Origin of the sequence: Campylobacter sp. (assembly GCF_052170435.1) — a bacterium.
Classification (GTDB): domain Bacteria; phylum Campylobacterota; class Campylobacteria; order Campylobacterales; family Campylobacteraceae; genus Campylobacter_A.
This window is the reverse complement of the sequence record NZ_JBQNAN010000015.1, coordinates 1-52589: the sequence shown is the minus strand read 5'-3', so window position 1 is coordinate 52589 and position 52589 is coordinate 1. Positions and strand designations below refer to the sequence as shown.

Here is a 52589-nt window from a genome sequence, read left to right as displayed (position 1 = left end):
CTTTTTGGCGTAAAAATTTATGAAAATCGCTCGCGTCGTCGCAAATTTCGCGGCAGTCAAGCCATAGCAGATACGTGGCGTCCTGCTCCACGAGCCTAATCTGCGGCAGTTCGTTTTGTAAAAACTCGCTCACGATTTTGCGGTTTTGCTCTACGTATTCGCGCATCTGCTCGAGCCACGCTTCGCCTTGCTCAAACGCCGCGATCGCCGCGATACAAGAAAACGCGTTGCCCTCGCCGACCTCGTCGTCGTTGATGGCTTTTGCCATTTTGGCGCGCAGTTTTGGGTTTGGCACTACGGCGGCGGAGCTTTGCAAGCCGGCGATGTTAAAGGCTTTAGTCGGCGAAATGCAGGTGATCGAGATGTTTTTGCAAGTCTCGCTCGCGCGGATAAACGGTACGTAGCTTTTGCCGGGGCTTGTGATGTCGCAGTGGATCTCGTCAGAGATCACCAAAACGCCGTGTTTAGCGCATAGTTCGCCGATTTTGGCTAGCTTTTCCTTGCTCCAAATTTTACCGACTGGATTGTGCGGGTTGCAAAGGATAAACATCGTCGTTAGCGGGTCGGCGAGTTTTTCTTCGAGGTCGGCAAAGTTGATATCGTAGCCGCGTCCGTCGTATGCTAGCTCGTTTGTAAGCGCGATCCTGCCGTTGTTTTCGATGCTGCGATAAAAGACGTGATAAACGGGACTTTGGATCACGATTTTATCGCCTACGCTCGTAAATTTGCGCACCGCAGAGCTAATGATCGGGATTACGCCCGTGCAAAAAATCAGCCAGCTCGGGTCAAATTTGACGTCGTGACGCCTGCTCCACCACGAGCAAACGGCTTCGCTCCACTCCCGCGGCACGTATGAATAGCCAAAAACTCCGTTGTCTAGGCGCTTTTGCAGCGCTTCTAAAATTTCTGGCGCGACCTTAAAATCCATATCCGCTACCCACATCGGCAGCTCGTCGCCGCTTGTTTTCCACTTTGACGAATACGTCCCGCCTCGCTCCACTGGCGCGTCAAAATCGTATTTCATTTGCTCTCCTTGCGTGATTTTTGCGGATATTTTAGCGAATTTTGTTTTTTTGTTACTTAATGGTCTTGGGATAAATTTGTAAATCGTATGAACAAAAAAGCAAATTTGCACAAAATGCCGACCTGCTCAAAAACGGCTATTTTGACGGCGGTTTTTGATTGGAGCGGCGACAAAATCAATTATTTATTTTGATTCAAAAGCCTTTAAATTTAAACGTAAAAATGAAGCAAATTTAACCTATCTTGCGCGAGATATTTTAAGAAAGCTACAAAACTCCTCGTAAACGCTATAGACTGACTCGTCCGGATATCGTGCCAAGGCTTAGATTTTAGCGCTTCGTAGTCCGTTTGGAGCGCGCTGTATGGCTAGTTTTTTGGATATATTTTTCTTGCCGTTAGGGTTAAAGAGTCTAAATTTACGCGCTCCTGGCTCCTTGCCACGCTCTGTTTTTCTATGATTTATTACATAAATTTTAGATATTTTATGGCGCCTGCGAGCAAATTTTCTAAGCCGCCGTGTGAGATATTTTTATATCAAATGTGTCCGTTACGCCGTTTTTTGCCGTTTGTATTATAAATATAAATTTGGCAAACATCTTTGTCGCGCGCAGCATCCGTTTTACTCCGCTTCGTTTGGAGTGCGGTTTATCTTGGAGTTAGCCGTAAATTTTCTTTAAATTCGCAAGATTTGCGCTCAAATTTAAAAGTGGCATATCGGCCGTTACGAGCCTTGCCATCGCGGTGGCTACGACGCTGCCGCGTACTCCGATACACGGATCGTGCCGCCCGCGCAGTTCGCAGAGGGTATCCTCTCCGCGCACGTTTTGCGTCGGTTGAGATAAAAATATCGACGGGGTCGGCTTAAAATGCGTCTTTATCACGATCTCCTGCCCGCTAGTCATACCGCCTAGCGTTCCGCCCGCGTGATTTGAGGCAAAGCCGAATTTTTCGTCCGAATTTGAGCCGCGACAAGCCGCGCCGTCCGCCTCGTTTTTGCATTCGTCAAATTTGCCGCCGTTTAAATTTACCGGCTTGCCCGCGCCGTCAAGAGTAGAGTCGTCAGAGCTACTCAAATTTACGCCCGCATACGCCGCCCTCATCGAGTCGTTATTTTGGCTGCCGCGCATCTTGCTTGCATTCACGCCCTCGCCGATCTCTACAGCCTTGACGCCGTTTATGCCCATCATCGCAGCCGCGATTGCCGCGTCAAATTTATAGTATAGCCCCTCGCCAAGCCCGGCCGGCGCGCCGCGGATAACCGTGACGACGCTAGCTCCGACGCTGTCATGCTCCTGCTTAGCTTTTAGGATTTCTTCTTTCATCGCTTCTTCATTGCCTAGCGAAAATATCTCCGAGCGCGCCGCGAGATCAAAGTCTAACCGCTCGCCGCACGAAATTTCGCCCACGCTAGCTACGCCGCTTTGCACGCTGATGCCAAATTCGTCCAGCAGAATTTGAGCTATCGCGCCGCCCGCCACGCGTACGGCTGTCTCTCTAGCCGAGCTGCGTCCGCCGCCTCGGTGGTCGCGGATGCCGTATTTTCGGTAGTAGGCGTAGTCTGCGTGCCCTGGTCGAAAGAGCTCGCGCAAATTTTCATAATCGCCCGATTTTTGATTTTCGTTTCGGATGATAAAGCCGATCGGAGTGCCCGTGCTGACGCCTTCAAACACGCCGCTTAAAATCTCCACGCGGTCGCCTTCGCTCCTTGCCGTGGCAAATTTCGAGCCGCCGGGTTTTCGTTTGTCAAGCTCGCTTTGGATAAAATTTAGATCAATGCGCACGCCTGCTGGAAACCCGTCTAACACGCCGCCGATCGCCGCTGCGTGACTCTCGCCGAACGTCGTTAGCGTTAGTTTGCGTCCGAAGGTATTCACTTGCCATCCCCTAAAATCTCAAGTGCGGTTTTGGCCGCTTTTTGCTCGGCTTCTTTTTTGCTCTTGCCCGCGGCTCGCGAGATCTCGCGCTCGTTTAGCATTAGCGCGATCTCAAATTCCTTCTTGTGATCGGGGCCTTTTGAGCCGACCAGCACGTATTTTGGTATCTCCGCAAAGCGCGCCTGGGTGAGCTCTTGCAGCGCGGTTTTGTAGTCCTTGACCATGCGGTCGAAATTTATATCCGGGTAGCATCTCTCAAAGGCTTTTAAGCTAGCCGCACGCACGGCGTCAAAGCCGCTTTCTAGGTAGATCGCACCCATCAGCGCCTCAAAGGCGTCCGATAGGATCGAGGCTTTTAGACGTCCGCCGTTGTGCTCCTCGGCCGGCGAGATGTTGATGAGTTGGCCTAAATTTAGATATTTGGCCAGCTCGGCAAAGCTTTTTTCATTTACGAGCGCAGCGCGTAGTTTGCTTAGATCGCCTTCGCTTAGGCGCGAAAATTTGTGAAAAAGATAATCCCCGATCACCAGATCCATCACCGCATCGCCCAAAAACTCGAGCCTTTCGTTGTTTGCGCCGCCTTTTACGCTTTTGTGCGTGAGCGCGGTTTTTAGCAGCTTTTCGTCTTTAAATTTATATCCTAATTTCTCTTCCAAATTTCGCATTATTCGCCTTTTAAGCTATTTTTTATCTTTACGGCTTGCTCGCGCGCCATCTCGTCGCAAAGCTCGTTTTGCGGGTGTCCGGCGTGACCTTTGACCCAGATCGCCTCGACCTCGTGCGGTCCGCTTGCGCTTAGATACTCCTGCCACAGCGGGACGTTTTTTACGTTTTTAAAGTTTTTCTTCACCCAGCCGTCCAGCCACGCATTTACGGCGTTTGCGACGTATGAGCTATCGGTGTAGAGCTTCACGCGGCAGGGCTGCTTTAGCGCTTTTAGCCCCTCGATCGCAGCGCGTAGTTCCATTTGATTATTCGTCGTGTGCGCCTCGCCGCCGCTTGCCGTTTTTTTGTGCTCGCCGTACTCTAGGATGTACGCCCAGCCGCCGGGTCCCGGGTTATCCAGGCACGAACCGTCGCTAAAAAGGCATACTGTTTTCATCAGATTTTTCCGTGATGTGAGGCAAAATTTGCACGCTGCCTAGTTCGCTACACATCGGACAGCGGTAAAAATGCATCGGAAAGGCGTTTTTGCAGCTCTTGCAAACGTAGTTAAAGCTAAGCGCGGCCTTGTCGTAGTTTGCCGCTTTTAGTTTCTTTAAAACCTCTAGCTCAAAGCCAAGCGCCGCGCCGTCCTCGTCGCTCATGCCTTTGATGAAAAACAGGCTCTTGTACTCGGGATCGGTTAAATTTACGGGCGAGTTTTGATAATAAACCAAATCCAAAACGTCCCCTAGCGGCGGAAAATCGCTAAAATCCTTAAGTCCCGAACCATTTAAATTTAGCCTCTCCATCGCCATACGCCGCACGAGCGCAAATTCATCTTTTAGCGCTAAAATTTCGCTGATTTTGCCTGCTTCGTCTTTGCTTTTATCGGCTAAAATTTGCAGCGCCTTTATATACGCCGTCTGCGCTCTTACGTCGCTACCGAGCTCTTGCAGCGCGTCCAAGGCCTGCAGCGCGCCCTCGTAGTCTTTTAGTTTTTCGAAAATTATCGTTAGCGATTTTAGCGCGATTTGATTTCGCGGAGAAATTTTTAGCGCCTCTAAAAAGACGCTTTTTGCGCGCTCTAGAAAGCCCGCCTTAAAATAAGTCTGACCCAGATCGGTAAAAATTTGCTCCTTTGCCGCGCGGTTTTTAGCCCGCTCTAAAGCCACGGCATAGACGTTGATAGCCTTTTCAAAATACCCGCTTTTTGAAAACGTCCCCGCCAAAAAGCACATCGTAGCCGTATCTGCGCCCGAGTTTATCAAAAGCTGCTTGTTTTCGTCGCTCAGGCCTTGAGATTTGCCGAATTTTTTCAAAAATCCCGCGATCTCCGCCTTTTCGTCCTTGCTCTTAAAAACGCCCCACGCGTAGCTAAAAACGGCGATCACGAGCACCGCGGCGACTAGCACCACGAGGCCGAAAATCGGGTCTCTAAATTCGATAAAAAATATATCCAAAATGCCGCTTTCTAAAGTCAAATTTAACGCCGATTATAGCAAAACGATTGTATAATCTCGCTTATGATCGATCCAAAATCAATAGAAAGACTAAAAGCGCAAACCGATATCGTCGATATCGTCGGACACTATCTGCCGCTGAAAAAAAGCGGAGCGAACTTTGTGTGCGTCTGCCCGTTTCACGACGATAAAAACCCGAGCATGAGCGTGAGCCCGTCGCGCGGGATATTTCACTGCTTTTCGTGCAAAGCCGGCGGCGACGCGATCAAATTCGTGATGGACTACGAAAAGCTAAGCTACCCCGAAGCCGTCGAAAAGATCGCCGGACTGCAAAATTTCACGCTAAACTACGTGCGCGGCGGCGAACCGGCGAAGGAAAACAAGCACATCCTAGAAAACGCAAACGCCTTTTACCGCTCGCTGCTTTATAAAACGCCAGCAGCCGTGGAGTATCTCTACTCGCGCGGTATCACAGACGAGCTGATCGATAAATTTGAACTAGGTTTCGCGCCTGAAAGCGCGCAAACGATAAGGCTACTGCAAAACGAGCAAATCGAACCCAAAGAAGCCCTAGAAGTCGGTATCGTAAAGCAAAACGAAAACGGCATCTACGCTAGCTTCATAAATCGCATCACCTTTCCCATCTACACGCACGCGGGACGGCTCGTGGGTTTTGGCGGACGTACGATCAGCGGCAACCCCGCTAAATACGTAAATTCGCCCCAGTCCGCGGTCTTTGACAAGTCCACGCTTTTTTACGGGTACCACCTGGCAAAGCGCGAAATTTTCACCAAAAATCAGATCATCATCACCGAAGGCTACATGGACGTCATCATGCTGCACAAGGCGGGCTTTAATAACGTCGTAGCCGTGCTTGGAACCGCGCTCACGACCAAGCACCTGCCGCTTTTAAAACGCGGCGAGATTAGCGTCATCTTGTGCTTTGACGGCGACGACGCGGGCATAAACGCCGCGACGAAGTCCGCCCTGCTGCTCGCGCAAAACGAAATCGACGGCAGCGTCGTCATTATTGAGGGCGGCGCAGATCCCGCCGATATGGTCGTCGCGGGTAAGATAGAGTATCTTCGTCAAATTTTTGAAAGCGGCACGGAGATAGGAGAATTTTACATCAGGCATCTAGCTAGCGGCTTTGACCTCTCGCGCCCCGTGCAAAAGCAAAAGGCGCTAGAAGCGATCCAGGCCTTTACCGCGAGTCTAAAACCCGTCGTCGCAAACTCCTACGCGCCGCTCGTGGCTAAAATTTTAAAGATAGCCGAGGGGTCGTTTCGGCTAACTAGAGGCGCAAATACGCAAGCCGCTCAGGAGCGCATGCAAGCCTACGAAATGCAAAATTTCGGTAAAAATCAGCGTGGGCGTAAGGATATACTTGAAATTCGGTTTTTAAAAACGATGATCGAAAATCCAAATTTTAAAAGAATTGTTTTGGAAAATTTAAAGCCTGAATATTTCGTCCGCCACAGAGATATTTTCGAAGCCGTCGCGCAGGGGGTCGATGCAGACGATCCCGCCGTACGCGAGCTGATGTTTGAAAATTACGACGCCTTTACCGACGAGGACGAAATTTTAAAAAATATAGTTATTTTGAAAGTGAGATTTTACGAGAATTTGCACAAAGAATATTCGGCAAAACAAATTCCTTTAGAGGAAAAGAAACAAATACTATCAAAAATAAAAAAAATTATCGAGGAACTTAAAAAATGAAAGCGTTAGTTTTATTTAGCGGCGGGCTTGACAGCATGATCGCCATCAAGCTTCTAACCAGCCAAGGCATCGAAGTTACGGCGATCCATATCGACATCGGCTTTAGCGGCGACGAGGAAAAGATGGAAATTTTACGCCGCCGCGCGAATGAAGCCGGAGCCGAGTTTAAGATCGTAGATATCAGAAACGAATACCTACGCGACGTGCTTTTTACGCCTAAATACGGCTACGGCAAGCACTTTAACCCCTGCATCGACTGCCACGGATATATGTTTAAAACGGCGCTTGCGATGATGCGCTCGGAGGGCGCTAGCTTCATCGCGACGGGCGAGGTGGTCGGCCAGCGCACGATGAGTCAGAGGCGCGACGCAATGGCGCGTGTCAAAAATGCTGCGGGCGACGAGGATGATCTCATCCTGCGACCGATGTCTGCGCGGCTGATGAAGCCGACAAAGCCCGAGCGCGAAGGCTGGGTCGATCGCAGCAAACTGCTCGCCATCGGCGGACGCGACCGCAAAAGACAGCTCGCGCTTGCCAAGGAATTCGGCTTTAGCGAATTTGAGACGCCAGGCGGCGGGTGCTTGCTCACGATCGAGAGCTTTGCGAATAAAATCAAAGATTTCATCAAATTTGACCCTAACATGACGAGCGCGGATATGCAGCTGCTACGCCTCGGGCGGCATCTGCGCCTAACAAACGGTACTAAAATGGTCATCGGGCGCGACGAAAACGATAACGCCAAGCTGCTAGCCCTAAATAATCCGAAATTTACGCAGATCAAATTTGACGGCGATATCGTGGGCGCGGTGAGCTTCGTGGACGCTAAATTTAACGAGGCCGACCTCGAGTTTGCCGTGCGGCTGGCGCTTGCCTACACCAGAGCCGATAAAGATACGGCGGTGCGAGCTAGGATCGGCGAGCGCGAAATTTGCGTGAAGCCTTTTGAGAGTAAAGAGCCTGCGCAGGAGTTTTTCGTTAGTTAAATTTGGGAGCTTTAAATTTGCCTGATTTTCGAAAAAGGGCAAATTTAAACGGCTCGAAGCGCTTAAGTTTTTGCCGTCTTTCATTAAATTTACCGCAAATTTTAGAGCCCACGCACGGATAAATTTCAAATTTACGACACAAACCCTTTGTTTTAACTCGGCAAATTTAATTTACCTTGCGACGCAGTAAAATCAAAATGATTTTGGCTTTTATTTTATTTTGATATATTTTAAGTATAATTCTCATTTTAATATAATAATGAGAGTTTTTGCGATGGATTATCAAGGATTATTTTTATTGGCGCAGTTTTTAAACGAGAGAAAAAAGGCGAGCCGTAAGGAGATAGCCGAGTTTTTATCGCACAAAACGGGTGCGAGTCAAAGCAAAGCGGACGCGCTTTTAAGCGTCATAGCAAATAGCCCTAAAATTCAAGCTTTGCCGCAAGAAAAAAGGATCGTTTTAAAGACTTCGCGCGGGATTTACGAGATAAGCAAAGCCGGCGAAAAACTCCTAAAAAACAAAAACGCTAGACAAAATTTTGAAGCTTGGATCGGCGACGTTTACGGCGAAACAAAGACGCAAAATTTGCCCGCGCCCAAAGCGAAAAAATACCTAAAAACCGTCACCGCTCTCGTCGTCCATGAGATAAAGGACAAAATGATCGGCGAAGCAATCAAAAAGCCGATAGAAGCGATAAAATCGCTCGCGCTAAAACTCATGAAAAAACATAAATATCTAGGCAAATTTTATGCTTTTAGACATGTTTTTTTGGCGCTTTTGGCTGCCAAAATCGCGTTTGATGTCGTAAAATTCTTTAAAAATCGCAAGCTAGAAAAACTACTTGCGAGCAGCTGATTTGCTCAAATTTGATTAAAAAGTTTAAATAGAACGCACGATAGATGATTGTAAATTGCGATTTCTTGAAGTTAGATGCGCGACCGCGATAAACCGCTTATCGCCTAAAACTTAAAAACTCATTTTATATCCAAAAATCATTCGTCAAACAGTCCGCGCTCAAAGCTTTTCACGCGAAAGCTACGTCTTTGCAGCGGCGAGTCGCCCAGTTTTGCTACCGCGTCCATGTGCGCCTTCGTACCGTAGCCTTTGTGCGCGGCGTATCCGTAGCCCGCATGCACGCCGTCCCACGCCGTCATCAGCGCGTCGCGGCTTACTTTGGCTAGGATGCTGGCCGCGCTTACTTGTGCCACTTTGCCGTCGGCTCCGACCATGGTTTTTACGCCCGTGCCGTAGTTTGCGTTGCCGTCGTAGAGCAACTCGCAGTCCGCAAAATGCGACTTAAACAGCCGCAGCGCGCGCCTAAGACACTCGCTAAGCCCCAGCTCGTCGATCTGCTCGTTTGAAAAATACGCGATGAGAAATTCCGAGTTTCCCGCGATCTCTTTAAACAGCTCCTCGCGCCGCTTCGCCGTCAGCTTTTTTGAGTCGTTTAGCCCCGCTATCTCGCGCTTTAGCACGCATGCGGCTACCGTCAAAGGCCCAGCCAGCGCGCCGCGTCCCGCCTCGTCGATGCCGCAGATTTGGGCGTCAGATTTGTTTTTCATCGGTGTGCTTTCTTATTAAATTTTACTTTTTCAAGTACAAAATTTATCGGCGTAATGAGATTTTTGTGCTTGAAGGTTCCATCCTGCCGAGCGTAAAATTTGCAAAATTTAAGCCGTCAGATTTTGCCTTGGTTTGATTTGATTTTTGATTTTTTATCTCTACGGTATTTGAAAATTTATTTTTCGCTTGCGTCTTTGTTTTGTCAAATTTTAGCTTGTTTCGTATCAGATTTTGCCTTCCATTTTTAAAATTTCCTTGTTCTGACGGAAAATTTCGGCTAAAACAACCCGAAATTTTGCTTTAAATGTTCTTTGATGGGCTCAAGCGGTAGCGAAATTTCGCTGTTTTTGCCGCCGGTCGTACCGTCAAAAAACGTAATCCCGCTTGGCGAGAGCGTAAAATTTTCGCTCGGAGCTATCTTTTCTTTTGCGAAAATCGCGGTCAAATTTGCGTCGTCTAAATCCTTAAAAACGTCGCTCAAATTTATCTTTTTTAGGTTTTTTAGCCAGACGGTTTTGCAGATTTTTCCGCTCGCGCCGAGTTCGCAGACGCTTCTTATTTTGCCGTTTTGATACTCGAGGTTATTTAGCGCGTTTGCGGCGTTTTTTGAGGGGTCTTTGAGCCATAGCGTTTTAAAATTTTCAAGTTTTGCGGCGAGAGATTTTTTGTTATTTTGCGCAAATTTAGGTGCGTAAAAGTCGCTCGCGACGGCTTCAAATCGCGCCCCGTCTTGCCTGGTCTCTTGCAGCCCGAGTGCGGCAAAATCATAGCTCGCGACCTGTTTTATCACAGCTTTTCGCGCCTTGCCTCTGATCGCTAGCTTGCCCGTCAGTTCGCCGTTGTCCGCTTTTACGCTTAGATTTAGCCACTCGGTGACCGCGCTTACGGCCGTTATAGCGGCGCCCGATCTCTCGATGCCGCCTTTACTGAAGTCGTATCTGGCGCCCTCGAAAAAGGCGTGCCCTTGAAATTTAGGCGGCAAAACGACGCCCTTATCGCTAAAATTTTCAAACTCGGCCTCAAGCTCGCTGATGTAGAGCTCAAATTTACTCCCGTCCGCCTCGCCTGCAAATTTATAAATTTTGCCCTCGTTTTCGTGTCTGATCTCGTAGCCTAGCGCCAAAACGCAGGCTAAAAATAGCGCCGCAACCGCTCTCATAACCGCTCCTTATATGCCCAGCGCCCAGCGCGAAAACGACGCGACCTCGCATTTTATGCCCTCTATGCTCGTCTCGCCGGAGTTCGCCACGCTGATTGCTTGTAGCCTATTTATACCTAAATTTTTTAAATTTGCGTGCAGTTTTTTAAATTTTAAAAAGACCAAATCCGCATCGCTAAACGGCGAGCAAATGATAGCAAGTTTCCTTTTTGGCAGGAAAAAATCAAGCTCTTTGGTATAAAAAATCTGCTCGTTAAATTTGGCCAGCTCGCAAAAAACCGTGTTATTAAAATTTTTAGCGAAGTCCTTTTTTAGGCTTAGCGCGCTTTTAAACGCAAAGTCGCTAAAATAAAGCCTTTTTGCGGCGTTTGGCTCGTTAAATTTTTCCACTAGGCTAACCGCGCTCATGTTTTCCAGCTCGCTAAGCGCGCCGTAAACGCTATCTTTTGAGATTTTTCGGACGGATTTTAGCGTGCTAAAAATCTCAAAAACGCTCACGTTTTGCGCCTGAGCTTTCGCGCACTCTTTTAGCACGGCTAGTTGCGTGGCGGAGAGTGAGGATTTTAGCGCGGTTTGTAGATTTGCCGCGACGTTTTCGGCGTCGTAAAAGGCCGAAGCGGGACTCCTGCCGTGAAGCAAAAAGTGGCTAAAAAGCGTATGGGGATCGATCTTTTTCGAAAAAAATGCGATAAATTCCTCGTAGTCTAAAAAATCCAAATTTAGCTCGCTAAAGCCGTTTAAATTTGCGTCTTTAAACCCAGAGGCGACGACAAAATTTTGCAAATTTAGCTCTAAAATCGGCTCAAATTTATCCTGAAATCTCTGCTCGAAATCATCGATCGCTAGAATTTTTATCTGCGGATTTTGGCGTAAAAACTCGGGCAAATTTGACAAAATCTCATCCGCATCTATGCGAAGGTCGCCTAAATTTACGTACAAAAACTCTTTGCTCTCAAATGCCGACAAAAAGCCCGCGATCAGCGAGGTTTTGCCACTTCCTACACCGCCTTTTATCAGCGTTTTGGGTGCGGAGATCTCAAATTTTCTATTTATAAATTTGACGTTTTTTGGCGGGCTTTGGTATAGCGCGTTTAGAGTTTGCATTTTTAGCCTTTAAAATTTGGAAAATTATAGCGAAGTTTCCTTGTAAAGAGGAAGCTAATTAAAATTTAACGTCAAAAAACGATCAAAATTTGTCAAATTTAAAAGAAAATCCGTTAAATTTGAGCTAGAAAAAAGCGGGCAAATTTTATCCTAACCAAATTTGCGCCCAAATAAACCCGCTCAAATTTATCCAAAATCAAATTTAAATATTTCGCTTGAAATTTCCAGCCAAATTTACAAAAACTTCCTTATAAAAAGGAAATAAATCTATTAAATTTCATTAAATTCGCTCAAAATATTGACATTAAAAAGCCATTTGGATAAAATCCGAGTCTCTTACATAAGTAAGAAGTGTCGTATGTTTGCGACAAGTTCTATTCAAAGGAAAGAAATATGGAAAGAATCAGGCTTAAGCTTAAAGCTTATGACCATAGAGTTCTCGACCGCACAGTTGCAGCCATAGTAGAAGCTGTCAAACGAACGGGCGCCGACGTCAGAGGTCCGGTGCCGATGCCTACGAAGATCAAACGCTACACGGTCTTAAAATCACCACACATCAACAAAGACTCACGCGAGCAGTTTGAAATGAGAATTCACGCTAGAATGCTAGATATCGTAGCGGCTACGCCCGATACCGTCGACTCGCTAACAAAGCTTGACTTAGCCCCTGAGGTTAACGTCGAAGTCCGCGCGATGGGCAAATAAAGGCGAGGTGAAAGATGGAATATATCGTAGAAAAAATAGGCATGAGCAGAACGGTAAACAACCCAAGCATCCCCGTTACGCTTCTAAAGGTTGTAAACGCTAAAGTTTGCGAAGTGAGCGAATGCGGCAGCGCGATAGTAGCTTATGCTAAAGGTAAAGCAAAAAATAAAGCCATAGAGGGTCAGCAAAAAAAATATAGCCTAACGGCGGAATTTAATAAATTCGCAACCCTAGAAGTCGCCAATAAAGAGGCAGGCGATCTTGATTTTAGTCCGCTTAGCTCGGCTAAAATTTTAAAAGTTAGCTTCAGCTCAAAAGGTAAAGGCTATCAAGGCGTCGTGAAAAGACACGGCTTTGGCGGCGGTCCGAAAAGTCACGGTTCTCGCTTCCACAAAAGACACGGCTCTATCGGTAACCGCGAGTGGCCGGGACGCGTTCAGCCTGGTATGAAAATGGCCGGACACACCGGAAACGAAAAAGTTACCGTTAAAAACGAGATCGTAAGCTTTGACGCCGAAAACGGAATTTTGGTTTTAAAAGGCAGCGTCGCTGGCTATAACGGCGCAATGGGCAGAATAAGGATAGTAAAATGAGTAAAGTTTGCGTATTAAACGAAAAATTTGAAAAAGCTAGCGAGCTTGATCTACCGGCTAATTACGCCCAGATCAACCCGCACAACCTATATCTTTACGTTAAGTCTTATTTGTCCGGTATGCGTTCAAATTCGGCTCACACCAAAACCAGAGCTTTCGTAAGCGGCGGCGGTAAAAAACCGTGGAGACAAAAAGGTCGCGGCGGCGCTAGAGCGGGCTCAACCAGAACTAACGTCTGGGTAGGCGGCGCAGTGGCGTTTGGTCCGAGCAACGAGCGAAACTATTTCCAAAAGGTCAATAAAAAGCAAAAAAGATTGGCGCTTGAGTTCGCGCTAAACGAAAAAGCTAACGCGGGTAAAATTTTCGCGGTAGATAGCATAGAGATCGCAAGCGGTAAGACTAAAGACGCTGCTAAAGTAATCAGCGCGTTAAATTTGAGAGACGCTTTGGTCGTAAAAGATCTGCTTGACGACAACACGCTATTGGCGTTTAGAAATCTATCAAACTGCTATCTAATCGATGCGAGCGAGATAAACGCTTATTTAGTGGCGACTTACGGTGCCGTCGTTATCGAGAAGGCCGCACTTGAAACTATAATAAAAGAGGGCTGAAATGGCAGATATAACTGATATCAAAACGATTTTATATACGGAAAAAACTCTCGGTCTTCAAGAGCAAGGCGTGGTCGTTATACAAACTTCGCCTAAGATGACTAAAAACAGGCTGAAAGAAATTTTGAAAGAGTATTTTGGAGTGACGCCGCTTCGCGTAAATTCGCTTAGAATCGACGGAAAAGTTAAGCGTTTCAAAGGAAGAGAAGGACAACGAAGCGAGATAAAGAAATTTTACGTTAAGTTGCCTGAAGGCTCAAGCCTAGAAAATGTGGAGGCGTAAGATGGCGATAAAAACCTATAAACCTTATACACCTAGCCGCAGATTTATGACGGGCTTATCGAGCGAGGATATCACCGCTAAACCTAGCGTGAGAAGCTTGCTTGTAAAGATCCCTGTAAGTGGCGGTAGAAATAGCAACGGAAGAATAACTTCCAGACATAAAGAAGGCGGAGCGAAGAAACTTTATAGAATCATCGACTTTAAACGCCGCAAATTCGGTATCGAAGGTAAGGTCGAAGCTATCGAGTACGATCCGAACAGAAACTGCCGCATCGCGCTTATCGCTTATAAAGACGGCGAAAAACGCTATATCATCAGACCAAACGGACTAAACGTCGGCGATGTCGTAGCGGCAGCCGAGGCGGGCCTAGACATAAAACCCGGCAATGCGATGAAACTAAGAAACATCCCGGTGGGCACTATCGTGCACAACGTGGAGCTAAAGCCGGGTAAGGGCGCTCAGATGGCTCGTTCAGCCGGCGGTTACGCTCAGCTAATGGGTAAAGAGGAAAAATACGTAATGCTTCGCTTGCCAAGCGGCGAGATGAGACAAGTGCTTGCAGAGTGCATGGCTAGTATCGGCGTAGTAGGTAACGAAGATTGGGCGAACGTAACTATCGGTAAAGCCGGACGTAACCGCCACAGAGGTATCCGTCCTCAAACTCGCGGTTCTGCGATGAACCCGGTAGATCACCCGCACGGCGGTGGTGAGGGCAAGAAAAACTCAGGCCGTCATCCTGTTACTCCATGGGGTAAACCGACCAAAGGTGCTAAGACTCGCCGCAAAAAGGCTAGCGATAAGCTTATAATTTCAAGAAGGAAAGGTAAATAGAGATGGCAAGATCACTCAAAAAAGGACCTTTTGTCGATGAGCATGTAATGAAAAAAGTCGTTGCCGCTAAAAAAGCTAATGACAACAAGCCGATAAAAACATGGTCTAGACGCAGCACGATAGTGCCTGAAATGATAGGCCTAACGTTTAACGTTCATAACGGCAAGAGCTTCATTCCAGTATACGTTACGGAAAACCACATCGGATATAAACTAGGCGAATTTGCTCCTACGCGCACATTTAAGGGTCACAAAGGCTCAGTGCAAAAGAAAATCGGTAAGTAAGGGGATAAGATGAGCAAATCAATTATTAAATTCGTAAGATTATCTCCGACTAAAGCCAGACTAATCGCAAGAGAAGTACAAGGCATGAACGCAGAATTTGCGCTAGCCAGCCTTAGTTTTATGCCAAACCGCGGCGCAAAATTTATCGCTACGGCTATCAGCTCTGCGGTAGCTAACGGCGGATTCGAGCCTGAAGAGGTTATCGTAACAAGCTGCCGCGTGGATGCGGGCCCAGTATTAAAAAGATTTAGACCGCGAGCGAGAGGAAGCGCAAGCAGAATCCGCAAACCGACTTCTCATATCTTAGTAGAAGTATCTAAACCTGAAAAGAAGGAAGCGTAATATGGGTCAGAAAGTAAATCCGATAGGTCTAAGACTAGGAATAAACCGCAACTGGGAGTCAAGATGGTTTCCTGCTAAAGGAACTTTGGCTGAAAATATCGGCGAAGACTACAAAATTCGCGCTTTCTTGAAAAAGAAACTTTACTACGCGGGCGTTTCTCAAATTTTGATCGAGAGAACCGCTAAGAAAATTCGCGTAACCGTCGTAGCAGCTCGCCCCGGTATTATCATCGGTAAAAAGGGCTCTGACGTAGAGAAGCTTAAAGAGGATATCCAAAAGCTGATCAACAAAGAAGTAAACGTAAATATCAAAGAAGAAAGAAAAGCTCAAGCTTCGGCTCAGCTAGCTGCGGAAAACGTAGCAATGCAGCTTGAAAAACGCGTTGCTTTTAGACGCGCGATGAAAAAAGTTATCCAAGGCGCTCAAAAATCAGGCGCTAAAGGTATCAAAATTTCAGTTGCAGGACGTCTTGGCGGCGCTGAGATCGCTAGAACCGAGTGGTACTTAGAGGGTCGCGTTCCGCTTCATACTCTAAGAGCTAAGATCGATTACGGCGTTGCCGAAGCGCATACGACTTATGGAAACATAGGTATAAAAGTGTGGATATTTAAAGGCGAGGTTCTTCAAAAAGGCGTTCAACCTGAAAAGAACGAAGAAGAAAAAGCCGATAAAAAACCGCGCAGAGCAAGAAGAGGTAAATAATCATGTTGATGCCAAAACGAACTAAATTTCGCAAACAGATGAAAGGCAGAAACCGCGGTAAAGCTACTCGCGGCGCTGATCTTGCTATGGGCGAGATCGGAATCAAAGCCATAGAAGCAGGCCGCGTAAATTCGCGCCAGATCGAAGCGGCTCGTGTGGCTCTAACCCGCCACGTAAAACGCCAGGCTAAAACTTGGATCAGAGTTTTTCCAGATAAGCCGCTAACCAAAAAACCTCTACAAACTCGTATGGGTAAAGGTAAAGCCGGAGTCGAAGAGTGGGTTATGAATATAAAACCAGGTCGTATAATAGTCGAAATGGCGGGTGTAGATGAGGAATTAGCGCGCGAAGCTCTAACTCTAGCCATCCACAAACTTCCGTTTAAGACTAAAATCGTAACGCGAGAGAGTGAAAATGAAATATACTGATATTAAAGACAAAAGCGTTGCAGAACTTAACGCGTTATTGAAAGAGAAAAAGGTGCTTTTATTTACTTTAAGACAAAAGCTAAAAACCATGCAGCTAAGCAACCCTAACGAGATTCGCGCCGTCCGCAAGGAAATAGCGCAAATCAACACTGCAATTAGCGCTTCAAAGTAAGGGGTGAGAAATGGCATTAAAAAGAGAAATTCAAGGTGTCGTTTTACAAAAGGCCGGCGATAAGACGGCTACGATTTTGGTTGAGAGACGCGTTATGCACCCAAGATACCACAAATTCGTAAAACGCTTTAAAAAATATATGATTCACGACGAAAAGAACGAAACTAAAGCGGGCGATACTGTCGTAGCTATCGAATGCAGACCGCTAAGCGCGAGAAAATCTTTCCGCTTAAAGACTATTTTAGCGACGGGGGTTGAGTAATGATACAATCTTTTACGAGGCTTACGGTCGCCGATAATAGCGGTGCGAAAGAGCTAATGTGCATTAAAGTTTTGGGCGGCAGCAAGAGAAGATACGCGACGCTTGGCGACGTTATCATCTGCTCGGTTAAAAAGGCGCTTCCAAACGGTAAGATCAAAAAAGGTCAAGTGGTAAAAGCAGTCGTCGTTAGAACTAAAAAAGAGGTTCAAAGAGATAACGGCTCGCTAATCCGCTTCGACGAAAACGCAGCCGTCATCCTAGATAACAAACGCGAGCCTATCGGTACTCGTATCTTTGGACCGGTCGGCCGTGAGGTTAGATACGCTAACTTTATGAAAATCGTTTCGCTTGCTCCGGAGGTGTTATAATGGCTAACGTTAAATTTAAAGTAAGAAAAGGCGATACCGTTAAGATCATCGCAGGCGACGACAAGGGTAAAACAGGTAAAATTTTATCCGTCCTAGCCAAAAAAGGACAAGTCATCGTCGAGGGCTGCAAGGTAGCTAAAAAAGCTATAAAACCTAGCGAAAAAACCCCAAACGGCGGCTTTATCAATAAAGAGATGCCTATTGATATCTCAAACGTTGCAAAAGTTGAGGGCTGAAAATGAATAGATTAAAAGCTAAATATAACGAGGTCGTAAAGCCTGCTTTGGCTAAAGAATTCGACATCAAAAATCCTATGCTAATCCCTGCGATCGAAAAGATCGTGATAAGCGTAGGTGCTGGCGAATCGGCTAAAGATCAAAAGCAACTTCAAAACATCGCCGATACTATCTCGCTAATCGCAGGACAAAAAGCCGTAGTTACCGATGCTAAAAAATCGGTTGCGGGCTTTAAAGTGCGCGAGGGATTTCCCGTCGGCGTAAAAGTAACGCTTAGAAAAGAGAATATGTTTGCATTTTTAGATAAACTAATCTCTATCGCGCTACCGAGAGTTAAGGACTTTAGAGGTCTTCCAAAAGACGGCTTTGACGGACGCGGAAACTACAACTTCGGTCTTAACGAGCAGCTAATGTTCCCGGAGGTCGAGTACGATAAGATTTTACGCACTCACGGTATGAATATAGTTATAGTCACGACGACAAACAGCGACAAAGAGGCATTCAAATTGCTTGAGCTATTTGGTTTGCCGTTTGCGAAAGGAAAGTAATATGGCAAAAAAATCAATGATAGCAAAGGCTGCCAGAAAGCCTAAATTTACGGTTCGCGGCTATACGAGATGCCAAATTTGCGGACGTCCGCATTCGGTTTATAAAGATTTTGGAATTTGCCGCGTATGCCTAAGAAAAATGGCTAACGAGGGACTAATCCCGGGTCTAAAAAAAGCAAGCTGGTAAGGAAGAGAAATGTTAAACGACTTAATTTCAGACGGACTAACTCGCATTAGAAACGCCGCAATGAGAAGACTCGAAACTACGAAGCTTCTTCATTCAAACGTCGTCGAGGCTACTTTATCTATCCTTGCGGCTAAAGGCTATATCGAGAGCTACAACGTCGTAGAAGAAGATAAAAAGAAATTTATAAACGTAGTTTTAAAATACGACGAGCACGGCAGAAGCGTGATTAACGAGCTTAAGCGCGTATCAAGCCCGGGTCGCCGCGTTTATAAGGGAAAAGACGAGATCAAGAGATTTAAAAACGGCTACGGAACGATCATCGTTAGCACCAGCAAAGGCGTTTTGAGTAACGAAGACGCTCATAAAGCTGGCGTAGGCGGCGAAATCCTCTGCTCTGTGTGGTAATTGTCTAAAACGCTACGGGGTAGCGTTTTTGGATTACCTTGAAATAAAGCTTAAACGATAGGCTTGTTGTATTTGCAACTGCGACATCGTTTTTGCATTTTTGAAACGAAATTTGACTCGGTATGTTTTCGTAGTTTATAAAATTTACGAAAAACTTCCGCCGTCAAATTTATAAAATTTAAAATCGGAAGTTTAAATTTAAAAAGCTTCCCAAATTTAGCTCGGCTTGCAAATTTATCCAAATTTGCCAAAGCTAAATTTAAAAACGACGATGTCAAATTTAACGTTAAATTTTTTGGAAAGTAACTCCAAGAAACAAGTCAAATTTGACGAGAAAATTAAAGTGTTTGAAGCGGTTTTTATCGCTTCGATTCATTTCTATTTTTATGGTATTGCGGTATCCATTCGTAAAAGTAGACATACCCTAGACAAGTAAAAAAGGAAAAAAATGTCACGTATAGGAAAACAGCCGATAGCTATTCCAAGCGGAGTAGAGGTCAGCGTAGAAGGCAACGTCCTTAAATTTAAAAAAGGCGCTCATTTAAAAGAGCTTGACACAAAAGGGCACGTAGACGTCAAAGTCGAAGATGCTCACATAGTATTTTCTCCAAAAAGCGACGAGAGACAAGATAGAGCCTACTGGGGCACTTATAGAGCGCTTGCAAACAATATCGTCATCGGCATCACAAAAGGTTTTGTTCGCCAGCTTGAGATCAACGGCGTCGGTTACAAAGCCGCTGCTAAAGGCCAAGTGCTTGAGCTTACTTTAGGATTTTCTCACCCGATAAATCACGAAGTGCCAAAAGGCGTCGAAATCAGCGTAGAGAAAAACATCATCACTATTAAAGGCGACGATAAGCAAGTGGTCGGTCAGATCGCGGCTCAAGTCAGGGCGTATAGACCGCCTGAACCGTATAAGGGCAAAGGCGTTAAATACGTAGAAGAGCGCATCATCCGCAAAGCCGGTAAGACATCTAAGAAGTAAGGGATAGATAATGACAGCAAATGTATTAAAAAGAAAACTCGCTCTTAGAATCAAGAGAAAAAGAAGAATCAGAGCCAAAATTTCCGGCACTGCGGTATTGCCTAGAATTTCTATCTTCAAATCAAACAGAACTCTTTACGTCCAAGCTATCGACGACGTAGCAGCCGTAACTCTAGCGGCGGCAGACGGTAGAAAACTAGGCGTAAAAGCAAACAAAGAAGGCGCCGTAACTTTGGCTAAAGAATTTGCAAAAACTCTAAAAGCTAAAAAAATAGAAACGGCATTATTCGACAGAAACGGCTATTTGTATCACGGAGTTATAGCGGCTTTTGCAGACGCATTACGTGAAAACGGTATCAAACTATAAGGAAAATCGCTATGGAAAAATATAACAGAGAAGAATTCGAAGAAGTAATGGTTGATATCGGCCGCGTTACAAAGGTCGTAAAAGGCGGTCGTAGATTTAGATTTACGGCTCTTGTCGTAGTAGGAAACAGAAACGGCCTAGTGGGCTTTGGCTTCGGTAAAGCAAAAGAGGTGCCGGACGCTATGAGAAAAGCCGTAGACGATGCGTTTAAAAACATCATCGAGGTAAAAAGAAAAGGCTCGACTATACCTCACGACGTAGAGGTTAAATTTAACGCTAGCCGCGTTTTGCTTCGCCCTGCTAGCGAAGGTACGGGCGTGATCGCGGGCGGTAGTGCTCGTCCTATTCTAGAGCTTGCGGGCATCAAGGACATCCTAACAAAATCGCTTGGCTCAAACAATTCGGCAAACGTCGTTCGCGCTACTTTAAAAGCGCTAAGTATGCTTAAAGGCTAAGGAGAAGATATGGGACTAGAAAATTTAAAACCTGCCGAGGGCTCGACTAGACAAATCAAAAGACTAGGTCGCGGTCAAGGTAGCGGTCAAGGTAAAACTGCTGGTAAAGGACACAAAGGTCAAAGAGCTAGAAAAGGCTACAATGAGAAAAGAGGCTTCGAGGGCGGTCAGCAGCCGCTTCAAAGACGCCTTCCGAAAGTAGGCTTCGCTTCTAAATTTGAAAAACCTTACGTAATCAACGTAGAAAAAATCGTTGCGGTAAAAGAGCTAAGCGAGATCACTATCGCTACTATCGCTACCGTACACAAAATTTCAAGCAGCGTCAAGAAAATCAAATTGATCGGAGTGAGCGCGAAAGATTTGGCTTCGAAAATCAAAGACGAGAACGTAACCGTTAGCGGACGTGCGTAATGAATAAGACATTGACCAACAAGATTTTAATCACGTTGGCATTTTTATTTGCTTACAGGATACTGGCATACGTGCCGGTTCCTGGCGTAAACGTCAATGTTATTAAAGAGTTTTTCGATTCAAATTCCGCAAATGCGCTTGGACTATTTAATATGTTCAGCGGTAAGGCCGCAGAGCGCCTCAGCATCATCTCTCTAGGCATTATGCCATACATCACAGCATCTATCATCATGGAGCTTTTAGCGGCTACTTTCCCAAATTTGGGCAAGATGAAAAAAGACCGCGACGGCATGCAAAAATATATGCAGATTATCCGTTATGCCACTATCGGTATCACGCTTGTTCAAGCAGTGGGCGTCAGTATGGGGCTTCAGAGTCTTCACGGTAGAGGCGGAGAGGACGCAATAATGATAGATATGAATTTATTTATCGCCATCGCAGCGGCTTCGATGCTAACGGGAACTATGCTTTTGATGTGGATAGGCGAGCAGATCACTCAGCGCGGTATCGGCAACGGCATCAGCCTTATTATCTTCGCTGGTATCGTTAGCGGCATACCTTCAGCTATCGGCGGAACGGTAAATTTGGTAAATACGGGCGAGATGAACTTCCTCGTGGTTATCGGAATTTTGCTTGTTATCTTGGTCACGGTAGGCGTAGTTATCTACGTCGAGATGGGCGAGAGACGCGTACCGGTGAGCTATTCGCGTAAGGTAGTGATGGAAAATCAAAACAAACGCATTATGAACTATATACCTATCAAGGTAAATTTAAGCGGCGTTATTCCTCCGATTTTCGCCAGTGCGATTTTGATGTTCCCAAGCACCATTTTGCAGGCCAGCACAAATCCTTACATCCAAGCTATTCACGATTTTTTAAATCCAAATAGCTATTTTTTCAACTTTTTAACATTCTTGCTGGTCGTATTTTTTGCGTATTTTTACGCCTCGATCGCGTTTAACGCAAAAGATATCAGCGAAAATTTAAAAAGGCAGGGCGGATTTATCCCGGGTATTAGACCGGGCGAGGGTACGGCCGGGTATCTAAACGAAGTCGCATCGAGGCTAACTTTTAGCGGCGCGATCTATCTCGGGCTTATCTCGACGCTGCCTTGGGTGCTCGTTAAATTTATGGGCGTTCCGTTTTATTTCGGCGGTACGTCGGTACTGATCGTGGTTTCCGTCGCGCTTGATACGATGCGAAGGATAGAAGCTCAAATTTATATGAATAAATATCAAACTCTAAGCGCGGTAGGCTTGTAATGGCTATAACCATTATGCAGCCAAACGACATAGAGAAGATGCGAGCGGCGAATAAAATCGTCGCTCAAACCCTCGACTACGTAGAAAGCGTGATCAAGCCCGGCATTTCGCTACTCGAAATAGATAAAATTTGCGACGATATGATAAGAGCTGCAGGTGCAAAGCCCGCGTTTAAGGGGCTTTACGGCTTTCCAAACGCCGCTTGCATCAGCGTAAACGAAGTAGTCATCCACGGCATCCCAAACGAATACAAACTGCAAGAAGGCGACATTGTAAGCGTCGATATCGGCTCAAATTTGAGCGGATATTTTGGCGACTCGGCTAGGACTTGGGGTGTTGGTCAAATTTCGCGTGAGGACGAAAAACTGATCGCTTGCGCCAAAGACGCGTTATATTTTGCGATAGATACCGTAAAAGCGGGAATGCACTTTAAAGAGCTTAGTTTTGAAATCGAGAAATTTATAAGAGCTCGCGGATTCGTTCCGTTAACTGGATTTTGCGGTCACGGCATCGGTAGACGCCCGCACGAAGATCCGCAAATTTTAAATTATTTAGAGGGCGGCAGTCCAAAATCTGGGCCAAAAATCAAGAACGGAATGGTGTTTTGCGTGGAGCCGATGATATGCCAAAAAGACGGCACTCCAGTGATTGGTCACGACAAATGGAAAGTAACTAGCAAAGACGGGCTAAGAACCAGCCACTATGAGCACTGCATGGCAGTCATTAACGGACGTGCGGAGATTTTAAGCCTAGCGTAAAATTTTAAAATTTACAAATCGTTCGCGCGACTTGTAAATTTTAAAATTTTAATTTGTGGTGAGTTAAAATTTTAATTTCAAACTTCCGCCGAGCGGCGAAAGTAAATTTAACAAAAAGGAGTTAAGTGGCAAAAGACGACGTCATAGAGATCGACGGCAACGTCATCGAGGCGCTGCCAAACGCGACGTTTAAGGTTGAGCTCGACAACAAACACGTGATTTTGTGTCATATTGCGGGCAAGATGAGGATGCATTATATAAAAATAATGCCTGGAGACCGCGTAAAGGTGGAACTAACGCCTTACAGTCTGGATAAGGGTAGGATAATTTACCGACATAAGTAAATTAAAAGCTAAATTTGGCTATACTCAGCCCTTTGCGACAAATTGCTGTATGAAGAATTGTTTTCAAAGCCCACCACTTGTTTTGAAAATAGTTGGTTTAAAATTTCGTTAAACCTGATGCAGCCTAAAAGTGGAATAAATTTTTAGGAGACTAGAATGAAAGTTCGTCCTTCTGTAAAGAAGATGTGTGACAAGTGCAAAATTGTCAAGCGCCAAGGCGTTGTTCGCATAATCTGCGAAAATCCAAAACATAAACAAAGACAAGGATAAAGCATGGCACGTATCGCAGGTGTGGATTTACCAAAGAAAAAGAGAATCGAATACGGTTTGACCTATATTTACGGTATCGGTCTTCACAAATCTCGTCAAATTTTGGATGCTACCAAAATTTCTTACGATAAAAGAGTAAACGATCTAACCGAAGACGAAGCTGCGGCTATCCGCAAAGAGATCCAAGAGAACCACGTGGTGGAAGGCGACCTTAGAAAAAGCGTCGCTATGGACATCAAGGCTCTTATGGACCTAGGAAGCTACCGCGGTCTAAGACATAGAAAAGGTCTTCCGGTGCGCGGTCAAAAGACTAAAACAAACGCTAGAACTAGAAAAGGCAAGCGCAAAACAGTCGGCGCTGCAACGAAATAAGGATAAGCGATGGCAAAAAGAAAAGTAGTTAAAAAGAAAATTGTAAGAAAAAGTATCGCTAAAGGTATCGTTTATATAAGCGCAACTTTTAACAACACTATGGTAACGGTTACCGATGAGATGGGAAATGCTATCGCTTGGAGCAGTGCTGGCGGACTAGGCTTTAAAGGAAGTAAAAAGTCAACTCCTTATGCAGCCCAACAAGCGGTAGAAGATGCTCTAACAAAAGCAAAAGAGCACGGTATAAAAGAAGTAGGCATCAAAGTACAAGGTCCTGGCAGTGGTAGAGAGACCGCAGTCAAGAGCGTAGGCGCGGTAGAGGGTATAAAAGTAACGTTTTTAAAAGATATAACTCCGCTTCCGCATAATGGTTGCAGACCGCCGAAACGCCGCCGCGTATAATTAGAAATTTAGGAGAATTATTATGGCTAGATATAGAGGACCCGTTGAAAAATTAGAAAGAAGACTCGGCGTTAGTTTGGCGCTAAAGGGCGAGCGTCGCTTGGCAGGTAAGAGCGCGCTTGACAAAAGACCTTACGCTCCGGGACAACACGGACAAAGAAGAAGCAAGATAAGCGAATACGGCTTGCAGCTTCGCGAAAAACAAAAAGCTAAATTTATGTACGGCATTAGCGAGAAGCAATTCCGCCGCTTATTCCAAGAGGCTGCTCGCCGCGAAGGAAATACCGGTGCGCTTTTGGTGCAGCTTTTGGAGCAAAGACTAGATAACGTAGTTTACAGAATGGGCTTTGCGACAACTCGCCGCTTCGCTCGTCAGCTAGTTACTCACGGACATATTTTAGTAAACGGCAAGAGAGTAGATATTCCTTCTTATAGAGTTCAAGCTGGCGCTAAAGTAGAGGTTATCGAAAAATCTAAAAACAATCCGCAAATTGTTCGCGCGATCGATCTTACGGCACAAACCGGCATAGTAGCTTGGGTTGACGTAGAAAAAGATAAAAAATTCGGAATTTTCACAAGAACTCCGGAAAGGGAAGAAGTCGTCATTCCTGTCGAGGAAAGATTCATAGTAGAGCTTTATTCGAAATAATAAGGGGTATAACGATGAGAAAAATTACCACATCAGCTTATATGCCTACCGAAATTTCAGTAGAGAGTATAAGCGAGAATGTCGCCAGAATAACCGCGTATCCGTTTGAGACGGGCTATGCGGTCACTTTGGCTCATCCGCTAAGACGACTTTTATATAGCAGCACGGTTGGATTTGCGGCTACGGGCGTCAAGATAGAGGGCGTATCTCACGAATTTGATTCGATGAGAGGCATGCTCGAGGACGTAGCGCAGTTTATTATAAATTTAAAAAACATCCGCTTTAAGCTAAAAAACGAGTCTGAGCGCGAGGTGGTCGAGTATTCGTTTAAAGGTCCAAAAGAGATAAAAGCCGGTGATCTAAAAAGCGATGTCGTAGATATCGTAAATCCGGACGCCTATCTTGCGACCATAAACGAGGACGCGGAGCTTAAATTTTCCGTAATCATCCAAAAAGGTATCGGATACGTACCAAGCGAAGAGATAAGAGATAACACCGAAGAGGGCTATATAGCTCTTGACGCGTTCTTTACGCCCGTTAAAAAAGCCGTTTACGAGCTAGTAAATGTTCTAGTCGAGGACAATCCCGACTATGAGAAGATTATTTTCACGGTTACGACGGACGGACAAGTGGGCGCGATCGAGGCGTTTAAACACGCGATCGAGGCGATGTATCAGCAGATGTCGGTGTTTAAAGGCGTTTTAAATATCGACGTTTCGGCAGGCCTAAACGCTCAAACTTCTGGCAGCGAGCATGCGAAACTACTTCAAAGCGTAGAAGAGTTAAATTTGAGCGCCAGAAGCTTTAACTGCCTTGATAAAGCCGAGATTAGATTTATCGGTGAGCTTGCTTTGATGGATGAAAATGAGCTAAAAGAGCTTAAAAATTTAGGTAAAAAATCTCTCGAAGAGATTAAGGCTGTTATGCAAGAGATCGGATATCCGGTCGGCGGCGACCTAGGCGGCGGCAAAGAGCAACTTAAGAAAAAAATCGCCGACCTAAAATCACAAATGAGTGCAAAAGAGTAAAAGGAAGATAAATGAGACACGGTCACGGATACAGAAAACTAGGTAGGACGTCGGCTCACCGCTCGGCTCTACTTAAAAACTTAGCTATCGCTATCATCAAAAGCGAAAAGATAGAGACGACCTTGCCTAAGGCAAAAGAGTTAAGAAGCTATATCGAAAAGCTAATCACTAGAGCGAGAAAAGGCGACAGCAACGCTCACAGAGCGGTTTTTGCTAGCTTGCAGGATAAAGAAACTACGAACAAGCTAGTAACTGAACTTGCTCCAAAATTCGTAGGCAAAAACGGCGGATATACGCGCATCGTTAAGACTCGCGTTCGCCGAGGCGATGCTGCTGAGATGGCTTATATCGAGCTAATCAAAGAATAATTTTTAGAGAGCTTCGGCTCTCTTTTTCCTCTTAAATTTATCCACTTCAATTATCTTGAAACTTTCTCTAGTTTTTCATCTTAATTAAATTTATTTGCTCGCCTGCTGCATTGTTTGCAATTTTGAATACGGGCAGAAGATGCTAAAATTTGTGGCGACTTTTATTCTAAATTTTATGCAATTCTACGCATAAATTTACCTTCTAAAAGATTTGATTGCACGACAAGCCTAATGTACCGAATTTGTAGTATCTGAAAGTAGTTTGAGAATACACAACGACCGCGTATAACTATTTTGAGCTTTATATTGCACGCTGTATTCTTTTTATTATCGCCGTTTTTTACCCTCAACCATTACTAGTGTTTTTTAAATTTGCCCCATTCGCACGCAGAATCGCTTAAAGCTCCAAATTTATCTAGGTCAAAAATAGCGGCCAAAACGCCAAACTCATAGCGTATTTAAAATTTTATCTGCTATAATATCTCAAAAATTTAAAAGGTTAAAAATGATCCCATTTACCGACGAAGAGCTTCTAAAGCCCGTAAAAGCCAGCCTGCAAAAGGTTTTGCCGATGCTTGAAAACGACGGCGGAGGCATGGAGCTATTAGGCATCAAAAACGGCAAAATTTACGTCCGCCTTACCGGCCACTGCCACGGCTGCGCAGCTAGCTCGACCACCCTAAAATACGGCATCGAGCGCCAGCTTCGCATGGATATCCACCCCGAGCTAGAGGTTGTAAACATCCCTATCGGCGAGGAAATTAAATTTGATTGATTACAAAAAGGTGGGCATAAAAGCGTTTAATAAGGGCGAATTTGACGCTGCCGCGAGTTATTTCTCGCTCGCCTACGACAAAAAACCGGACAAAAAGCTGCTTTTTCTCATTATGCTTTGCTCGCTCGCCAAAACTCGCCGCGATGAGGCGATGACGCTTTTTGAGATATTTAAGCTAAAAGACAAGCTCGGTATGAGCCCGGACGAGCTAGAGGAAATTTTGGGCGCGCTCGAGGCGAAATTTAACGACGACGAGAGCCTTGAGGAGCAAAACGCCATCAGCTATGCCGACTTTATGGATGCGGTTAGGCGAGGCGGATTTAAAAGCACCTTCGAGGATATCATGTTTTCCACGCGCGTGATGATCGACAACCGTGACGATTTTCTCGAGTTTTTGCAAAATCTTATCAAAAACGACTTCATCGAAATGGGGCTAAACTACATCGAGACCGCGGCCGTGATGTTTGCCGGCGACGAACGGCTAAGCGCACTGGCTCGCGAAATCAACAAAAAGGCCGAAAGTGAAAATTTACGTTAAAGAGGGCTTCGTCACCGACAACTCGAACGAATGCGAAGCGGGTTGCTGTTTCGTAAAAACGGCGACGAACGCCAAATTTGAAGCCGCCGCCGAAGCAAAGGGCGCAAAAATTATAAATTTAGCCGAGTGCAAGCGGCTGCTAGGCGTCGACGAGAACATCAAAATCATCGGCATCACTGGCACTAACGGCAAGACTACGACCGCGGCGGCGATCTACGCCACGTTGCTAAATTTAGGCTACGGATGCGGCCTGTGCGGCACTCGCGGCGCCTTTATAAATGGCGAACGCATAGATGATAAGGCACTAACGACGAGCGAAATTTTACGCACGCTTAGCTACCTAAAGGCCGCTAGTGAGAGCGGCTGCGAGTATTTCGTTATGGAGGTTAGCTCGCATGCCATCTCTCAAAAACGTATCGAGAGCCTGGATTTCGCGATGAAAGTTTTTACGAATTTGACCCAGGACCACCTCGACTACCACGGCACGTTTGAAGAGTACGCGCGCGTAAAGAGCGAGTTTTTCGCAGATGACGCACCAAAGCTCATAAACGCCGACGACCGCGGCGGGATCAAATTTAATCCAGCAAACGCCCTAACTTACGCGCTTCATGCGGACGCGGACTTTGTGCCAGGCGAGTATTCGCTAGAAGGCGGCATCCGCGGGACGCTAAAGACTCCGCGCGGCCAGATGGAGCTAAGCTCAAATTTGCACGGCGAATTTAACCTCTATAACCTCATCGCGGCCGTCTCTTGCGTTGCGACGCTGACGGATAGGCCGCTAGAGCAGATCGCGCTCGCGGCGTCGAAATTTGACGGCGTCGAGGGGCGTATGGAGGTTGTGAGTCGCGAACCGCTTGTGATCGTGGACTTTGCGCATACGCCTGACGGCATCGAAAAGGTGCTAAACGCGCTGCGTCATCGCAAGATCGTCGCAGTTTTTGGCGCAGGCGGCGATAGAGACCGCACCAAACGCCCAAAAATGGGCGCGATAGCGCAAAAATATGCGCACAGACTCGTCGTCACCAGCGACAACCCCCGCAGCGAAGAGCCTGAAAGCATCATCGCCGAGATCTGCGACGGCCTAGAGATGAACGAGCGCGTAAAATGCATATCAAACCGCAAAGAGGCGATAAAATACGCGCTTGAAAGCCTCGCACGGGATGAAATTTTGGTGATTTTAGGCAAGGGCGACGAAACATATCAGGAGATCAAGGGCGTAAAATATCCGTTTAGTGACAAAGAGGTCGTGCGCGAACTTTTGGACGGACGCGCCTAAATTTACGGACAAAACGGCGACGAAGCAAGGGTAAATTTGAGTAAAATTTGCCTTTGTTTGCGCCTAAATTTTTATTTTTACCACCAAACGGCGTCAAATTTATCGCAGCTTTTATCGCTCGCGCAAATGCCTCTAAAATCAAATTTAATCACAAATTTAACTCCGAATTTTATCGCGGCAAGCAAGCAAAAACGAATCGCCGCGGCTATATAAAGTTGCTTTTTGCGGCTAAATTTATAGTATAATTTTCTCAAAAAAACACAAAGGACGACCGATGAAAATCGAAATTTTATCAAGCAAAATCCACCGCGCGCGCGTGACGGATGCCAACCTAAACTACGTAGGCTCAGTCACGATCGGACCCGAGCTCATCGAGGCTGCGGGGCTTTGCGAGTACCAAAAAGTCGAGATCCTAAACGTCAATAACGGCGAGCGCTTCGCTACTTACGTGATCCGCGGCGAGAAAAAGGGCGAGATATGCCTAAACGGCGCGGCCGCGCGCAAAGTCTGCGTCGGCGACGTCGTCATCATCGTTGCTTACGCGCTTCTTAGCGCCAAAAAAGCAAGAGATTTCGAACCAAAAATCGTGCAGGTAAACGAGCGAAACGAGATCGTCAAATAATTTACGCCCAAATTTGCCGTTTTTGCGGCGGAGCGTTTAAATTTACGTTTTGTGGCGACGAGTCAAATTTGGGGTAAAATCTAAACAAGCGAGCGCAACGGTCATTTGCGAACGGGCGAAGGGCGAACGCGCCAAGTATCAATTTATTTAAATTTTCCGCCGTTTGGCGTTAAATTTTACGCGGTCGGTAAAATTTGGCGAAAATGGGCAAAATTTTGCGCCTGAATTTAAAAGGATTCGCAAAATGATAGCGATTTATTTCAGCTCCACGGGCAATACGAAGCATTGCGTGGAGAGATTTATAGAGCGTCTGGGCGGCGATATCCCGGCGGTTTCGATCGAGGATGAGGCCTGCGGCGAGCTGCTAAAGTGCCATGGCGACATCATCCTTGCCTATCCCGTTTACTTTAGCGACCTGCCGCAGATCGTGCGCGAGTTTATTTGCGAAAACAGCGCGAATTTTCGCGGCAAAAACGTCTTTATCATCGCTACGATGGAGATTTTTAGCGGCGACGGAACGGGCTGTGCGGCCAGGATACTAAGCGAGCGGGAGCGAAGATAACGGGCGGCGTGCACGTGAAAATGCCGGCATTTATCCTCGACGTGGCGATTTTTAGCTATTCGGCGCAGAAAAACTAGCGCGTGATCAAGGGGGGGGGCAAACGCCAAGCTAGAGCGCGCCTTGGAGGCATTTGCCGCGGGTAAGCCGCCGCAAGAGGGGCTAGGCGTGCTATGCCGCATCGCCGGGCTTTTGAGGCAGCGGCTCTGGATGAAAATTTGGGACAAAACGCCGTTTGCCAGGCGCAAACCGAGCCTTGATACGGCGCGCTGTAACGGGTGCGGAGAGTGCGCGAGATCCTGCCCGATGCAAAATATAAAAATCACGCACGGCAAGGCGAGATTTGGCGAGCGCTGCACGCTTTGCTACAGATGCGTAAACAAATGCAGGCAAAAAGCGATAACGATCCTCGGCAAGGCGGAAAATCTGGAAAAATCGGTCGCGGCGGAGTTTAAAGATGTCTGACGCGCGTTCACGCGGGCGATCTTGATTTAGCTTATTTTATCGCTTTTAAGCTCGTCAAAAGACTTCAAATTTAGCTAGCGCTACCTTAAATGCTCTTTCAGTTCCGCTTTACTTCGCCTATTATTTCGGGCAAATTTCTCAAATTTACAGAAAATCCGCGCTAAAAACCCCGCAAACGCGTATGCGCTAAACTAAAATAGATCAAAACGCGCGCAGATTATTAAAATAAAATTTTACCCTCAAATTTGACGGCTTTTCGGGGCTTAAATTTACATGTCCATGCTCGTATCCGCCGCAAATTTCAAGGCGGGAACGAAACTTGCATTGCAGGCTTTAAATAAAGTAAATTTAGCTTAAATTGGCTAAAATAACGCGAAATTTGAAAGGATGTTTATGTTTGAGGGGATCGATTTTTCAAAAATGGGACAGATGCTCGAGGAGGCGCAAAAAAAGGTGCAAGAAATCGAGCAGGAGAGCCAAAAACGCGAATTTAGCGTAAAAAGCGGCGGCGGGCTCATTAGCGTCAGAGCAAACGGCAAGGGCGAGGTGCTCGATATCAGCATTGACGACAGCTTGCTAGAGGACAAGGAGAGCTTGCAGATCTTGCTCATCAGTGCCGTAAACGACGTGCTAAAGATGATCGAGGACGACCGTAAAAACGCCGCGTCAAGGATGCTAGGCGGGTTTGCCGGCATGGGGCTAGGGCAATGAAACGCGCAACTTTCTCGCGCCGTTTGGACGCGGTTTTGGGGCTCGCGCGGTTAAATTTCGGCGGCTTACAGAGCGTTTCGCAAAAGAGCGATACGACCGCACGTTTAAGCATAAATTTGAACTCAAATTTAGCCCGCAAATTTTGCTCTCCCGTTTTTGCGGTTTTTATGATTTGCGCATTTACCGCGTCGCTTAGAGCCGAGCCGCGCCAGACGCAGGACGATTTTAACGCTTGCTTTGAGAAAAATCTGCCCGCCATGGTAAACGTCGCGGGCAACGGCGGTATAGCGATCACGCCAAATTTAATCGCCGTGCCAAAAGGCGAAACTCCCGTGAAAAACTACGTCAAATTTGACCCGTATCTGGGCCTCTATCTGGTCGCCTCGGACGCCAAACTCGAGCCTGTAAAGATGGCCGACGATAACGCGACGAAAAAAAGCGACTGGGTCAGCGTCACGCACGATCTAAACGCGACCGTCTACGGCCATGTAAAGGCGCAGGCGCAGGCTCTAGGCGAGCTGGACGTGCTCACGTTTGACGTAAACGGCACGGGCGCCGTATTAAATCCATGCTGCAAGCTACGCGGTATCGCCGTGGGCGGGGATAAATTCGTCCCGAGCCGCTATCTAAGGCACTTTGCGGCGTATAAAGACGTGTACTACGGCGACGTGGGCGCGGTTTTTGAGGGGCGAGACGGCAAACTCTACGTAAAAAGCGTCGATCCGCTCGGACGCGGCGCGGCGCTGATGACAGGGGACGAAATTTTGAGCGTAAACGGCGAGAAATTTGAGAGCTTGCGCGAGCTAAACGAGAGGATTTTGTTCGCCAAAAAGGGCGAGCGGCTCAAATTTGAGATCAAGCGCGGCGACGAGGTTTTGAGATTTGGCGTAGCAGTCTCGGACGACGCGGCCAAAAAAGAGCAAAAAGTGCCGACGAAAACGGATAAAAAGACCGCCTCTAGCGACGCAAAACCTCAGTCCATACCGCAAAGCAGCGATGCCGCGAGCGTGCAAAAGCTCTACGGCATGACATTTGACGAGAAGCTAACGGTAAAAAGCGTCGATGCAGGCTCGGGTGCGGCGAAATTCGGCGTCAGAGTCGGCGACAAGCTGATACAGGTAGGGCAAAAAACGGTCTCAAGTCGCAAAGAAGCGCTAGGCCTGCTTGCTAAAGGCGGCGGTCAAAATTTGCTTTTTAGACGTAACGGCTTTGACTTTTTTTACAACGCGCGGTAGTCGCAGGCGGCAAATTTGACGCCTTTGCAGGTTAAATTTGAGAAATTTAGCCTGCTCCCGGCCAGTCGGCAAAAATAAAACGGAGAATAGATGCAAAATCAAAATTTAGCGGTAAAATCAAAATCTACTAGCAACGGTCAAATTTGCGTTCAAAATGCGGCGAGAGTGTTAAATTTGAGCGAGTCGCGGGCGCTGCCAAAGGATCAAATTTTAGCTCGTAGTTCGCGCGCGAGCTCGTCCCAAAATCGGTCTCAAATTTTAAACGCGAACAAAGCCAAAACTAGCTCCGAAAATCCGACGCAAAGCCCGAAAAATAGAGCAAATTTGATCTCGTTAAACGCGGCCAAGAGCTCATCGTTTACCTCCGGCTCAAATTTGCAACAAACAGCGCCCAGCGCCGCCGATCAGGACGCGCTTTTAGCCGAGTTTAAGGCATTTTTGAGTGCGAATTTGCCAAGCAACCCTAGCTTTCATCCGTGCTTTGACGAGGCGCTTTCATATACGCTAAAATCGGGCGGCAAGCATTTTCGCGCTATGCTGGTCGCGGGCGTCGTAGCGGCAGTGTGTCCCGAGCGCAAAGAGGCGGCGTTTCACGTCGCGCTGGCATTTGAGACGATGCACAGCTACTCGCTCATCCACGACGATCTGCCCGCGATGGACGACTCGGATCTGCGCCGCGGACAGCCTAGCCTGCACGTCAAATTTGACGAAGTAACGGCGATTTTAGCGGGCGACGCGCTAAACACCCACGCCTTTTATCAGATAGCAAGGGCTCCGCTAGACGCGGACGCGCGCATAAAATGCGTCGAGATCCTAAGCCGCAACGCAGGCATCTACGGCATGGCGCTGGGGCAGGCGGTGGATTGCTATTTCGAAAATCAAAAGCTAGGGCTTGAGGAGCTAAAATTTCTGCACATCCACAAGACCGCGCGCCTCATCGCGGCGAGCTTGCAGGCAGGTTGCGTCGTGGCTGGACTAGACGAGGCGGAGGCTGCGCGCATATACGATATCGGGCTTGATCTGGGGCTAGCGTTTCAGATCGCAGACGACATCATTGATGCGACGCAAAGCGCAGAAACGGCGGGCAAGCCGACGCATAACGACGGCGCGAAAAACTCCTTTACCAACCTGCTTGGCGTTGAGGGCGCGGTGCAGGCTAAAAACGAACTCATCGCAAAGATAGAGCGCGAGCTAGGCGGCGTGCATGCGGGTATCCGCGCTATCGTGACGGGCCTCATAGACAAGCATTTGCGGTAAATTCGGCTTAAATTTGCGTTTGAGTCGGTTAAATTTGAGCCGTTAAATTTGCCGTCAAATTTCGCAAATTTTATCCATAACTACAAAACTATATCCGCTCGGTATAAATAAACCATCTCGCAAACCGTGCCGATGTCGCCGTAAATTCGGCAAAATTCGGCGTCCTTTTTATGCTATAATCTTTTAAATTTATCAAAAGGAGAGATAATGAAAAAAATAGCCTTATCGCTTGCGCTTTTGTGTGCGGCGGCGTTTGCCAAAGAGTACGACTACATGCTAGCTAGCACCGCGCAAAAGACTTTTGAGGAGCCGACTTCTAGCTACGAGACCAAGCAAAGCTACGACGCCAAGGCTCGCCGCCTAGAGCTAATTAGCAGCTCCGAGCTCGCAGACGGGCTAAAGGGCAAACACAAAGAGATCAGCTACTATAACAAAGCCGGCAAGATGACGAAATATGAAGCCTTTAGCTATGATTTTACCGCGAAAAAATGGATCAAAGTAACCGAATACAAAGCCGATTATAAAAAAGGCGTCCTCACGCAGGAGTCTAGTTCGTTTATCCGCGGTATGCCTGAAAATGCTAGCAAAACTATCATAAAGTACCTAAAAAACGCTAGCGAGGAGATCAGATACGAGCTGGTAAAAGGCAAATGGCGAAAAACCGCGCTAACCAAAACCGTCGAGAACGCATACGGCGAGAACGAGCTCATCGTGCTTAGCGTCTGGGACGGCAAAAGATGGCAGCCTAAGTCAAAAACGCAGCTACTCTACGGAGCGGACGGACAGGCGCGCGGCTATGAGAGCTGGGATTACGAAAACGGCGCATGGCAAAACCGCGAAAGAGGCATGGTTGCGGGCGACGTGAAGGGCAAATACGAGCAGGTAAGAAGCGTATTTGAGGGCGGAGCGTGGCGCTACGCCGAGATGTCTAAGCACGATTATGACGCTTCTAGCGGCAAAGACGTGACGATAAACCTCATCTGGAACGCCGAACAAAACGCATGGGAAAACAACAGCAAAAGCGTCTCGGTCGTAGAGGGCGCGGACTTTGAGACGGCGGCGTTTTTGTGGGATAAAGAGCGCAAAGAGTGGACGCAAGAATACTCCAACCGCAGCATCTACGACAAGAGCGGCGAGCGTCTGCTAACGCAGCGATACGACACGATGGACGGCAGCGAGAAGTTCGTCTACGGCTACAACGAGCGCGGCGATAACGTGAGCGTGGATGTCTACGAGCTAGCTAGCGACGAAAACGGCAAAAGATGGGTGCAAAATAAGCGCCTGGAGACGACCTTTGATCCGCATATACTAGCCGACGACGTCGGACACGGCGGCTCGCTGATGTCCTTTGAGATGCCTAGCAGATACGCGGTGAAGAGCTTTAAGCAATTCGTCGCAACAGACGGTAAATTTAAACTCGCTTCAGAGCAGACGTGGAAGTATAAAAAGGTCAAATGATATTTTGTTAGCGACCGCGAGCGGCCTAACTGCGGTAAATTTGACGCGGCGAGTCGATCTTGTTTTCGGTTTACGCCGCTAAATTTGACGGGCGTCCAAACATAAATTTAGCTCGTCAAATTTTGCTTTCGCGTCAAATTTGATGCCGTTTGGCGGCTAAATTTACGCACTGCTCGCGGTCAAATTTAAAAGGAGCGTCCATGAGGCGTTTTTGGACGGTAGCGATTTTTGCGGCGATTTGGACGGTGCCGTTATCTGCGGCGGGCGAAATTTGCCTAAAAAAGACGAGCTATAAAACGCAGGGCGACGCCGTGCCGCGCTACGAATACGAATCTAGTCAAATTTACGACGCGAAGACTCGCGTGCTAGAAAAAATCTACGACGAAATCAACGACGACGGCAGGCGCAGGACGAAAAGCGCGGTCAAATTTGACGAAAGAGGCGAACGAGAAATCGGCAGAACCGAATACGAGTGGGACTTTGGCGCCGACAAATGGCGCAAAGTGGGGCTCTCAAGAATCGAAAGAACAAAGGACGGCGCGTTTGTTTACGTCAGTGTCCAGGGTCAAAACGGCAAACTAAACCAAGGTCAAAAAATCGTCGAAAAGCGAACGGGCGCGACGGAAATCTCTCAAAATTTCACCCTAAAAAACGGTAAATGGACGCCAAATTATCTAACCAAAAGACTTTATGACGAAAACCACAAAACCGCGCTTATAGCGACCTTTGAGTGGAGCGCCAAAGCCAAAAAATGGACTCCGTACGAAAAATCTATATACCGCTATAACGGCGACGTTTACGCGAGCTCCGAAGGCTTTAAATGGCGCGGCAAATGGGTGCCGCAGACAAAGCACGCGGCCTTTACGGCTGCGGACGGAGCGCGCACCGAGATAAATTTTACGTGGAAAGAGGATGCGTGGCGGCCACAGGAGAGGACGGTGCAAAAAATAGAGCCCGAATTTAGGCGCTTTACCGATCTTAGATGTCGCTGGGACGCCGCAAAGAGCGAGTGGAACGGTTGCTATAAAAACGTGCGCGAGGAGACCGAGCAAGGTCGGCAAAAGTACTCCGCATCATCGTTTTGGCAGGGGGGAGTCGCAGCACTGGGAGATAGTGTTTGAAAACGAGCTTAGCTACGACGCGCGCGGTAACTTGATAAAAAATCGCGAGACGTCAGACGGCGAACGGCGCGAGTACGTCTACGTCTATGACGAAGTGGGAAATAACGTATCCTCAGCGCTTCGCGAGCCAGATGAGAGCGGCAAATGGCGCGAAACGCAAAAGACGATAAACGCCTTTGAGCGGGATATCTTAGCGCGCGACGTCATGGATCGCGGCTTCATCGGCGACTACGTAGCCGCAGGCGAAAACGCGATCAAAAGCAGCAAGCAGTACTTTTTAGACGGCGACGAGTTTAAGTTAAGCGAGACGCTCGAGTGGTTTTACGGCAAGTGCGAGCCGTCTCGCGAGTGAGCCGTGTATCGTTCAAATTTCGCGCGACGATCGATGATGTTTGGCTGCGAGGCGGACGAGCGAGTGCGCGAATTTGCCGCTAAATTTGACGGCCTGGAGTACGAAAGCGAGTTTGAGCGGGTCTGCTATTTGCTGGGCACCGACGTTTTTATCGAGGCTGCGAGCGAGGAGAGCTTAAATGAAGATGCCTTACGCGCTCAAATTCCAAACGAAAAGGCTTTGGACGCTGATGGTGGCACGACGTTTTTAAGCCTGCGCGAGTGGGACGGCAAGGGGCATTCGCGCGAGCGATGAAATTTTACGCGTAATGAGCGAGGACGCGGAGGCGGAGCGGCGTATCTGCTCCTTAGCCCGAAACACACCGCCGCAGAGGAGTTGCGAGGCGCCTTTTCGGACAAGTCTCCGCAGGAGCTTGCGAGCATTACCGAAAGTCTCGAAACCAAATACGGCTGTAAAGATCAAATGCTCTGCTACGTCGTTTACTATTTTACGCCTAAGGGCAAAGATAGGATGCGAGCGGACTTCGGCGTCTAAATTTGACGTGTGGCGGATGATGGTTTTTAAATAAAATTTAGGAGAAATATGCGAAATTTAGAGCAAATTTTAGCGTCGCTAGACGAGAGCGCGCAAAAGGTTTTGGTTTTAGGATGCGCAAAACACCCGGTTTGGGACGATGCGGACGAGGTTTTTGCAAAGGCAGTGGAGCAAATTTTAGATAAAAGCCTAGGTCTGCAAAAGGGTGTGGACTATAGCAAAACGCCTAAATTTTATTGCGCCGAGCCGCTTGCGTTTATCGGCGTGCATGCGCAGATGATCGGGCGAAAAAGCATAGGGTTTTTGCTCACGAGTCGGCATCTTTTGGTTAAATTTGACGCGTCGGTTACAAATGCCGATGAGGTGGCGACTGCGTTTAGGCTCGGTAAGTATCTGCAAAACGAGCTAGAAAATCTCGCGTGGCAAGAGCTACAAAAATGCGAATTTGAAATCGACGGCGAAGTGAAATCAGCTATGAAAAAGGCGCTAAAAGCCGTTTTAAACGCTATTTTCGAGAGCAGAGTTCAAAACGACGAGGCTAAAATTTCGGATAAACTTTTAGAGCTCGGCCTTGGCGAAGCGCTAAAAACGCCGCTTGACGAGACGAAGCTGCTATCAAAATCCCTTAGCGTCTTTAAGCCCGTCTCGCCGATGCTTCACAGCCTTGATCGCTCGCTTTTTGGTAAGCCTTACGGCGTGATACTAGACGAGCGCGGACTAATTAGCCGCGAACTGATGGAAGAGCCCGTTTTTAGCTCGTGGGACGAGATCAGGGGCGCACAAATCGAAGTAAAAGAGGATGCCGTAATAATCGGCGAAAAAGAGCATAAGATACCTTTTGAGCTAAAAAATAAAAAGGAAAATTTCGCCGAGTTTTTAAAATTTACAGCGGCGTTAAAAGCGTAAAATTTAAGCCGAATTTTCGTATAATCGCATAAAAACTAAGGAGAAAAAATGCTAAAAAAGATGGCGGATACGATAAGGTTTTTATGCGCGGATATGGTGCAGCAGGCAAACAGCGGGCATCCTGGCGCGCCGATGGGGCTAGCGGACGTCATGGTCGTGCTGGCTAAATTTCTAAATCACAATCCTAAAAATCCAAACTGGCTAAACCGCGATAGGCTCGTGTTTAGCGGCGGTCACGCAAGCTCGCTCGTGTATAGCTTTTTGCATCTTAGCGGCTATGATCTTAGTCTTGATGATCTAAAAAAATTCCGCCAGCTAGGCTCTAAAACCCCGGGCCATCCGGAGATCCACACTAAAGGCGTCGAGGTCGCGACCGGACCTCTAGGGCAGGGCGTAGCAAACGCGGTGGGCTTTGCTATGGCGGCAAAATACGCGGCTAATCTGCTAAATGAACCTGAAAACGCCATCATCGATCATAAAATTTACTGCCTTTGCGGCGATGGAGACTTGCAGGAGGGCATCAGCTACGAGGCCTGTGCGGTCGCGGGCAACCTGCGCCTAGACAACCTCGTGCTGATCTACGACTCCAACAACATCACGATCGAGGGTGATACGAGCATAGCTTGGAGCGAGGACGTGAAGGCGAGGTTTGAGGCGCAGGGCTGGGACGTCGCTCGCATCGACGGCCACGACTACGATCAGATCGAGTTTGCGCTCGAGCAAGCCGCCGAAAAGGAGCGCCCGTATCTCATCATCGCAAACACTCGCATCGCAAAGGGCGCGGGCGAGCTAGAGGGCAGCCACCACAGCCACGGCGCGCCGCTTGGCGAGGAGATCATAAAGGCCGCTAAAATCGCGGCGGGCTTTGACCCAGAGCGCAAATTTGCTATTGGCGAGGACGTGCTGATTCGCTTCCGTGCCGCGATAGAAAAGGGCGACCTAGCCGAAGCTCAGTGGAACAAAAAGGTAGAAAATCTAAGCGGTGAAAGCAAAAATATGCTAAACGCACTGCTAAATCCGGATTTTAGCAAGATAAATTTCCCTGATTTTAGCGGCAAAAAGCTAGCCACGCGCGATAGCAACGGCATCATCATGAACGAGATCGCGCGCGCACTACCGGGCTTTATCGGCGGTAGCGCGGATCTGGCGCCGTCAAACAAAACCGAGCTAAAAGGTATGGGCGACTTCCCTAACGGACGCAACATCCACTACGGCATCCGCGAGCACGCTATGGCCGCGATAAATAACGCAATCGCCAGATATGGCCTTTTCCTGCCGTTTAGCGCGACGTTTTTTATATTTAGCGACTACCTCAAACCGGCTGCGCGCATTGCTTCGCTGATGAGCGTTAGGCACTTTTTTATCTTTACGCACGACAGCATCGGCGTGGGCGAGGACGGCCCGACGCATCAGCCTATCGAGCAGCTTAGCACGCTTCGCGCGATGCCGAACTTTTACACTTTCCGCCCGGCCGACGGCAACGAAAACGCGCTTTGCTGGAAGGCGGCGTTAAATTTACGCGCTCCAAGCGCCTTCGTGCTAAGTCGCCAAGGCCTAGCTCCGCTTGAAAAAGGCGAATTTGGCGGCGTAGAAAACGGCGCGTATCTGCTAAAACACGCGCAAAACGCCAAAATCACGCTAATAGCTAGCGGCAGCGAAGTGGAACTTTGCGTTAAAGCGGCTGAAATTTTAGCCGCTCGCGGTATCGGCGCAAACGTCGTATCCGCGCCGTGCTTTGACCTGCTTTGCGAGCAGCCGCGCGAGTACGTGGATAAAATTTTAGATCCGCAAACCAAAATCATCGCCGTCGAAGCCGCAAGCGCGCTAGAGTGGTATAAATTCGCGGGTGAAATTTACTCGATGAAGAGCTTTGGCGAGAGCGGTAAGGCGGGCGCATTGTTCGAATACTTCGGCTTCACGCCTGAAAAGATCGTGGAATTTGCGCAGGAAACGGCGAAGTAAATTTAGCCTCTTGAATTTGACGGTTTTGGCTTAGGCTGGAGGCGTCAAATTTGAGGGCAAGACGGCTGTTTCGGGCGCAAATTTAATGACTCTTGACGGGCGAGGCCCGCATCAAATTTACGCGGTTTGCTCGCGGTAAAATCAAAATTATAAAAAGGGAAAGATTGCAAAAATATAGGCAAAAGTCAGGGCGATTCGCCGACGAAAATTCTATCTTAAATTTGGCTCGCGGTGCGGTTAAATTTGACGCGCAAAAAGGTGAAAATGAGCAAATTTACGCTCAAGATAAAATCAAATTTAGCGCGCAAAATCAGCTCAAATTTAATCCAAAGGCCGCGTGATGGAGCTTTCGCATATCATCGTTTTAGCCCTAGTTCAGGGCATTAGCGAGTTTTTGCCGATCTCTAGCTCGGCGCATCTCGTGCTGGTACCAAAGCTGCTTGGCTGGGCAGATCAGGGGCTTGCCTTTGACGTGGCCGTTCACGTAGGCACGCTCGCGGCGATACTTTTTTATTTCAAGGACAGGCTTGCAGGGCTCGTGCGCGATTTTTTCGCGTCTATCGCGCGGCGCGAGAAGGTCGGCGACAGCACGCTCGTGTGGTCGGTCGGCTTTGCGACCGTGCCGGTGGGGCTTTTTGGCCTAGCGTTTAACGACGCCATCGAGCAGTACGCTAGAAACGGGCTCGTGATCGCGGCGATGACGATAATTTTCGGTATCGCGCTCTACGTCGCGGACAAAAAAACAGGCCTAAAAACCGAATACGAAATGACGATTAAGCTCGCTCTTATCGTGGGTTTAGCGCAGGCGATCGCGCTGATACCCGGCGTTTCGCGCTCAGGAGTGACGATGACGGCGGCGCTGATGCTTGGCTTTAGCCACAAAGCAAGCGCGAATTTCTCGTTTTTGCTCTCGATCCCTGTGATCGTGCTAGCAGGCGGGCTCGAGGCGGTGAAACTAATAAAAACCCCAGACGCGCTGCCTTGGAGCGACCTTGCTATCGGCGCGGCGGTTAGCGGCCTTAGCGCGTATCTGTGCGTGCGGCTGTTTATGGCGCTGATCGCGCGCGCGAGCATGCTGCCGTTTGTGATTTACCGTATGATTTTGGGCGTGTTTTTGTTTGCGATGTTTTTATAAAGACAGCCAAATTTGGGCTCAATTTGAGGTTTGCGACCCAAATTTGCTTTATAAATTTAAACGCAAATTTTACTAAGACGGATCAAAATTTAGCTTTTATAAAACCTCTCTTATCCTTTTGTTTCTACTTTCCATGCTATCTTCCTCGCTAAACATCCTGTGTTTGCTATGTTCAAAAGGCGGCAGGTCTTTAACGAAATCATAAATTTCCTCAAAGCTTAAAATCTTGCCGTGCAGGTCGTAGCCGACGTTTAGCGCCTTGCCTTTTATGTTTGCGATATTTGCGTGGATGTGGCCGTAGAGCTGGATAGAGCCGTGGTGACCTGCGTTCCACTCGGCTAGCGGATAGTGAAAGAGTACGAGTCGAAATTTATCCTGTCCGTGCTGTACGGTGATCTCTTTGTATTCGCAAATTTCCTCAAACAGCGCGTTGCTGTCTTGTTTTTTCATAGCTAGTAGCTCGTCTTTGTGCTTTTTTATCGCTTCGTCGTGATTGCCTAGCACTATGACGTGCTTGCCGTTTAGCTTGCTAAAGATTGATATACTGGTCTGCATATCCTTGTGAAAGCTTAGATCGCCTATATTATAGACCGTGTCGCAGGGATTTACTCTCTCGTTCCAGAGGCGAATGAGCGCCCTATCCATCTCCTCTACGCTAGAAAAAGGCCTAAAGCACGGATGAAATTTCATGATGTTGCTATGTCCGAAATGCAAATCGGAGGTAAAATAAATCATTTTTGCTCCCTTAAATCCGCTTCAAATTTCTCGCCGCTTTTTATTTCCATGATAACTAGGCGCTTGAAAAACACGGCTCCTACGTCCATAGAAAATACGTTATTTTCGCGCCTGGTTATCCTATTTTCTTCGCTAGCGACATGCCCGTGAAATATCCTCTTGCCCGTATTATTGCCCTCCCAAAAGGGCTCGATACTCCATAGCACGTAGTCCTCGTCCTGCTCCTCTTCGCTTTTGCCGCCGTCAAAAGCTGCATGGACGAATATGCTTTTTTCAGAGCTTACTACGTGGGGCATATCGCTTATAAAATCCTTGAGCCACGAGAGCGCGAAACTGTTTAAATTTCGCTTGTAGATCGATCTTTTTGTTTTATCGCCGCCGTTTCTAAGCCAAATTTGATGATCTAGCGCGTCGCCGCCGAAATACCCGTCCATCATCATTTTCTCGTGATTTCCCAGTACGTGGATCAGCGCGTATCCGTTTCTAACTAGCTCGGCGTACTTTTTATAAAGTCCGATCGTATCCTCGCCGCGGTCGCAGCTGTCGCCCAGGATGATTATCAGATCTTTTTTGCTCAAATTTATCTTTTTAAGCATCAGGTTAAAAAGCCCGAGACTGCCGTGCAGATCGCCGAATACGAAAATCCGCGCGTAATCATCTTCGTTTATATGTTTTATCTTTATCATTTTTTGTTCTTGATTTTTAAATTTGCGGAAAATTTTTGGGTTAAGTTTTATAAGATTATGGCAGATGGGAAGGGATTCGAACCCTCGAAAGCTTGCACTTTACACGCGTTCCAGGCGTGCTCCTTCAACCGCTCGGACACCCATCTATGAGGCCTGGATTATAGCTAAAATTTAATAAGCGCAAACTTATATTTGAGCTCGATCGCGCTTTACGACGGCGTCAAATTTAGCGCGCATAGCGTTTTAGCGTCATAAAGGTGCGGGTTAGGACGCAAAACAGTCAAATTCGCCGCCAAATTTAGCTGAAATATGAGCAAATTTACCCGCGTTTACCTAGAGCAAAAACAAACATCCTGCACGCCTCGCGAAACGGTTTTATATAGCTCAGCATACGCGCGATAAACCCCCAGCGATCCTTGTACATATCTGTCATAGTGCCGATTTCTAGGCACTTTATGCGGTCTTTATCCCACGCTTCGACCTCGTCCGCGCCCTCTACGCTCATCTTAAATTTAACGTCTCCTTTCATAAATTTAAGCACGTCGTGCTTGCGCGCGTTTGACCTTGCGGCAAATTTGTTTATCAAATCGGTGAGCAAAAGTCCCTCGAACCGCTCGCTCAAATTTAACACGAACTCGCGAAATACCGCCTTTTCAAAATACATCGCCACGCCCTCTAGCACGAAAATGAACTTCGCGCCCGCGTGTTTTTTGGCTAACTCGTCCATCCACGCGGTTTCTAGCATCGAGCACGCTAGGCTGTAGTTTCGCGGCGCTTTGGGTACGAGTTTGTCGCGAAGGGCTATGACGTCCGGCAAATCAAGGTCGTAAAAGGTTGCCTCTGGGCAGAGTGGAGCTAGTCTAAGAGGCCTGGTATCAAGCCCGGCACCGACCTGAACGATGACGGCGGCCGGATGCTCGCGCGTAAATTTAAGTATGCAGTCGTCAAAAAACCTCGCGCGTATCACCGTACCGATCCTGCTTAGCGTCGAGCGGTCAAATTTGGCGAAATCATAATCTATCCTGCTCACGACGTCGCCTGAAAATTCGTCTTTTAGTATGGGGTGGGCTTTTTCGTTTTCCTTGCTTCTAAAGTATAAATTTATAAGTAGCGTTTCTGAGACGATATCCTTAAACGCGATCTTTTCCATCTAGTTTTTCCTTTTTATTTTGATAATCTTTATAGAAATTGTAGTGCAAACGGCTTTAAAATTTTATAAAATTTAGCGTTTAACTCGCCGTTAATGCAATGTCGTTTATAATACGGCTTTTAAAAACGAAAAAAGGCAAAAAATGAAAAAAATCCTCATCATCGCAGGCTCATGCAGCAACGGCGGCGCGGGACTGCAAGCCGATATCAAGGCATGCGCGCACTTTGGCTGCTATAGCGCGACTGCGGTCACGGCGCTAACGGCCGAAAATACGGACAAGATCAAAAATATCGTCTCGCTTGATCCGTCCTTTATCGCCGATCAGCTCGAGATGCTCTCGGCGGAGTTTAGCTTCGATGCCGTTAAAATCGGCATGCTCTTTAACGAGCCTATCATGGACGTCGTGCAGAGCTTTTTAGAAAAAAACTCCGCTCCCGTGGTGCTAGATCCCGTCTGCGTCTCGAAAATGGGGCATAAACTCATCAAAGATAGCGCCATCGAGCGACTAAAAGAACTAATGAAATTTGCCGCCGTCGCGACGCCGAACCTGCGCGAAGCGGACGTGCTTTTCGGCGATGATTTTACGAATTTGCCGTGCGACGTGATCGTGAAAAAGCACATCGTCGCGGGCAAAAGCATCGACACGCTCTACCGCAAGGACGGCAGCGTGCAAAACTTTGAGACGCCGCTAGCCGACCCGCTGGTTATCATAGGTGCCGGATGCACGTTTTCTAGCTCGCTAGCCTGCCTACTCGCGCGCGGCGAGAGCCTAGAGGGCGCCATCCAACAAGGCAAAGAGTACATCTATAACGCCATAATCACCGGCATCGACACGAATCTAGGCGTAAGAAAACTGCTGAATCACGGGGTTAAATTTTAAATTTGGCGTGCATGACGCCGTAAATTAGAGTAAGAACAAAAGAATTTGCGAGGATTTATGAGTATAAGCCACAAAGCGTCTTTTATTATTATTTTTCTAATCGCGGCGACGGCCGTCTACTTAAATTTATACGATGGACGGGAGCTGGCGCGAAACTACGAAAAAAATCGTATCGAGATTTTAGCATTGCGCGATTTTGCGCGCGAGATTAGGCCTCAAGGAGTTTGGTTTGACCTGCGCTTGGACGGAACCCGGGTTGAGACGTTTAGCGCCGTGAATGCCGATAAAAATCAAACCGCGAGCTTTATCCGCGTAGATGAGCGAACGAGCGTGCAGGAGCCTCTGCGGATACTGGGCTGGGACGAGCAGACTTTCGGCGAACTAAAAAACAAACTAAAAAGCGCAAACGTCATAGGCGTAAGAATCTGGGGCAACGAGGCGTTTGGAGGCGAGCGCAAGACGACGATTTATTATCGGAGTGATAGCTTTGGGGGCGCTTATTACGAGATTTTTGACGACGCTTCGGACGAGATACTGCGAGGTGACAAAGAGGCGGGCTGCGACGATAGATTTCATTCAGACGGCGTAGCTTTGATTTATGGCGGCGGGGCTACCGTTGATTTTATGTGCGTAAGCAAAGACGGCAAAAATATAAAACGTAGATAAAAATCTAAATTTTAAGATTTACGCTTTAAATTTAGGTTTGGTTTGGCGGCTAAATTTGGTCCTAAACAAGGAGAGATAAATTTGCGGGCGGTTTTCTCGGCCTACTCGTTAAATTTGGATACGGATAACGGCGGTAAATTTGACTGTTTATGCTGATTGCTATTAATCAATTGCATCCCACGGTATTATACGAGCTATTTGGCTTCTTAGCTCGTCGGCTTGATCTTGCGTTAAACTTTCCACCGCATAAACTCTATATAAAAAATATTTTCTCTTTTTTGCTATCCATACTTGATTGGGGGCAAATGGAAAATAATAGGTACGGCAAAAAGCCAAATCCTCGCTTTTTATAACCGTATCTCCGAAAATATATCTGTTTATGACGATCCTGTCTCTGTAAATTTCAATGTAGTTAAAAAATATAAGCTTGTACAAAAGCCTGCCTAAAAATAAAGAACCTAGGATGCCCATGCCTGCATCCAGCCTCTATAATATATCGCGGTAGGTAAGGCGGGCACGAGCAGGAAAAAGCTATACTTGATAAAATCAAACATTACCATGGGCGGATTTCGTTTGTCTAGTCTGTAAAGTAGCTCCGGCTCTTTATTTTCTTTGCCTATACTTTCGTTCATATTCTTCGCCTAAAGTCAAATTTATAAATTTTTCTAACCTAGTTTTATGCAAACGGCGAGCGGTTAAAATCGTCAAGTTGCGCTGCCGTTTAAATTTACGCCGACCTTCAAATTTGACCTAAATTTGCGGTCAAATTTAACCCCAAGTCTCCTGCTAGTTGTAGCCAAATTTACCTAAAGCTTATCTGCGCGTCGTCAGTGCCGTCTTCTAGCAAGATATTGTAGCCGCCGGTATTTGGCGGGCGTTTATAGATATCTTGCGGGCGGATATCCAGCACCTCGTCGCTGAAAAACACGCATTCGCGCTCGCCCGTATCCACGTCGCGCACCCAGATTTTGCCGTCGTCCACGATCTCTTCGTCAAACTCTATCACGCGGTTTTCGTAAATTTTACCCAGCAGTCGCTCGTGTAGGCGGTTTTCGCGCTCAAACTCCAGTTGCGCTTGCAAGCACTCCGCCTCGTCTATGAAAATAGGCTCCAGCGCGATCTTGTCGCCCTCTAGCACGCACTCGAATTTCTCCAGCGTAGAGCAGTCCACCTCGCTGCCGCCCAGCCTCACGACGTCCTTGTTGCGCATGAAGTAGCGGTTGGTGAGGTTGCCCATCAGCGCCTCGTATGCCGTGCCGCCGATCGCGCGCTTAAGCAAAAATTCGTTTTGAAACGCCAGCACCAGCTCCACCTCGCACTCGCGCAGGATCTCTTCGTTTAGCTCGGTGTTCTCGCTTAGTAGCTTCGCCGACTCGTCGAGAAATAGGCTAATGGGCCTTTTTTGCTTCATCGTTACGCGCTTTAAAAGCTCGGGCAGAAAGCTATTTAGCAGGAAGCTCAGCGCGCTTTTGTCGCAGCTAGCGGCGTTAAATATCACGATCTTGCCGCTATTTAGCAGCCCTGCGATACTCGCGTCGCCCGCAGCGCCGTCTCCGTCGCCGTTTAGCGAGTCGTCGTTCATGAGGCCAAGAAAGGGCGACATCATCATCGAGTAGTTGCGAAAATCGTCTCTCGTGCGTTCGTCGCCGATATCCTTGTAGCGGCTCGTCGCGTCCAAAAACTCGTCCGCGGTGGCCAAAAACGCGCGGTTTATCATTATCGTCTCGCGGGTGAAATTTAGCGTCGAGGAGTCGAGATTGTCGCAGATTAGGCTCAGCGCGTCTTTAAACTCGAGCATCTTTTCTAGGTCTTGCGAGAGGCGCAGGATCGTAGCGACGTCAAAGGTAAAATCCCGCGCGAGCGTGCGCACGTCGGCGTAAAAGGCGTCCGTGTAGCAGTCGTTTAGCGGCGTGATTTTTTTAGCGAAAATTTTAAGCGCCTTTAACACCTTAAAAAACTCCGTCGCGATGCTCGAGCCAAACTCCTCCCAAAACTTCTCCCTCGATTCCATCGGCTTTTTCACGCAGTTTTTAAAGTCCCGCGGCTTCATCGAGGCGATGAGATTTATCGGCGCGTCTAGTCTCGCGCCCACGCTCACGACGTCTTTTAGGCGGCCCGCTCTGCGTGCTAGAGCCTTGATCTTGGCGCTCTCGCCGCCTTTATAATCCACTGCAAACACCGCGTAGCCGTTTTGCATGCGGTCAAGCAGATTTGGATATATCATCGCCGTCGTCTTGCCGCTGCCCGTCTCTCCGATGATGGCTGCGTGCGTGAAGTCGCTAGGTATCAGCGCGCCTTTTTTCTCCGCGTTTTCCCGCGTTCTCGTAAATCCCATTATTTTTTGCATATTTTTCCTTGTCGGGGGCGATTGTAACGAAATTTGGTTTAAAGATTTAAATTTGACGGGGCGGGGAGCGGGTTAAATTTGCCGCGGGGACGGGATGCGAAGCTAGTCTGCAAAACCCGCACCGCAAAAATGCTAGACGTAAATCCGGCGTCAAATTTGAACTAATAAAAACGAGCGCGGACTCGCTAAAAATAATCGCGGCAAATTTAGCTCAAATTTGCCGAAAAGCAGGCTAAATTTACTCGGCTTTTTTGCAGACGGCGGCCGAGTGCGTGAGTAGATCGTGCAAATTTAGAGCGTCCTTGCGGAAAAAACAGAGACAAAGTCCGACGATGCTCACTCCCGCGAGTAAAAAGCAGGCGTAGCGGAGCAAAACGCGTGCGAAGCCGAGCTTGCGGCCGCTGTGCAGGTCGATGAGGTAGATGTTTTGCGAGCGGTAGCCGGGCGTCTGGGCTTTGATCGCAAAAAAGGCGCAGCAGATGAGAGCGACTGCGAGATTTGCCCCGAATATCGCGGTTTGGTTGTGCAAAAAGTCGTCCTTGCCGCCCAAAAAAACATAGGTCGTGAGGTAATATATCGGCATGCCGATCAAAAAAAGATCGGTGATAAAGGCCTTTACTCGCGCGCCGATAGTGGCTAGCCGCGCTTTTTGTTTTGCCAAATTTACTCCTTTTTTCGATTTGTTTTGTGCGCTCGTTTTGGATTTTTGAGCGTCAAATTCGCTCGCTAGCGCCCAAATTTATGCGTATCTACTTTGTCGCAGCGATTTATGGCCTACTTTTACGCGCCCTCGCTTCGATGCGGTAAATTTACGGCTCGTTTCCTCGCGCCCGCCGCTTGCGCCGTTTTATCCGGCCGACTTTGCTCAGCTCGTAAATGGCGCTTTGGTTGCGGGCGAATTAATTTATTTTCTCGGTGCGGCGCAATCTTTATGGGTACCGCCGTCTTTGTTTGTTTTTGGTTGCGCACCCGTTTGCGATGATCGATAATTTTCGTCTCTCATGTTTTTCGTCAAGCTTGCCTGCGCTTGATTTATCGTCCGCCCCGCATCGTTTATCAAGCCGTAAGCAAAACCGGCATTTATCTTATGCAAAAGCTATGCGTCGGTTTTAAAAACATAAATTTTAGGACGCGCTTTTGCGGGCGCAAAATTTACTCAAATCCAAATTTGACGGTCGCCGCTAAATGCAGAAAACGGCAGCGTAAATTTAATTTTGCTCCGATCGCGACTTGCAAAAAACGCAACGGTGGGCTTAAATTTATCGTCAAATTTATCGCTCAAGATATCGCAGAGTGCATCATGACAGAGTCAAATTTGATTTGCGATCGGTTTGTATTCGTTTGCGCCCGCAAAATCCGTCTAAATTTGCGGGGCTAAATCAAACGTAGCCGCCAAATTTAATAAATTTAGTTGCCTCTGCTGCCGGGCTTTATCGCCTTGCTTCCGTCGGCGCAAAGAGGGCAGTTTGCGGGCTCATAAATCTCAAACTCAAAGTTTCCAAGCGCGAAAAACGGCTTGTCGGCGGGTAGTTTGGCGCTAGCTTTAGCGACGCTGCCCGCTAAATTTGCGACCTTGCAAAAGCCACGATTGGCAAGTGCGGCAAACGCCACGACCTTGCCGCCTAGGCTCTCGATCACGCGCGCGGCCTCCAGCGCCGAGCCGCCCGTGGTGATGATGTCTTCGCAGACGACGAATCGCTCGCCTTCCCCTACCTCAAAGCCGCGTCGTAGGCTCATCACGCGCTCGACTCGCTCGGTAAAGATAAAGCGCTTTTTCGCTGCGCGAGCTAGCTCGTAGCCGGCCAAAATGCCGCCTAGAGCGGGCGAACAGACGCTATCAAACTCTACGCCCGATTTTTCGATGACGGCGGCTAGCTCGTCAGCTAAAGCGCCTGCTAGCTGCGGATCCTCGAGTACTTTGGCACTTTGCAGATAAAACTGCGAGTGGTTGCCGCTGCTAAGCAAAAAATGTCCCTGCAAAAACGCGCCCGCATCCTTGTAAATTTTCTCTAAATCCATCGTTTTTCCTTTGTAAAATTTGAGTGAATTTTACCCTAAGGGCGCTTAAGCTACTATTTTTTGAGCTTTTGACGGGTTGCGGTTTTGCGTTATTGTAAATCTCCACCGAGCCAAAAACGGCTAGCAGTTTTAAATTTGGATATAAATTTTGGTAAAAATAAGTATGGCGTGATAAATTTAAAATTTGTACGAAATAGATAAACGTACTTTTGGGTGTAGCAAAAGCGGACTAAAATTTATGCTAAATGCGAAATAGCGGAAGGTTTTTATTAAAGAAACGGCTCGTCAAATTTAACGAGCCGTATGCAAATTTTAAACTTTTAAAAGTTCGCTCTCTTTTTCTTTTACGAGCGAGTCGATCTTTGACGTGTAGCTGTCGGTGATCTTTTGGACTTCGTCTTGTCCTTTTTTGCTCTCGTCCTCGGTGATAGCTTTATCTTTTTCTAGCTTTTTTACCTCGTCGTTAGCGTCTTTTCTGATATTTCTGATGCTGACTTTGGCTTTTTCGCCAAATGCCTTAGCGTGCTTTGCGTTTTCTTGGCGTTGCTCGACTGTCATCGGAGGGAAAAATAGCTTCACGCTCTCGCCGTCGTTGTTAGGATTTACGCCGATATTTGCCGCAGAGATCGCTGCAGTGATAGTTTTTAGCATCGGTTTTTCCCAGGGCGTAATGCTTATAGTGCTAGCATCGCTCGTTAGCACGGTGGCAACTTGGTTTAGCGGGGTTTGGCTACCGTAATAATCCACGTAAATATTATCGACTATGCTTATATTTACCTTGCCCGTGCGAAGCGTGCTAAAGTCGCGTTTTAGGCCCTCGATGCACTTGTCGCTATGCTCTTTTTGTTTTTTATAAATTTCATTCAGCATTTATATCCTTTACTAAAATTTTTGTCGTCGTTTTTCCGTTTACTTTAAGGCTCATTCTCACTTTATATCGGTCGATCGGCTTGTTAAATTTAAGCGTCATCTGTCCGTTTTCAAGCTTGACCTTTTTTGTCTGCTGCCCCGTCATTGAGAAGTATCCGTGCGTCGCATTCTCGTCGGTTTTGATGATAAGTTCGCTAATCTTATTATCCTTCGGATAGTCTTGCGGAAGTATCCATTCGGCTTTTAGAAATTTGCTCGCAAGCGCGGACGGTAGGTGCGTGCCGTTCATCGCAGGGATCCTATCTAGTTCGTGCAGATCGCTATCTGCCGCGACTGCGCCCGAGTTTTGGCTAAGTATCACCTCGATGCCGTGTTCTATCGCGACGTCGCGTACCCTGTCGTTATATTCGCCGAAAGGATATGCAAAATATCGCGGCTTGTAGCCCATATTTTTTTCAAATTTGCCTATGCCGTCCTCAAAGTCGTTTTTTAATTTTTCCTCGTTAAGACCGACCATGTGCAAGTGGCCATAGGAGTGATAGCCGACTTCGCCGTATTTTTCGATCTCTTTGATCTGCTCAAAGGTCATAAAATCGCCGTATTTTCGTGCGGTAGCCTCGACGTAAATCATCAGCGCAAACGGATATCCGTACTCTAAAAATATCGGCAAACCCTTCTCATAAAAGCTCTTGTAACCGTCGTCTACGGTTAAAACAACCCAGTTGTCAGATACCGGCTCGCCGTTTTTGATCGCATCGACGAGCTTTGAAAGCGGGATGACCTCGTAGCCTTTTTCTTTAAAATAATCAAACTGTTCGCGTAAATTTTTACTAGAGATGTTAGTGCTCGGGTGTCTATCGTCGTCAAATCTGTGATAGTTAAAGATGTGGGCGTCCGCAAGCGCAAACTGCGCCGCCGCAAAAAATGCGAGGGCGGAAACTATTTTTTTCACCAGATGCGCCTTATTTTTGCTCGCTTGACGGAGCCGCAGGGGCTGCTGGAGCACTAGGAGCTTGCGGGATGACAGCCTCTGGAGCCGCAGGTAGCGACGAAGTATCGACGCTATCTATGAGAGATTTGCTGCTTTGCGTGTTGTAAACATAGCTTAGCGCTAGGGTATTCAGAATAAATAAAACGCCCACGACGAAGGTAAATTTAGCCAAAAATCCGGCCGGTCCTTTTGCGCCAAATAGGCTTTCGTTGCTGCCGCTATACGCGCCTAGTCCGATAGAGGAGCTTTTCTGAAGCAAAACGGCGATCGTCAAAACTACCGCGAAAATAAACTGCAATACTAAAAAAAGCGAATCCATAAAAATCCTTTTAAATTTTCGAAATTAGTCGCGATTATACTAAAAAAGTTTTGAATTTGGGTTAAATTTCTTTTTCTATCTCATAAAGTTCGTAGCGCACGGTTTTAAAAATCTCGGAAATTTTAACGTCGATGAGCTTAAAACACTCCTCTAAAACCCTTGCGCTTTCTTGCGCGCGTTTGATATTGGCGGTTTGCAAATCGTCCAAATTTAGGCGGATTTGCTCGTCTTTTAGGCTCGGTTTTAGCACGTCGTTTGCGGCATCGCGAAATTTTAAGAATTCTTTTTGCGGGATTTTTGCTTTGTGGCGGAGATTTTTGATTTTTTTAGCGAGGGCCAGGTCGTCAAAGCCGTAACGTCTGACGTCCTCGACGACTCTAAGCCCTTCTTTTAAGCGGTTTAAATTTGCGTCTATTACGCGGTAGAGCCGCTCCTCGTTAGTCATCTCTACTAAAAATGCCTAAAATTTGAAGTAAAGAAACGAACAAATTCACAAAATCAAGATAAAGAGCGACTGCGCCCTCGATCGGAGTTTCGTAGTTGCCGCGGATGATATTTTGCGTATCGTAAAGGATATATGCGCTAAATAAAACCGCGCCCACGCTAGCAATCGCAAGCTGCAAAATCGGGCTGTGGAAAAATATATTTATGATCGCAGCCACGAGCAAGACGATAAGCGTGATGAAAAGCATCTTACCCATCGCGGTAAAGTCTCGTTTGGTATTCATCGCAAACACGCTAAGTCCGCCAAATGCAACAGTCGTAAGCGTAAAGGCCTGAGCTACTATCGCAGCGCCTCCCGGCATCGCAAAAGTGCGTCCCAAAATAGGCGTAAGCGTAAGTCCGCTAACGAAAG

At 47.4% G+C, this 52589-nt stretch carries 74 protein-coding genes and 1 tRNA gene; 54 read left to right on the top strand and 21 right to left on the bottom strand.

Annotated features, from left to right (window positions below):
• The 5 genes from ACTTJF_RS07210 to ACTTJF_RS07190 all read right to left on the bottom strand — a co-directional run.
• On the bottom strand, window positions 1-1024 hold a 1024-nt coding region (locus ACTTJF_RS07210; protein WP_442551363.1), incomplete at its 3' end, for a MalY/PatB family protein.
• Window positions 1025-1679: 655 nt separating this feature from the next.
• On the bottom strand, window positions 1680-2897 hold the full coding sequence (gene aroC, locus ACTTJF_RS07205) for a chorismate synthase (RefSeq protein WP_442551362.1): 1218 nt from the start codon (window positions 2895-2897) through the stop codon (window positions 1680-1682).
• Entirely contained in the window at window positions 2894-3562 is a 669-nt protein-coding gene (rnc, locus tag ACTTJF_RS07200; protein ID WP_442551361.1) for a ribonuclease III, read from the bottom strand. Before rnc ends, aroC begins: the two co-directional genes overlap by 4 nt.
• The gene (gene rnhA / locus ACTTJF_RS07195) at window positions 3562-3999 is read right to left on the bottom strand and encodes a ribonuclease HI (RefSeq protein ID WP_442551360.1); all 438 of its coding nucleotides are present in this window, start codon (window positions 3997-3999) and stop codon (window positions 3562-3564) included. The genes rnc and rnhA overlap by 1 nt, the downstream gene beginning before the upstream one ends.
• Complete coding sequence (locus tag ACTTJF_RS07190) at window positions 3977-5002, bottom strand: hypothetical protein (RefSeq protein ID WP_442551359.1); 1026 nt, start codon at window positions 5000-5002, stop codon at window positions 3977-3979. The genes rnhA and ACTTJF_RS07190 overlap by 23 nt, the downstream gene beginning before the upstream one ends.
• A 63-nt stretch (window positions 5003-5065) precedes the next feature.
• Between ACTTJF_RS07190 and dnaG the strand changes: the two genes are divergently transcribed.
• The 3 genes from dnaG (at window position 5066) to ACTTJF_RS07175 (ending at window position 8563) form a co-directional block, all read left to right on the top strand.
• The gene (gene dnaG / locus ACTTJF_RS07185; protein ID WP_442551358.1) at window positions 5066-6724 is read left to right on the top strand and encodes a DNA primase; all 1659 of its coding nucleotides are present in this window, start codon (window positions 5066-5068) and stop codon (window positions 6722-6724) included.
• Window positions 6721-7707, top strand: coding sequence for an argininosuccinate synthase domain-containing protein (locus ACTTJF_RS07180; RefSeq protein ID WP_442551357.1), 987 nt, complete (start codon window positions 6721-6723; stop codon window positions 7705-7707). The genes dnaG and ACTTJF_RS07180 overlap by 4 nt, the downstream gene beginning before the upstream one ends.
• 298 nt (window positions 7708-8005) lie before the next feature.
• Window positions 8006-8563, top strand: coding sequence for a restriction endonuclease (locus ACTTJF_RS07175; protein WP_442551356.1), 558 nt, complete (start codon window positions 8006-8008; stop codon window positions 8561-8563).
• Between the two features lie 137 nt (window positions 8564-8700).
• Here ACTTJF_RS07175 and ACTTJF_RS07170 read toward each other — a convergent pair whose 3' ends face one another.
• From ACTTJF_RS07170 to ACTTJF_RS07160, 3 genes are all read right to left on the bottom strand, one after another.
• Window positions 8701-9270 (bottom strand): ribonuclease HII, encoded by a 570-nt coding sequence (locus tag ACTTJF_RS07170; RefSeq protein ID WP_442551355.1) that lies wholly within the window; start codon window positions 9268-9270, stop codon window positions 8701-8703.
• 278 nt (window positions 9271-9548) lie between these two features.
• On the bottom strand, window positions 9549-10430 hold the full coding sequence (locus tag ACTTJF_RS07165) for a hypothetical protein (RefSeq protein WP_442551354.1): 882 nt from the start codon (window positions 10428-10430) through the stop codon (window positions 9549-9551).
• 9 nt (window positions 10431-10439) lie between these two features.
• Complete coding sequence (locus ACTTJF_RS07160) at window positions 10440-11534, bottom strand: ATP-binding protein (RefSeq protein WP_442551353.1); 1095 nt, start codon at window positions 11532-11534, stop codon at window positions 10440-10442.
• 393 nt (window positions 11535-11927) lie between these two features.
• Here ACTTJF_RS07160 and rpsJ point away from each other — a divergent pair, with 393 nt between their 5' ends.
• The 48 genes from rpsJ to ACTTJF_RS06920 all read left to right on the top strand — a co-directional run bounded on the left by rpsJ (window position 11928) and on the right by ACTTJF_RS06920 (window position 41070).
• Window positions 11928-12239, top strand: a complete 312-nt coding sequence (gene rpsJ / locus ACTTJF_RS07155) for a 30S ribosomal protein S10 (RefSeq protein WP_002947121.1) — start codon at window positions 11928-11930, stop codon at window positions 12237-12239.
• Between the two features lie 14 nt (window positions 12240-12253).
• On the top strand, window positions 12254-12832 hold the full coding sequence (gene rplC / locus ACTTJF_RS07150) for a 50S ribosomal protein L3 (RefSeq protein WP_297936728.1): 579 nt from the start codon (window positions 12254-12256) through the stop codon (window positions 12830-12832).
• A complete protein-coding gene (rplD, locus tag ACTTJF_RS07145) occupies window positions 12829-13443 on the top strand; it encodes a 50S ribosomal protein L4 (RefSeq protein ID WP_002953663.1) in 615 nt (204 codons plus the stop codon). The genes rplC and rplD overlap by 4 nt, the downstream gene beginning before the upstream one ends.
• 1 nt (window position 13444) lies before the next feature.
• The gene (locus ACTTJF_RS07140; protein ID WP_002943076.1) at window positions 13445-13726 is read left to right on the top strand and encodes a 50S ribosomal protein L23; all 282 of its coding nucleotides are present in this window, start codon (window positions 13445-13447) and stop codon (window positions 13724-13726) included.
• Window position 13727: 1 nt separating this feature from the next.
• The gene (rplB, locus tag ACTTJF_RS07135; RefSeq protein ID WP_122873084.1) at window positions 13728-14558 is read left to right on the top strand and encodes a 50S ribosomal protein L2; all 831 of its coding nucleotides are present in this window, start codon (window positions 13728-13730) and stop codon (window positions 14556-14558) included.
• A 2-nt stretch (window positions 14559-14560) separates the two neighbouring features.
• Complete coding sequence (gene rpsS, locus ACTTJF_RS07130; protein WP_002947116.1) at window positions 14561-14842, top strand: 30S ribosomal protein S19; 282 nt, start codon at window positions 14561-14563, stop codon at window positions 14840-14842.
• Window positions 14843-14851: 9 nt separating this feature from the next.
• Complete coding sequence (rplV, locus tag ACTTJF_RS07125; protein WP_002947114.1) at window positions 14852-15184, top strand: 50S ribosomal protein L22; 333 nt, start codon at window positions 14852-14854, stop codon at window positions 15182-15184.
• A gap of 1 nt (window position 15185) precedes the next feature.
• Window positions 15186-15887 carry a 30S ribosomal protein S3 gene (gene rpsC, locus ACTTJF_RS07120; protein WP_009494829.1) on the top strand — a complete coding sequence of 234 codons (702 nt, stop codon included), beginning with the start codon at window positions 15186-15188 and terminating at the stop codon, window positions 15885-15887.
• Window positions 15888-15889: 2 nt separating this feature from the next.
• Window positions 15890-16315: a 50S ribosomal protein L16 gene (gene rplP, locus ACTTJF_RS07115; protein WP_122867138.1), complete on the top strand. Its 426-nt coding sequence runs from the start codon at window positions 15890-15892 to the stop codon at window positions 16313-16315.
• Window positions 16302-16487, top strand: a complete 186-nt coding sequence (gene rpmC, locus ACTTJF_RS07110; protein WP_124851387.1) for a 50S ribosomal protein L29 — start codon at window positions 16302-16304, stop codon at window positions 16485-16487. The genes rplP and rpmC overlap by 14 nt, the downstream gene beginning before the upstream one ends.
• Before the next feature lie 10 nt (window positions 16488-16497).
• Window positions 16498-16749 carry a 30S ribosomal protein S17 gene (rpsQ, locus tag ACTTJF_RS07105; protein WP_009494830.1) on the top strand — a complete coding sequence of 84 codons (252 nt, stop codon included), beginning with the start codon at window positions 16498-16500 and terminating at the stop codon, window positions 16747-16749.
• Window positions 16749-17117: a 50S ribosomal protein L14 gene (rplN, locus tag ACTTJF_RS07100; RefSeq protein WP_002947105.1), complete on the top strand. Its 369-nt coding sequence runs from the start codon at window positions 16749-16751 to the stop codon at window positions 17115-17117. Before rpsQ ends, rplN begins: the two co-directional genes overlap by 1 nt.
• Window positions 17117-17353, top strand: coding sequence for a 50S ribosomal protein L24 (gene rplX / locus ACTTJF_RS07095; protein WP_442551352.1), 237 nt, complete (start codon window positions 17117-17119; stop codon window positions 17351-17353). Before rplN ends, rplX begins: the two co-directional genes overlap by 1 nt.
• Window positions 17354-17355: 2 nt before the next feature.
• On the top strand, window positions 17356-17901 hold the full coding sequence (gene rplE / locus ACTTJF_RS07090) for a 50S ribosomal protein L5 (protein WP_002947103.1): 546 nt from the start codon (window positions 17356-17358) through the stop codon (window positions 17899-17901).
• A 1-nt stretch (window position 17902) separates the two neighbouring features.
• On the top strand, window positions 17903-18088 hold the full coding sequence (locus tag ACTTJF_RS07085; protein ID WP_002943090.1) for a type Z 30S ribosomal protein S14: 186 nt from the start codon (window positions 17903-17905) through the stop codon (window positions 18086-18088).
• Window positions 18089-18097: 9 nt separating this feature from the next.
• On the top strand, window positions 18098-18493 hold the full coding sequence (gene rpsH, locus ACTTJF_RS07080; RefSeq protein WP_002943159.1) for a 30S ribosomal protein S8: 396 nt from the start codon (window positions 18098-18100) through the stop codon (window positions 18491-18493).
• A 448-nt stretch (window positions 18494-18941) separates the two neighbouring features.
• Window positions 18942-19478 carry a 50S ribosomal protein L6 gene (gene rplF / locus ACTTJF_RS07075; RefSeq protein WP_002943347.1) on the top strand — a complete coding sequence of 179 codons (537 nt, stop codon included), beginning with the start codon at window positions 18942-18944 and terminating at the stop codon, window positions 19476-19478.
• Window positions 19479-19488: 10 nt separating this feature from the next.
• On the top strand, window positions 19489-19845 hold the full coding sequence (gene rplR, locus ACTTJF_RS07070) for a 50S ribosomal protein L18 (RefSeq protein WP_295141345.1): 357 nt from the start codon (window positions 19489-19491) through the stop codon (window positions 19843-19845).
• An 11-nt stretch (window positions 19846-19856) separates the two neighbouring features.
• The gene (gene rpsE / locus ACTTJF_RS07065; protein ID WP_002943402.1) at window positions 19857-20300 is read left to right on the top strand and encodes a 30S ribosomal protein S5; all 444 of its coding nucleotides are present in this window, start codon (window positions 19857-19859) and stop codon (window positions 20298-20300) included.
• 9 nt (window positions 20301-20309) lie between these two features.
• A complete protein-coding gene (gene rplO / locus ACTTJF_RS07060) occupies window positions 20310-20711 on the top strand; it encodes a 50S ribosomal protein L15 (RefSeq protein WP_002947096.1) in 402 nt (133 codons plus the stop codon).
• Complete coding sequence (secY, locus tag ACTTJF_RS07055; protein ID WP_442551351.1) at window positions 20711-21973, top strand: preprotein translocase subunit SecY; 1263 nt, start codon at window positions 20711-20713, stop codon at window positions 21971-21973. Before rplO ends, secY begins: the two co-directional genes overlap by 1 nt.
• Entirely contained in the window at window positions 21973-22731 is a 759-nt protein-coding gene (gene map, locus ACTTJF_RS07050) for a type I methionyl aminopeptidase (protein ID WP_442551350.1), read from the top strand. Before secY ends, map begins: the two co-directional genes overlap by 1 nt.
• Window positions 22732-22856: 125 nt before the next feature.
• Window positions 22857-23075 carry a translation initiation factor IF-1 gene (infA, locus tag ACTTJF_RS07045; protein ID WP_002943098.1) on the top strand — a complete coding sequence of 73 codons (219 nt, stop codon included), beginning with the start codon at window positions 22857-22859 and terminating at the stop codon, window positions 23073-23075.
• 156 nt (window positions 23076-23231) lie between these two features.
• Window positions 23232-23345 carry a 50S ribosomal protein L36 gene (gene rpmJ, locus ACTTJF_RS07040; RefSeq protein ID WP_002947091.1) on the top strand — a complete coding sequence of 38 codons (114 nt, stop codon included), beginning with the start codon at window positions 23232-23234 and terminating at the stop codon, window positions 23343-23345.
• Between the two features lie 3 nt (window positions 23346-23348).
• Window positions 23349-23717 carry a 30S ribosomal protein S13 gene (gene rpsM / locus ACTTJF_RS07035; RefSeq protein WP_002943382.1) on the top strand — a complete coding sequence of 123 codons (369 nt, stop codon included), beginning with the start codon at window positions 23349-23351 and terminating at the stop codon, window positions 23715-23717.
• A gap of 9 nt (window positions 23718-23726) precedes the next feature.
• Window positions 23727-24119: a 30S ribosomal protein S11 gene (gene rpsK, locus ACTTJF_RS07030; RefSeq protein ID WP_002947090.1), complete on the top strand. Its 393-nt coding sequence runs from the start codon at window positions 23727-23729 to the stop codon at window positions 24117-24119.
• Between the two features lie 22 nt (window positions 24120-24141).
• Window positions 24142-24768, top strand: coding sequence for a 30S ribosomal protein S4 (gene rpsD / locus ACTTJF_RS07025; RefSeq protein WP_002943554.1), 627 nt, complete (start codon window positions 24142-24144; stop codon window positions 24766-24768).
• A gap of 14 nt (window positions 24769-24782) precedes the next feature.
• A complete protein-coding gene (locus tag ACTTJF_RS07020; RefSeq protein WP_314179213.1) occupies window positions 24783-25796 on the top strand; it encodes a DNA-directed RNA polymerase subunit alpha in 1014 nt (337 codons plus the stop codon).
• Window positions 25797-25807: 11 nt separating this feature from the next.
• Window positions 25808-26164, top strand: coding sequence for a 50S ribosomal protein L17 (rplQ, locus tag ACTTJF_RS07015; protein ID WP_002943070.1), 357 nt, complete (start codon window positions 25808-25810; stop codon window positions 26162-26164).
• 505 nt (window positions 26165-26669) lie between these two features.
• The gene (locus tag ACTTJF_RS07010; protein ID WP_442551349.1) at window positions 26670-26939 is read left to right on the top strand and encodes a NifU family protein; all 270 of its coding nucleotides are present in this window, start codon (window positions 26670-26672) and stop codon (window positions 26937-26939) included.
• Complete coding sequence (locus tag ACTTJF_RS07005; RefSeq protein ID WP_442551348.1) at window positions 26932-27477, top strand: histidine kinase; 546 nt, start codon at window positions 26932-26934, stop codon at window positions 27475-27477. Before ACTTJF_RS07010 ends, ACTTJF_RS07005 begins: the two co-directional genes overlap by 8 nt.
• Window positions 27461-28753, top strand: a complete 1293-nt coding sequence (locus ACTTJF_RS07000) for a UDP-N-acetylmuramoyl-L-alanyl-D-glutamate--2,6-diaminopimelate ligase (protein WP_442551347.1) — start codon at window positions 27461-27463, stop codon at window positions 28751-28753. Before ACTTJF_RS07005 ends, ACTTJF_RS07000 begins: the two co-directional genes overlap by 17 nt.
• A 36-nt stretch (window positions 28754-28789) precedes the next feature.
• Complete coding sequence (locus ACTTJF_RS06995) at window positions 28790-28966, top strand: hypothetical protein (protein WP_442551346.1); 177 nt, start codon at window positions 28790-28792, stop codon at window positions 28964-28966.
• Window positions 28967-29027: 61 nt separating this feature from the next.
• A complete protein-coding gene (panD, locus tag ACTTJF_RS06990) occupies window positions 29028-29375 on the top strand; it encodes an aspartate 1-decarboxylase (RefSeq protein ID WP_002953683.1) in 348 nt (115 codons plus the stop codon).
• Window positions 29376-29619: 244 nt separating this feature from the next.
• Window positions 29620-29937: a flavodoxin domain-containing protein gene (locus ACTTJF_RS06985; RefSeq protein ID WP_442551345.1), complete on the top strand. Its 318-nt coding sequence runs from the start codon at window positions 29620-29622 to the stop codon at window positions 29935-29937.
• A gap of 120 nt (window positions 29938-30057) precedes the next feature.
• Window positions 30058-30399: a 4Fe-4S binding protein gene (locus tag ACTTJF_RS06980; RefSeq protein WP_442551344.1), complete on the top strand. Its 342-nt coding sequence runs from the start codon at window positions 30058-30060 to the stop codon at window positions 30397-30399.
• Between the two features lie 393 nt (window positions 30400-30792).
• Window positions 30793-31110, top strand: a complete 318-nt coding sequence (locus ACTTJF_RS06975) for a YbaB/EbfC family nucleoid-associated protein (protein ID WP_297965742.1) — start codon at window positions 30793-30795, stop codon at window positions 31108-31110.
• Window positions 31107-32345, top strand: a complete 1239-nt coding sequence (locus tag ACTTJF_RS06970) for a DUF7488 domain-containing protein (protein ID WP_442551343.1) — start codon at window positions 31107-31109, stop codon at window positions 32343-32345. Before ACTTJF_RS06975 ends, ACTTJF_RS06970 begins: the two co-directional genes overlap by 4 nt.
• A 375-nt stretch (window positions 32346-32720) precedes the next feature.
• A complete protein-coding gene (locus tag ACTTJF_RS06965) occupies window positions 32721-33602 on the top strand; it encodes a polyprenyl synthetase family protein (protein ID WP_442551365.1) in 882 nt (293 codons plus the stop codon).
• A 207-nt stretch (window positions 33603-33809) separates the two neighbouring features.
• Window positions 33810-35060 carry a hypothetical protein gene (locus tag ACTTJF_RS06960; RefSeq protein ID WP_442551342.1) on the top strand — a complete coding sequence of 417 codons (1251 nt, stop codon included), beginning with the start codon at window positions 33810-33812 and terminating at the stop codon, window positions 35058-35060.
• 200 nt (window positions 35061-35260) lie between these two features.
• Window positions 35261-36181: a hypothetical protein gene (locus tag ACTTJF_RS06955; protein ID WP_442551341.1), complete on the top strand. Its 921-nt coding sequence runs from the start codon at window positions 35261-35263 to the stop codon at window positions 36179-36181.
• The gene (locus ACTTJF_RS06950) at window positions 36174-36533 is read left to right on the top strand and encodes a hypothetical protein (RefSeq protein ID WP_442551340.1); all 360 of its coding nucleotides are present in this window, start codon (window positions 36174-36176) and stop codon (window positions 36531-36533) included. The genes ACTTJF_RS06955 and ACTTJF_RS06950 overlap by 8 nt, the downstream gene beginning before the upstream one ends.
• Window positions 36534-36569: 36 nt before the next feature.
• The gene (locus ACTTJF_RS06945; protein ID WP_442551339.1) at window positions 36570-36827 is read left to right on the top strand and encodes a hypothetical protein; all 258 of its coding nucleotides are present in this window, start codon (window positions 36570-36572) and stop codon (window positions 36825-36827) included.
• An 81-nt stretch (window positions 36828-36908) separates the two neighbouring features.
• Complete coding sequence (locus ACTTJF_RS06940) at window positions 36909-37067, top strand: hypothetical protein (RefSeq protein ID WP_442551338.1); 159 nt, start codon at window positions 36909-36911, stop codon at window positions 37065-37067.
• Between the two features lie 48 nt (window positions 37068-37115).
• Window positions 37116-37973 (top strand): hypothetical protein, encoded by an 858-nt coding sequence (locus ACTTJF_RS06935; protein WP_442551337.1) that lies wholly within the window; start codon window positions 37116-37118, stop codon window positions 37971-37973.
• Between the two features lie 48 nt (window positions 37974-38021).
• Entirely contained in the window at window positions 38022-39935 is a 1914-nt protein-coding gene (gene tkt, locus ACTTJF_RS06930; protein WP_442551336.1) for a transketolase, read from the top strand.
• Between the two features lie 164 nt (window positions 39936-40099).
• Window positions 40100-40276 (top strand): hypothetical protein, encoded by a 177-nt coding sequence (locus ACTTJF_RS06925; RefSeq protein WP_442551335.1) that lies wholly within the window; start codon window positions 40100-40102, stop codon window positions 40274-40276.
• Window positions 40276-41070, top strand: a complete 795-nt coding sequence (locus ACTTJF_RS06920; RefSeq protein ID WP_442551334.1) for an undecaprenyl-diphosphate phosphatase — start codon at window positions 40276-40278, stop codon at window positions 41068-41070. The genes ACTTJF_RS06925 and ACTTJF_RS06920 overlap by 1 nt, the downstream gene beginning before the upstream one ends.
• A 96-nt stretch (window positions 41071-41166) precedes the next feature.
• Here the strand turns inward: ACTTJF_RS06920 and ACTTJF_RS06915 are convergent, their stop codons facing one another.
• The 4 genes from ACTTJF_RS06915 to ACTTJF_RS06900 all read right to left on the bottom strand — a co-directional run bounded on the left by ACTTJF_RS06915 (window position 41167) and on the right by ACTTJF_RS06900 (window position 43641).
• Window positions 41167-41805 carry a metallophosphoesterase gene (locus tag ACTTJF_RS06915; protein ID WP_442551333.1) on the bottom strand — a complete coding sequence of 213 codons (639 nt, stop codon included), beginning with the start codon at window positions 41803-41805 and terminating at the stop codon, window positions 41167-41169.
• Entirely contained in the window at window positions 41802-42491 is a 690-nt protein-coding gene (locus ACTTJF_RS06910; RefSeq protein ID WP_442551332.1) for a metallophosphoesterase, read from the bottom strand. The genes ACTTJF_RS06915 and ACTTJF_RS06910 overlap by 4 nt, the downstream gene beginning before the upstream one ends.
• Before the next feature lie 58 nt (window positions 42492-42549).
• Window positions 42550-42637, bottom strand: a tRNA-Ser gene (locus ACTTJF_RS06905).
• Between the two features lie 173 nt (window positions 42638-42810).
• A complete protein-coding gene (locus ACTTJF_RS06900; RefSeq protein WP_442551331.1) occupies window positions 42811-43641 on the bottom strand; it encodes a class I SAM-dependent methyltransferase in 831 nt (276 codons plus the stop codon).
• A gap of 142 nt (window positions 43642-43783) precedes the next feature.
• Here ACTTJF_RS06900 and ACTTJF_RS06895 point away from each other — a divergent pair, with 142 nt between their 5' ends.
• Window positions 43784-44521: a hydroxymethylpyrimidine/phosphomethylpyrimidine kinase gene (locus tag ACTTJF_RS06895; RefSeq protein WP_442551330.1), complete on the top strand. Its 738-nt coding sequence runs from the start codon at window positions 43784-43786 to the stop codon at window positions 44519-44521.
• 57 nt (window positions 44522-44578) lie between these two features.
• Window positions 44579-45187 carry a hypothetical protein gene (locus ACTTJF_RS06890; protein ID WP_442551329.1) on the top strand — a complete coding sequence of 203 codons (609 nt, stop codon included), beginning with the start codon at window positions 44579-44581 and terminating at the stop codon, window positions 45185-45187.
• Window positions 45188-45645: 458 nt separating this feature from the next.
• On the opposite strand, the gene ACTTJF_RS06885 is transcribed toward ACTTJF_RS06890, so the two are convergent.
• The 3 genes from ACTTJF_RS06885 to ACTTJF_RS06875 all read right to left on the bottom strand — a co-directional run bounded on the left by ACTTJF_RS06885 (window position 45646) and on the right by ACTTJF_RS06875 (window position 48195).
• Window positions 45646-45819 (bottom strand): hypothetical protein, encoded by a 174-nt coding sequence (locus tag ACTTJF_RS06885; protein WP_442551328.1) that lies wholly within the window; start codon window positions 45817-45819, stop codon window positions 45646-45648.
• Between the two features lie 170 nt (window positions 45820-45989).
• The gene (locus tag ACTTJF_RS06880; protein ID WP_442551364.1) at window positions 45990-47567 is read right to left on the bottom strand and encodes a type IV secretory system conjugative DNA transfer family protein; all 1578 of its coding nucleotides are present in this window, start codon (window positions 47565-47567) and stop codon (window positions 45990-45992) included.
• 205 nt (window positions 47568-47772) lie between these two features.
• Window positions 47773-48195 (bottom strand): RDD family protein, encoded by a 423-nt coding sequence (locus ACTTJF_RS06875; protein ID WP_442551327.1) that lies wholly within the window; start codon window positions 48193-48195, stop codon window positions 47773-47775.
• 426 nt (window positions 48196-48621) lie between these two features.
• Here ACTTJF_RS06875 and ACTTJF_RS06870 point away from each other — a divergent pair, with 426 nt between their 5' ends.
• Window positions 48622-48912 (top strand): hypothetical protein, encoded by a 291-nt coding sequence (locus ACTTJF_RS06870; protein ID WP_442551326.1) that lies wholly within the window; start codon window positions 48622-48624, stop codon window positions 48910-48912.
• Between the two features lie 29 nt (window positions 48913-48941).
• Here ACTTJF_RS06870 and pyrE read toward each other — a convergent pair whose 3' ends face one another.
• The 6 genes from pyrE to ACTTJF_RS06840 form a co-directional block, all read right to left on the bottom strand.
• A complete protein-coding gene (pyrE, locus tag ACTTJF_RS06865; protein ID WP_442551325.1) occupies window positions 48942-49553 on the bottom strand; it encodes an orotate phosphoribosyltransferase in 612 nt (203 codons plus the stop codon).
• Window positions 49554-49865: 312 nt separating this feature from the next.
• Window positions 49866-50423 (bottom strand): ribosome recycling factor, encoded by a 558-nt coding sequence (frr, locus tag ACTTJF_RS06860; protein WP_122862362.1) that lies wholly within the window; start codon window positions 50421-50423, stop codon window positions 49866-49868.
• Window positions 50413-51375, bottom strand: a complete 963-nt coding sequence (locus tag ACTTJF_RS06855; RefSeq protein ID WP_314181369.1) for a polysaccharide deacetylase family protein — start codon at window positions 51373-51375, stop codon at window positions 50413-50415. Before ACTTJF_RS06855 ends, frr begins: the two co-directional genes overlap by 11 nt.
• A gap of 10 nt (window positions 51376-51385) precedes the next feature.
• Window positions 51386-51733 (bottom strand): preprotein translocase subunit SecG, encoded by a 348-nt coding sequence (secG, locus tag ACTTJF_RS06850; protein WP_442551324.1) that lies wholly within the window; start codon window positions 51731-51733, stop codon window positions 51386-51388.
• A gap of 61 nt (window positions 51734-51794) precedes the next feature.
• A complete protein-coding gene (locus ACTTJF_RS06845; protein WP_442551323.1) occupies window positions 51795-52178 on the bottom strand; it encodes a thiamine-phosphate pyrophosphorylase in 384 nt (127 codons plus the stop codon).
• The coding region (locus ACTTJF_RS06840) for a Bax inhibitor-1/YccA family protein (protein WP_442551322.1) at window positions 52171-52589 on the bottom strand (419 nt) is incomplete at its 5' end. The genes ACTTJF_RS06845 and ACTTJF_RS06840, both read right to left, overlap by 8 nt.

Excerpts from the sequence above, each read along its gene's own strand:
- rpsM (WP_002943382.1), top strand. The coding sequence starts at position 23,349 with ATGGCACGTATCGCAGGTGTGGATTTACCAAAGAAAAAGAGAATCGAA.
- rplE (WP_002947103.1), top strand. The coding sequence starts at position 17,356 with ATGAATAGATTAAAAGCTAAATATAACGAGGTCGTAAAGCCTGCTTTG.
- secG (WP_442551324.1), bottom strand. The coding sequence starts at position 51,733 with ATGGATTCGCTTTTTTTAGTATTGCAGTTTATTTTCGCGGTAGTTTTG.
- ACTTJF_RS06890 (WP_442551329.1), top strand. The coding sequence starts at position 44,579 with ATGAGTATAAGCCACAAAGCGTCTTTTATTATTATTTTTCTAATCGCG.
- rnhA (WP_442551360.1), bottom strand. The coding sequence starts at position 3,999 with ATGAAAACAGTATGCCTTTTTAGCGACGGTTCGTGCCTGGATAACCCG.
- rnc (WP_442551361.1), bottom strand. The coding sequence starts at position 3,562 with ATGCGAAATTTGGAAGAGAAATTAGGATATAAATTTAAAGACGAAAAG.
- rplQ (WP_002943070.1), top strand. The coding sequence starts at position 25,808 with ATGAGACACGGTCACGGATACAGAAAACTAGGTAGGACGTCGGCTCAC.
- rplN (WP_002947105.1), top strand. The coding sequence starts at position 16,749 with ATGATACAATCTTTTACGAGGCTTACGGTCGCCGATAATAGCGGTGCG.
- rpsK (WP_002947090.1), top strand. The coding sequence starts at position 23,727 with ATGGCAAAAAGAAAAGTAGTTAAAAAGAAAATTGTAAGAAAAAGTATC.
- ACTTJF_RS06895 (WP_442551330.1), top strand. The coding sequence starts at position 43,784 with ATGAAAAAAATCCTCATCATCGCAGGCTCATGCAGCAACGGCGGCGCG.
- ACTTJF_RS07170 (WP_442551355.1), bottom strand. The coding sequence starts at position 9,270 with ATGAAAAACAAATCTGACGCCCAAATCTGCGGCATCGACGAGGCGGGA.
- rpsJ (WP_002947121.1), top strand. The coding sequence starts at position 11,928 with ATGGAAAGAATCAGGCTTAAGCTTAAAGCTTATGACCATAGAGTTCTC.
- rpsS (WP_002947116.1), top strand. The coding sequence starts at position 14,561 with ATGGCAAGATCACTCAAAAAAGGACCTTTTGTCGATGAGCATGTAATG.
- ACTTJF_RS07020 (WP_314179213.1), top strand. The coding sequence starts at position 24,783 with ATGAGAAAAATTACCACATCAGCTTATATGCCTACCGAAATTTCAGTA.
- ACTTJF_RS06945 (WP_442551339.1), top strand. The coding sequence starts at position 36,570 with ATGTTTGGCTGCGAGGCGGACGAGCGAGTGCGCGAATTTGCCGCTAAA.
- rplO (WP_002947096.1), top strand. The coding sequence starts at position 20,310 with ATGGGACTAGAAAATTTAAAACCTGCCGAGGGCTCGACTAGACAAATC.
- rpsH (WP_002943159.1), top strand. The coding sequence starts at position 18,098 with ATGTTAAACGACTTAATTTCAGACGGACTAACTCGCATTAGAAACGCC.
- rplX (WP_442551352.1), top strand. The coding sequence starts at position 17,117 with ATGGCTAACGTTAAATTTAAAGTAAGAAAAGGCGATACCGTTAAGATC.
- ACTTJF_RS06900 (WP_442551331.1), bottom strand. The coding sequence starts at position 43,641 with ATGGAAAAGATCGCGTTTAAGGATATCGTCTCAGAAACGCTACTTATA.
- pyrE (WP_442551325.1), bottom strand. The coding sequence starts at position 49,553 with ATGGATTTAGAGAAAATTTACAAGGATGCGGGCGCGTTTTTGCAGGGA.
- rplB (WP_122873084.1), top strand. The coding sequence starts at position 13,728 with ATGGCGATAAAAACCTATAAACCTTATACACCTAGCCGCAGATTTATG.
- map (WP_442551350.1), top strand. The coding sequence starts at position 21,973 with ATGGCTATAACCATTATGCAGCCAAACGACATAGAGAAGATGCGAGCG.
- ACTTJF_RS07085 (WP_002943090.1), top strand. The coding sequence starts at position 17,903 with ATGGCAAAAAAATCAATGATAGCAAAGGCTGCCAGAAAGCCTAAATTT.
- ACTTJF_RS06885 (WP_442551328.1), bottom strand. The coding sequence starts at position 45,819 with ATGAACGAAAGTATAGGCAAAGAAAATAAAGAGCCGGAGCTACTTTAC.
- tkt (WP_442551336.1), top strand. The coding sequence starts at position 38,022 with ATGCTAAAAAAGATGGCGGATACGATAAGGTTTTTATGCGCGGATATG.
- ACTTJF_RS06985 (WP_442551345.1), top strand. The coding sequence starts at position 29,620 with ATGATAGCGATTTATTTCAGCTCCACGGGCAATACGAAGCATTGCGTG.
- rplD (WP_002953663.1), top strand. The coding sequence starts at position 12,829 with ATGAGTAAAGTTTGCGTATTAAACGAAAAATTTGAAAAAGCTAGCGAG.
- ACTTJF_RS06975 (WP_297965742.1), top strand. The coding sequence starts at position 30,793 with ATGTTTGAGGGGATCGATTTTTCAAAAATGGGACAGATGCTCGAGGAG.
- rplP (WP_122867138.1), top strand. The coding sequence starts at position 15,890 with ATGTTGATGCCAAAACGAACTAAATTTCGCAAACAGATGAAAGGCAGA.
- rplF (WP_002943347.1), top strand. The coding sequence starts at position 18,942 with ATGTCACGTATAGGAAAACAGCCGATAGCTATTCCAAGCGGAGTAGAG.
- frr (WP_122862362.1), bottom strand. The coding sequence starts at position 50,423 with ATGCTGAATGAAATTTATAAAAAACAAAAAGAGCATAGCGACAAGTGC.
- ACTTJF_RS06955 (WP_442551341.1), top strand. The coding sequence starts at position 35,261 with ATGAGGCGTTTTTGGACGGTAGCGATTTTTGCGGCGATTTGGACGGTG.
- panD (WP_002953683.1), top strand. The coding sequence starts at position 29,028 with ATGAAAATCGAAATTTTATCAAGCAAAATCCACCGCGCGCGCGTGACG.
- rpsC (WP_009494829.1), top strand. The coding sequence starts at position 15,186 with ATGGGTCAGAAAGTAAATCCGATAGGTCTAAGACTAGGAATAAACCGC.
- rpmC (WP_124851387.1), top strand. The coding sequence starts at position 16,302 with ATGAAATATACTGATATTAAAGACAAAAGCGTTGCAGAACTTAACGCG.
- rpsD (WP_002943554.1), top strand. The coding sequence starts at position 24,142 with ATGGCTAGATATAGAGGACCCGTTGAAAAATTAGAAAGAAGACTCGGC.
- ACTTJF_RS06915 (WP_442551333.1), bottom strand. The coding sequence starts at position 41,805 with ATGATTTATTTTACCTCCGATTTGCATTTCGGACATAGCAACATCATG.
- rplR (WP_295141345.1), top strand. The coding sequence starts at position 19,489 with ATGACAGCAAATGTATTAAAAAGAAAACTCGCTCTTAGAATCAAGAGA.
- ACTTJF_RS07160 (WP_442551353.1), bottom strand. The coding sequence starts at position 11,534 with ATGCAAACTCTAAACGCGCTATACCAAAGCCCGCCAAAAAACGTCAAA.
- rpmJ (WP_002947091.1), top strand. The coding sequence starts at position 23,232 with ATGAAAGTTCGTCCTTCTGTAAAGAAGATGTGTGACAAGTGCAAAATT.
- ACTTJF_RS06935 (WP_442551337.1), top strand. The coding sequence starts at position 37,116 with ATGCGAAATTTAGAGCAAATTTTAGCGTCGCTAGACGAGAGCGCGCAA.
- ACTTJF_RS06870 (WP_442551326.1), top strand. The coding sequence starts at position 48,622 with ATGCAAAAGCTATGCGTCGGTTTTAAAAACATAAATTTTAGGACGCGC.
- ACTTJF_RS07010 (WP_442551349.1), top strand. The coding sequence starts at position 26,670 with ATGATCCCATTTACCGACGAAGAGCTTCTAAAGCCCGTAAAAGCCAGC.
- ACTTJF_RS07165 (WP_442551354.1), bottom strand. The coding sequence starts at position 10,430 with ATGAGAGCGGTTGCGGCGCTATTTTTAGCCTGCGTTTTGGCGCTAGGC.
- dnaG (WP_442551358.1), top strand. The coding sequence starts at position 5,066 with ATGATCGATCCAAAATCAATAGAAAGACTAAAAGCGCAAACCGATATC.
- ACTTJF_RS07140 (WP_002943076.1), top strand. The coding sequence starts at position 13,445 with ATGGCAGATATAACTGATATCAAAACGATTTTATATACGGAAAAAACT.
- rpsQ (WP_009494830.1), top strand. The coding sequence starts at position 16,498 with ATGGCATTAAAAAGAGAAATTCAAGGTGTCGTTTTACAAAAGGCCGGC.
- ACTTJF_RS06920 (WP_442551334.1), top strand. The coding sequence starts at position 40,276 with ATGGAGCTTTCGCATATCATCGTTTTAGCCCTAGTTCAGGGCATTAGC.
- ACTTJF_RS06910 (WP_442551332.1), bottom strand. The coding sequence starts at position 42,491 with ATGATAAAGATAAAACATATAAACGAAGATGATTACGCGCGGATTTTC.
- ACTTJF_RS06960 (WP_442551342.1), top strand. The coding sequence starts at position 33,810 with ATGAAAAAAATAGCCTTATCGCTTGCGCTTTTGTGTGCGGCGGCGTTT.
- ACTTJF_RS06970 (WP_442551343.1), top strand. The coding sequence starts at position 31,107 with ATGAAACGCGCAACTTTCTCGCGCCGTTTGGACGCGGTTTTGGGGCTC.
- rplC (WP_297936728.1), top strand. The coding sequence starts at position 12,254 with ATGGAATATATCGTAGAAAAAATAGGCATGAGCAGAACGGTAAACAAC.
- rpsE (WP_002943402.1), top strand. The coding sequence starts at position 19,857 with ATGGAAAAATATAACAGAGAAGAATTCGAAGAAGTAATGGTTGATATC.
- rplV (WP_002947114.1), top strand. The coding sequence starts at position 14,852 with ATGAGCAAATCAATTATTAAATTCGTAAGATTATCTCCGACTAAAGCC.
- ACTTJF_RS06845 (WP_442551323.1), bottom strand. The coding sequence starts at position 52,178 with ATGACTAACGAGGAGCGGCTCTACCGCGTAATAGACGCAAATTTAAAC.
- ACTTJF_RS07180 (WP_442551357.1), top strand. The coding sequence starts at position 6,721 with ATGAAAGCGTTAGTTTTATTTAGCGGCGGGCTTGACAGCATGATCGCC.
- secY (WP_442551351.1), top strand. The coding sequence starts at position 20,711 with ATGAATAAGACATTGACCAACAAGATTTTAATCACGTTGGCATTTTTA.